The sequence below is a fragment of the Stenotrophomonas sp. genome (assembly GCF_032103445.1).
GTDB lineage: Bacteria > Pseudomonadota > Gammaproteobacteria > Xanthomonadales > Xanthomonadaceae > Stenotrophomonas.
In genome coordinates this window covers 1-56,102 of sequence record NZ_DAMDFR010000022.1, presented here as the reverse complement: position 1 = coordinate 56,102, position 56,102 = coordinate 1, and the positions used below count along the sequence as shown (strand labels likewise).

Sequence of the window (56,102 nt, the reverse complement as noted above, 5' to 3'; positions counted from 1 at the left end):
CCAGATGCCGGTCAGGACCAGCAGGATCCACATGTGCTTGATCCGGCTGGTAATTTCGCTTGGGACCGCATCGCGCCAGTCGAGCTGATCAGACGCACGCGCTGCGGGTGCCACCTTGCTGGCCTGGTACGGGCTGTTGTCTTCCATGACGCGGTATCCCCCTTGGATGGTCCGCGAAGATTAACGCCAGCTATACAAAACCGAAAGAGGGGTTTCCCCGACGTCGCGCCGTAGAGCCACGCCCTGCGTGGCTGCGCGATGTCAAACGTGGTCGCAGCCACGCAGGGCGTGGCTCTACGCGCCGGTCCAGTACCAGTGCCAGGGCTCGTACACGATGCCGTGCGGGTTATCGCGCGGGTAGCTCAGCCGGAACCCATGCCCGCCGGCATTGGCCAGCAACCACGCAAATGCCGGCGTGGCCTCGAAACTCTCTTCCGCCGGCGGTTCCCCCGGGCTGCTGATATCCAGCGCACGCCCACTGTGGTGCTCGCTGTACCCCGGCGCAGCATTCACCTGCAGAATCTCCTGCACGTTCAGCCCGCGCGCACGCTTGCGCTCGAAAATGCCCAGCTGGTAATCGTGGCTGCGGTAGCCGGAGATCGCCTCCAGCGCGATGCCGTCCTGTGCCGCGTGCAGCTGCAGCCGCCGCCACGCCAGCGCGGCACCGTGCTGCAGCCACAGTGGCCGCCGGTAGCGGTCGAACCCGGCCAACCGCAGCTGCGCAGGCTCGGCTTCCAACGCCAGCCCGGTATCAGCCTCATACTGGTCCGCATCAATGCCCAGCTGCTCCAGGCGCAGTTGCAGTCCGCTGAGCGGCAGCAGGGCGGTCGGCTGTGGTCCTCGGCTGCGGCCCAGTTCAAGCCGCTCCAGCGCATCCAGCGCCTCGTCAATACCGGCCTCGCGCATCAGGTGCGGCACCAGCGGCAGCACGCCTTGCGCATTCACCACGGCAAGGTAGCGGCCATCCGCTTTGCGTCGCAGCACCCACTGCGCCTGTGCCAGCGCACGCGCGTCGGCATTGCTGCGCGCACGCAGCAGGCCGCCGGGCCACAGCTCGATATCGGCGGTGTTGGTCAGCAGGGCAGGGAAACTACGCATGCCGCCAGCTTAGCCGATCCGCCCGCATCACCGCCCATCGCCGCGTCGATCCGGCCGCGCGTCATCGCCTGCCCGTAGAGCCGGGCTTGCCCGGCTGCTCTTCAACGCCTCCAGCAGCTCCCGCGGCCGTTCCGGACTGATCAGCACCACGCTCCCATCGCCAAGCGGCAGGTAAAGCACCCGGCTGGAGTCGGTGATCAGACAGAACGCCTTGCGCCGGTCCTTCATCCGGTAGTGCCCCGACCGGAACCCAGGCATCCCGAAGCCATTGATCTTCAGCGCCGGCTTCATTTCCTCGTGCTCGGCCAGGTCCACGATGCGTGCGCTCTCAATTTCCAGTGCATCCAAGGCCACGCGCTTGCGGTAAAAAGTGGAAACCACCTCCAGCGCGTCCGCATGCAGGACGATCCGGCGCCGGAAGAACGCCCAGCTCATCGCTGCGGTAAGCAGCAGCACGAACGCCGTGGTGATGACCAGATCCATCGGCGTGCGTTCGAACCGGGACAGGTTGGCACCGATGATCAGCGCCAATGTGCCCGCCAGCGGTATCCACATCCACAGGCCGATCCAGACCGGGGCCGGTGCCACCGGGAAGTCCTTCATGTCCGACGGCGCAGTCATGGCTGCGCCTTGATCCAACGCGCCACGTCGTTGATCAACGTCGCATCCACGTGTCCCGGGCGGTTGTATTCCTCCAGCGAGCCGGGGCCCTCACCGGCGATGCCCAGGTGGTTCAGTTGATCATAGCGATGCAGCGTTGCGGTACCAGACAGCGCCTGCGACCACAGCTTCCAGTCGGTATCGATCACCTGGAAATCGCGACCGCCATGCAGGACCAGAATGGGCTGCGAAAGCGCCTTGGCATCGGCGACCGGATTCACCTGTTCCAGCGTGCGCCAGTAATGTGCCGGCAGACCTAGCGGCAACCCAGCGGGCGCTACCGGTTCAGTGCCGCGTGCCGCTGCGATCTGCACATCCAGTCGATCCATGACCGCCTGTTCCTGCGGACTGATCTGGCCGTCCAGGTTGAACAGGTAACGATGCTGTTCGGGCATCAGGTCCAGCAGCGAGCGCGCCGGTGCCGACCACAGCACCACACCGGCAACCTTGCCGGAACGGGACGCGATGCGCGGGGCCAGCATGCCGCCCTGGCTGTGTCCAATCACGTAGAGATGCCGCGCATCGACCCCGGGCGTTGAAGCGAGCAGCGCGAGGGCGGCGACCGCGTCGTCGGTGATCTCGTCATCCACGGTGAAGTCGCCGCTGAAGTCCTGCGGGCGCGCCTTGGTGCGCTTTTCGTAGCGCAATACCGCAATGCCCTGCGCAGCCAGCCCGCGCGCCACGTCCAGGAACGGGCGGTTCTGGCCGATGGTCACGTTACGGTCCTGCGGCCCGGAGCCGTGCACCAGCACCGCCGCCGGGAACGGGCCCTTGCCCACCGGCATTGCCAACGTGCCGGGCAGCGCGCCCTTGCCGCTGTCGATCTGAACCTCGCTTTCGCGGAAGGTCGCGTCGGCGGGCACGGGTGGCGGCGGTGGCGCGGCCGGCTGCACCGGCAGGAAGAACAGGCCGGCAATGCGGCCCTGCGCATCGACATTGATGACCACGTTGAACGGACCCGCGCCCAGCTGCAGTGGCTGCAGTACGGTCGGCATGCCGTGCTGCTCCACCACCCGTGCCGGACCGCGTGACTTCAGCCCGCCCAGCTGCTGCCACAGGCTCTGCAGGCGGGTTGCGGGAACGTCCTTGGCCAGCTCCGGGGTGAACATGGCTTCGGCAGCGGCGATGTCGCCGGCCTGCAGGTGGTCCAGCAATTGGCTGGCGGTCTGTTCGGGGCTGGCGGCGTGGGCGCTCATCGTGACCGACGCAAGCAGCAGGGCGAGAGAGGCGAGGCCGCTGCGCATCTCACTGCTCCTTCTTGAAGATCAATATGGCCTTGCCCATCGCCGGTGGCTGGACCACGTTGACCAGCTCCCAGCCCAGCAGTCCCTGCCGGGTGAGTTCGGTCTGGATGTCCTCCGTCCTCAAGCCGGTCCAGGTGGGTTTCACTTCTACCGTCTGATAACTCCAGCGCTTGCTCATTCCTTGTTCTCCGGCGTCGGGGTGGGTTTTGGCAGGCGTCCTGCCTTGCGCAGTGCGTCGCGCAACACGTATTCAATCTGCGCGTTGAGGCTGCGCAGCTCGTCGTCGGCCCAGCGCTGCGCCGCCGCAAGAACGTCGGCATTGATGCGAAGCGGGTAGGCTTTCTTTTCAGTCATGCGGAAGGCTCAGTACAGCCGGCTCAATACAGCGAGCCGGCGTTGACGATGGGCTGGGTGCCCCGGTCCGAGCACAGTACCGTAAGCAGGTTGCTGACCATGTGCGCCTTGCGTTCTTCATCCAGTTGCACCACGCCGTTCTTCTGCAGCTCGGCCAGTGCCATTTCGACCATGCCTACCGCACCGGCCACAATCCGCGTGCGCGCGGCGATCACCGCGTTGGCCTGCTGGCGCTGCAGCATCGCCTGGGCGATTTCCGGCGCATAGGCCAGGTGGCTGATGCGCGCATCGAGTACCTGCACGCCGGCATCGGCCAGACGCTCGGCCAGCTCGTCCTTGAGGTGCTGGGAGATTTCGTTGGCATGGCTGCGCAGCGACAGCTGGCCTTCCTCGTGCTGGTCATAGGGATAGCTGGTGGCCATCGCGCGCAGCGCCGATTCGGACTGGATGTGCACGAAGCTTTCGTAGTCGTCCACGTTGTAGACGGCCTCGGAGGCATCGACCACCTGCCAGACGATGACAGCGGCAATTTCGATCGGGCTGCCGTCGAGTTCATTGACCTTGAGCTTGCCGCTTTCAAAGTTGCGCACGCGCTGGCTGACCTTCTTCTTGGCGAAGAAGGGGTTGTTCCAGCGCAGGCCGTTGTCCTTGACGGTGCCCACGTACTTGCCGAACAGGCTGAGCACGGCCGCCTGGTTGGGCTGCACGGTGTACAGGCCGGTCAGGCTGAGCAGGGCGACGATGGCCAGCAGCACGCCGCCGAACAGCAGTCCGCCATTGACGTTGCCGCGCTCTGCACCGGCCACGAACATCCAGACGGCCACAACGAACAGAACGAGCACGCCCAGCAGGAACGGCAGGCCGGACAGGGAGCGGACGGGTTTTTCCTTCATGGCGGGGCATCCTTGGGTGGGTTTGGTATTTGATATCAAAATGATATCAGCTGTGCAAGTGCCCCCGGCCCCGGGCTGGACGCCCTAAAATGCCTTCCCGTCCCTTTGACCCCCTCGGAACGCCCCATGACCACGCTCGGTACGCCGCTGTCTCCTTCCGCCACCCGTGTGCTGCTGCTGGGCTCGGGCGAACTGGGCAAGGAGGTCGCCATCGAACTGCAGCGGCTGGGCGTGGAGGTGATCGCGGCCGACCGTTACGCCGATGCACCGGCAATGCAGGTGGCACACCGCTCGCATGTGATCGACATGCTCGACGCGATGGCGTTGCGTGCGCTGATCGCGCAGGAGCAGCCGCACCTGATCGTGCCGGAGATCGAGGCCATTCATACGGAAACCCTGGTGCAGCTGGAGCAGGAAACCGGCCAGCGGGTGGTGCCGACCGCACGTGCGGCCCGCCTGACCATGGACCGTGAAGGCATCCGTCGGCTGGCCGCGGAAACGCTGGGCCTGCCGACCTCGCCGTACCGCTTCGTCGACACCGAGGCGGAGTACCGTGCGGCCGTGGCGGCGATTGGCCTGCCGTGCGTGGTCAAGCCGGTGATGTCGTCCTCGGGCAAGGGCCAGAGCACGCTGCGCAGCGAGGCAGACATCGCGCCGGCGTGGGATTACGCGCAGACCGGCGGCCGTGCTGGCGCGGGGCGCTGCATCGTGGAAGGTTTCATCGATTTCGATTACGAGATCACGCTGCTGACCGTGCGCCATGCAGGTGGCACCTCGTTCTGTGCGGCGATCGGGCACTGGCAGAAGGACGGCGATTACCGCGAAAGCTGGCAGCCGCAGCCGATGTCGCCGCGCGCGCTGGCGCGGGCCGAAGAGATTTCGCAGGCGATCACCGACGACCTGGGTGGCTGGGGCCTGTTCGGGGTGGAGCTGTTCGTGAAGGGCGACGAGGTGTGGTTCAGCGAGGTCTCGCCGCGTCCCCACGACACCGGGCTGGTGACGCTGGCCTCGCAGGACCTTAGCGAGTTCGCGCTGCATGCGCGGGCGATCCTGGGCCTGCCGATCCCGGTCATCCGTCAGAGCGGTCCTTCCGCGTCCTGCGCAATGCTGGCGCATGGTGAAGGCGTGCCGTTCTTCAGCAACGTGGAGCAGGCGCTGGTGCATCCGGACTCGGCGCTGCGCCTGTTTGGCAAGCCGAGCGTGCATGGGCATCGCCGCGTGGGCGTCACCCTGGCGCGTGGCGCGGATATCGATGAGGCGCGGAAGATCGCGCGTGAGGCGGCCGAGGCGATCCAGATCGAGCTGCGTTCGTAATCGCGCGAACGGCGGCGCTTTTGTTTTTCCGTGCGGGGAGGCCAACGAGCAGCCCCGCTCCGGGACACGCCGCAAGTACGTCCATGTAGGCTACTCCACGGCATCCATGCCGTGGAGTGTCCCTCCGGGGGCTACTCGTTGGCCTCCCCCGAAGGTTGATCGCGACGCGGTCACATCACCGCACGTCCACCCATACCAGGTGGTGGTCACTGCCATCGGCGATCTTCGCTTCGGCACTTTCATTGGCCGGCCAGAACACGCCGCTGCTCACATACTCGAAACCCGTCGACGGCAACACGTAATCCAACCGCATGGTGCCGGCCTTCGGGCCGAAATCGCCGGTCGCGTGGAACGGCGCACCCTTGCGCACGATGCCTGCGGCCGCATAGGACGCGCTGGTCTGCTCGGCACCCACGCTGCGTGGGGTGGGGTAGCGCAGCACGCGCGCATTTTCGATCAGTTCGACGATGGCGTCGTGCTGGCCATCGCCATCCACCGGGTCGTTGTTGAGGTCGCCCAGAATCACAAAGCGCGCATCCTGCGCCAGGCCACCACACTGGCCACGGTCGTCGCACAGCCAGGGTTTGTCACCGGCCGACAGGTACTGCTGCCACAGGCGCAGTTCGTCACCGTTGCGCTGTGCATTGCGCTTTTCCGGGCCATCGAACACCGGCGGGGTGGGGTGGGAAACCAGTGCGTGCACCACGCCTTCGGGGGTTTTCACCGGCACGTCCCAGTGCGACTTGGAGGAGAGGCGCAGCTGCGACCACACCTGTGCGCTGTAGAAGGGCTTGCCGGTGCGCGGGTCGACCGGATTCACCGCCCCGGGCAGGGTGTTCCACTTCAGCAGCTGGAAGGTGCGGACCTTGGCTTCGTCGATGGGGTAGCGCGACAGCACCAGCATGCCGTACTGGCCGGGGTGCAGGCCGTAGCCCCACGCGTCGTTGCCGCGCGAGCGGCCTTCGCCGCCGACTTCGCCGTTGTTGTCCAGGTCCAGGCCGCTGGGTACGCCGGTGTTGACCGGGGCAAGGTAGCGGTAGGGGTACTTCAGCGGCTCGCCGCCGCCGGGCTGGGCGGTTTCCAGGTAGCGCTGCTGGAACAGGTCGGCGGCGCGGTGTTCGTGGTCGAAGTCGAATTCGTTCAGCAGCACCAGGTCCGGGCGGACCTGCTGCAGCACCGCGGCGATCTTGCGCGCGTGCGCGCTGTCGCCTTCCAGCTCGGCGATCAGGCCGCCGCGCTCGTCGCTGTACAGCGAGGTGTTGTAGGTGGCAATCCGCAGCGGTGCCGGCTTGGAATCAGGCATGGCGGCGGTCCGGTTCGGGGTCTGGGCGCAGCCGCTGCAGAGCAGGGCCAGGGCGAGGAACAGGGCAGGGGTCTTCATCCACCCATTTTACCTGCGTGCATTGCAGGGGCGCGTCAGCGCCCGTCCAGTTCGTCGTCGAAGTCGTGCCAGCGGCGGCCGTCGTAAGCCTCCAGCGGGCGGAAGCGGCGCTTGTAGTCCATCTTGCGGTGGTCGCGGATCCAGTAGCCCAGGTACAGGTGCGGCAGGTTCTCGCGCCGGGCCCAGGCGATCTGCTGCAGGATGCCGAAGGTGCCCAGACCACGATGCGCCTGCTCCGGGTCGAAGAAGGTGTACACCGCCGATAAGCCCTGTGCGGTGACATCGGTGACCGCCACCCCCAGCAGTTCGCCGCGATGGCCGTCATGGGCCGGCGCGCGCATTTCCAGAAACCGGCCCTGCGACCACTGCCCGATCAGGAACTGGTCGAACTCGTGCGGGCCGTGATCGTCCATGCCGCCCTGCGCGTGGCGGTGGGTGAGGTAGCGGTGGTACAGCGCGAACTGTTCGTCGGTCTGTTCGGCGGCGACGATGCGCACTTCCAGGTCGGCATTGCGGGCCAGGCAACGGCGCTGGCTGCGGTCGGGCGTGAAGCGCGCCACCGGAATGCGCACCGACACGCAGGCGTGGCAGTTGGCACAGTGCGGGCGGTAGACCAGGTCGCCGGAGCGGCGGAAGCCCCAGCTCAGCGCCATCGGGTACAGCGTGCCCAGCCGTGGATCGTGCGGATCCAGGACCAGATCTCGCGCGGCCCGGTCCGGCCAGTAGCCACAGGGGTGGTCTCCGGTCTGGAACAGTCGCAGCTCGTCGTCGCGGTCGCCGTGTATCGCCATGCCCACAGCATAGCGCCGCGCTGTCGCAGCCGCCGCGACTGTCTGCTACATGAACGCGACCGGTGCCGCTGTCAACGCGGCAGACGCTGGGGCGTTTTCCCTGGCGTGGGTGCCAACGCACCGCACAGCCAACCCCTGATACCGGAGTGATTCCATGCGCAACCGCAAACCCCTTCTGCTGCTGGCCCTGCTGATGACCACCGGCGCTGCCGGCCTGGCGGTGGCCGCTGATGCTCCCACCGCCGCTGAAAAGCCGGCCCGTGTGAAGCTGGACACCAATGGCGACGGCGTCATCGACCGCAGCGAAGCCGCCAAGGCCCCGCGCCTGGCCGAGAAGTTCGACACCCTGGATGCGAACAAGGACGGCAAGCTGTCGCGCGAGGAAATGCCACGCTGGCACGGCAAGCGCCACGGCCGTGGCCCGGGCATGCACGATCGCATGGCCAAGCTGGACGTGAACAAGGACGGCCGCATCAGCCGCGAGGAAGCCAAGGCTGATCCGCGCCTGGCCGAACGCTTCGACAAGATGGACCTCAACAAGGACGGATACCTGGACAAGGCCGACCGCGAGCTGGGCATGAAGCAGCACCGTGATGCGTGGTTTGCCGCCGCTGACACCAACAAGGACGGCAAGCTGAGCAAGGCTGAGTTTGATGCCGCCAAGTCGCCGTTCGGCGGCCCGCGCGGTGGCAAACCGCCGGTGCACTGATCCGTAGAGCCGGGCTTGCCCGGCTGCTTCAAAACCCGAACAACGCCGGTCGTCGACCGGCGTTGTTCATTGCCGGGCAAGCCCGGCACTACCCAACCTTGAGCACCACCACCGCGCCCACCATGCCGAGCGTCAGGATGTTCAGCAGCACCACGCCGGTGCGCCCATACATCGACTCATACCACCAGTTGGTGCCAGTACGCCCGCGCCGCGCATTGTCGCGGGCGATCAAGGGTTTCATGATCCGCTGCAGCGTCACCAGGCACTGATAGTTGACCACGCAGACGCCGGAGAACGCGGCGGCAAAGGCGACCCAGACCGGGGCCTGGAGAACGGTCAGCACCAAAGTCGCCAGACAGGCCACCAGCGAAACGCCGGTGCTGGAGTGCACGAATCGCATGATCTTCCGGCGCTCGTCGGGATGCTCGGCAAACGACAGCAGGTAGCGTCCGCCGAGATAGCTGAGTGCCACGGCACCGACCGTGGCGACGATCATCGTGGTCAGGACATGGCCGGTCACCAACAACTGACTCTGCTCCGCTGCGGCCGTCAGCGAGGCCACGGCGGTGCCGCTGGTGACACTGGCACCGCCCAGGCCGAACTTGCTGCCGCCCACGCTGGTGCTGAGCAGGATCGCCGCACTGGCGGTACCCGGTGCCGTCACCATCACCATCGACACCACCGCCGTGGCGAACGCCGCGCTCGGCGCGCTGCTGCGTGCGAACTCGCCGAAGCGACGCAGCATTTCCTCGCGCACGGTAGCGCGGGCTCGGGACAGGCGCTTGCGCACGGCGGCGTCGCTCAGTCCCAGCAGGTCGGCGACCTGCTGCGAGCTCTGGCCTTCACGGTAGTACAGCAGCAGGGTTTCACGGCTGTCTTCGGGCAGCGCGGAAATGATTTCTTCGGCGGCCAGTTCCTCTTCCACCCGCTGCAGGTGCCCGGGCGCGTCCGGACTGGGATCCGCTGCCATGCCGATGGCGATGTCTGCTGCCTCGCCCGACAGCGGGCGGTTACGGTTGGCGCGCAGCCAGTCGCGGGCCAGGTTGCGGGTGATCTGGCGCAGCCAGGGCAGGAAGCTGGCGTGGTTGTGCAGATGCGAAAGCTGCTGCCAGGCCTTGATGAAGGCCTCCTGGGCAATGTCCTCGCTGGCCTGCACGTCACGGGTGATGGCCAGGGCAATGGCGGTCACGGTGTTCTGGCAGGCCAGCACGATGCGGCCATAGGACTGCTGGCAGCCCCCGGTAGCGGCGGGCAGCTCGCGTTCCAGGGTGAGGGTCAATGGGTGCGAAGCGGTCAGCGTGTCCAGCGTCATGGCGTCTTTCCCCAGCGGGTGATGTGACTATGACGCGGATTGGGGAAGAATGTGACCGTAGAGCCACGCCCTGCGTGGCTGCGCTCCGTTCCCGGGTCATGAACGCCTGATCCCGGTTTCGATCATTCATAAACGCCGGTGGTCGGTCCGGTCGCCTGCCACCCCGTCTTCGGGGGCTTGTGCCGCGCTGCGCGCGGGTACCACGCATGGCGTGGTACCTACGAATTGTTACGTGCGCAGGACGATGGCGTTGTGGCTTACGGTTGCGTTACCGGGGTTACCCGCACACGGACCTCTTCTTCTTCCGGAGCCGTTGGGACGGGTTGCGGTTGCTGTTGCTGTTGCACGGCTGGCACCGGCGCAGCCGGCGGCGGGGCGCTGCGGTGGCGCATCGTGATGAACATGGCGACCGCGCCGATCACCAGCAGCAGGCCGATGCGGATGCGCCAGCCCCAGTTGCGGGCCGGGGCGGCTTCGGCCGCTTCGGGGCGGAAAGCGTACTCGGCAGTGGGGTGGTCGCGGCGGGTGGTGTCCAGCAGACGGGCGTCGCGCAGGATCTCGCGGGCGCGCGGCTGGTCGTTGGCGTGCACCACCCACAGCGTGGGGTGGGTGCTGGCCTTGCTGGTGTCCAGATAGCTGAACTGGCTGCCGCGCTTGCTGTGATACGAGCGGCCGTTGGTGATGCGCACTTCGATACCCGCATCGCGCAGCAGCTGGGCCACGCCTTCCACGGTTTCCACGCGCTGGCTGGTGAAAATCTGACGCATGGGGTTACTCCTTGGCCGGCACGGCGGCCGCAGCGCTGCTGTCTTCCACGACGCGGATCAGGCCTTCCTGCGCGGTGCTGGCAACCAGCACGCCGTGGCGGTTGAAGAACTGGCCGCGCGCCAGTCCGCGTGAATCCTGCGCGCTGGGGCTGTCCAGTGAATACAGCAGCCAGTCGTCGGCGCGGAACGGGCGGTGGAACCAGATCGCATGGTCCAGCGAGGCCATCTGCACGTGCGGCTGGTAATAGCTGATGCCGTGCGGAAAGGTCGCGGTGCCGAGCAGGTGGAAATCGGAGGCATAGGCCAGCAGCGCCTGGTGCAGTTCCGGTGCGTCGCCGACTTTCTCATTCAGACGCAGCCACACCTGGTGGTAAGGCGGGCGCTTGGGCGGGTGCAGTTCATCGCGCGGGTACACGTGGCGGAACTCGAACGGGCCACCGCGCGACAGCCAGCGCTGCACCTTGATCGGCAGCCGCTCCAGTACTTCCGGCGGCAGTGGGCGGTTCGGTTCGATGTCTTCCGGCTGCGGCACTTCCGGCATCTTCTGCTGGTGCTCGGCCCCGGTTTCAGCCTGCTGGAACGAGGCGGCGCAGAAGAAGATCACCTTGCCGTGCTGGATCGCGGTGACCCGGCGCACCGAGAAGCTGCCGCCGTCGCGGGTGCGGTCCACGTCATAGACGATGGGGTGGTCGATGTTGCCGGCGCGGAGGAAATAGGCGTGCAGGGAATGCACATGGCGGCCGTTTTCCACCGTGGCCTGCGCCGCCGACAGCGCCTGGCCCAGCACCTGCCCGCCGAACACGTACTTGGTGCCGATGTCACGGCTCTGGCCGCGGAACAGGTTGTCTTCCAGCCGCTCCAGCGAGAGCAGGTCAATCAGCTCGGAAACGACGGGTTCTTGCGGCTGGGACAAGGCGGCGGCCTGGTGGTGGAACGGAGGGGAATTATACCGGCCCTTATCCCTTCCCGATCCGCGCCACCAACGCCTGCAACGCATTCTGCGCATCCGGCGCGTACCAGGCCTCGACGAACCGGTCCAGCTGGATCAGCTCCGGGGCCAGCGCCTCGTGCAGGTCGGCGCGGGCAATCGCGCGGGTCAGCTGCATCGGCTGGCGCGGCAGCTTCAGCAACTGCTGCAGCCAGGCCAGCGCCCGGGCCACCACCTGGTCGCCGTCCGCCAGTTCATCCACCAGCCCGATCTGCAGGGCCTGTTCGGCCGGCACCAGCGCGCCGGTGGTCAGCAGCACGCTGGCGCGGTGCGGGCCCACCACCCGGCGCAGCAGGCGCTGGATGCCCTCCGGGGCGACCAGCCCGACCTGCACCTCGTTCAGACCAATGCCGTAAGGGCGGGCCGGGTCGGTGCTGCGCGCCATCACCCGGTAGTCGCAGCACAACGACAGCACGCAGCCGCCGGCCGGGGCGTGGCCGGTGATCGCCGCCACCACCGGGATGCGGCTCTCGGCAATGGTGCGTACCGCGCCGAAGAAGGCGTTCCAGCTGTCCAGCAGCTTGTGTTTGTCATCACCGTGCGAGAGCAGGTGCGGCACGTCCATGCCGCCGGTGAAGATGCGTTCGCTGCCCGACAGAATCACCCCGTGCGCGTCCTCGGCCATGGCCAGTTCAACGGCATGGATCAGCTGCCGGCACAGTTCGGTGTCCAGCGCATTGACCGGCGGGCGCGCCAGGCGCAGCTCGCGGATGGGGCCATGGTTGATCACCTCGATAAGCGTCGTCATGCTGCGGTCTCGTTGCGGACGGGAAACTGAGGCGATGATAACCAAACCATTCGTGGGCGTATTGTTGGCGTTGTGTGCGGGCGCAGCATCTGCGGCCGAGCCGGCCTGTGTGGTGCTGGAGCAGGGATGGGTACGGCTGCCGCCTGTGCAGATGCCGATGGCGGCGGGTTATGGGGTGATCCACAACCGCTGCAAGCAGGCGGTGACGGTGGTGGCCGCAGGCAGCAAGGCATTTGCCGACGTGACGCTGCATGAGACCACCGTGGTCAATGGCGTCAGCCGTATGCGCGAAGTGGAGCGGTTGCCGATTGCAGCTGGGGCGAGGGTGGAGCTCAAGCCCGGTGGGCTGCATCTGATGTTGATGCAGCCGGCGGTGACGTTGGCGGAGGGCAGGGAGGTGCCGCTGCGGCTGAGCCTGGAGGACGGCCGCAAGGTGGATGGGGTGTTGCAGATCCGGTAGGGACGCGCCATGCGCGTCCATCGCGGTGACCGATCAACCGCAGGCGCTGCGGATTGCCTCCGGCAGCGCGGCGCTCTTGCCGGTCTGCGTATCCATCCACACCACCACCACGTTGCCATCCGAATACAACGTCGCCTCGTTCTTCTGATCAACGATGCGATGCCCGATGGTGACGCTGCTGTTGCCCAGCCGCTCCACGAACAACTCCACCACGATGTCGTTCGGCCACACGATCGGCGCGCGGTAATTGACGTTGGTCGCCGCCACCACCGGCGCGATGCGGTCGGTCATCGACACGCCTTCGACACCCAGCATCCAGCGCACGCGCGCTTCTTCCAGGTAGGAAATGTACTTGGCGTTGTTGACGTGGCCCATGCTGTCCATGTCGCGCCAGCGCACGCTGATCGGTACGCGGGCCAGGATCTTGTGTTCGCTGCTCATCAGGCCTTCTTCTTTTTCTTCGTGGTGGCAGGGCTGCTCTTGCTGGCCTTGCCAGTGGTCTTGGCGGCGGCCGCCTTCTTCGCCGGCTTCTCCGGCTTCACCTTGCGCGGCGGGCGGGCGTCAGGCTTGTTGGCCACGGCGGCCGGCCGCTCAGGGCGCGCGCTGGTCGAGGGCAGCATCTTGGCCAGGAACTGGCCGGTGTACGAATCCGGGTGCGCGGCCACGTCTTCCGGCGTGCCGGTGACCAGGATGGTGCCACCGCGGTGGCCACCTTCCGGCCCCAGGTCGACGATCCAGTCCGCGGTCTTGATCACGTCCAGGTTGTGCTCGATCACCACCACCGTGTTGCCTTCGTCGCGCAGCTTGTGCAGCACGCCCAGCAGTGCCTCGATGTCGTGGAAGTGCAGGCCGGTGGTTGGTTCGTCCAGGATGTACAGGGTGCGTCCGGTATCGCGGCGCGACAGTTCCTTGGACAGCTTCACGCGCTGTGCTTCACCGCCGGACAGCGTGGTCGCGCTCTGGCCCAGCTTGATATAGCTCAGGCCCACGTCAACCAGCGTTTCCAGCTTGCGCGCGATGCTCGGCACCGGTTCGAACAGCTTCAGTGCATCTTCGACGGTCATTTCCAGCACGTCGTTGATGTTGTAACCCTTGTACAGGATCTCCAGCGTTTCGCGGTTGTAGCGCTTGCCGTGGCAGACATCGCAGGGCACGTACACGTCCGGCAGGAAGTGCATCTCCACCTTGATCAGGCCATCGCCCTGGCAGGCCTCGCAGCGTCCGCCACGCACGTTGAAGCTGAAACGGCCCGGCGAATAGCCGCGCGCACGCGCTTCCGGCACCTGCGCATACAGCTCGCGCAACGGCGTGAACAGCCCGGTGTAGGTGGCCGGGTTCGAGCGCGGGGTGCGACCGATCGGCGACTGGTCGATGTCCACCACCTTGTCGAACAGGTCCAGGCCATCGACCGACTTGTACGGCGCGATCGCGTGCGAGGCTCCGTTGATCTCGTTGGCGGCCAGCGAGAACAACGTGTCGTTGATCAGCGTCGACTTGCCCGAACCGGACACGCCGGTGATGCAGGTCAGCAGGCCCGACGGAATGTCCAGGTCCACGCCCTTGAGGTTGTTGCCGCTGGCCCCGCGCAGGCGCAGGGTCATCTTCGGGTTGGGCTTGTGCCGGCGTGCCGGAATCTCGATGGCGCGCTTGCCCGACAGGTACTGACCGGTCAGCGAGCGCGGTGCCTCCAGAATGTCCTGCAGCGTGCCCTGGCCGACGATCTCGCCGCCGTGCACGCCCGCGCCCGGACCGATGTCCAATACGTAGTCGGCGAGGCGGATCGCGTCTTCGTCATGCTCGACCACGATCACCGTGTTGCCCAGGTCGCGCAGGCGGGTCAGGGTGCCGAGCAGGCGCTCGTTGTCGCGCTGGTGCAGGCCGATGGAGGGCTCGTCCAGCACATACATCACGCCGACCAGGCCGGCACCGATCTGGCTGGCCAGACGGATGCGCTGCGCTTCGCCGCCCGACAGGGTGTCGGCCTTGCGCTCCAGGGTGAGGTAGTCCAGACCCACGTCGACCAGGAAGCCGAGGCGTTCGCCGATTTCCTTGACGATCTTGGCCGCGATCTCGCCGCGCCAGCCGGGCAGGGTCATCGTGCTGAAGAACTTCAGTGCCTCATCAATCGGCAGCACCACCAGTTCCGGCAGGGCGCGGTCGGCCACGAACACATTGCGCGCGGCCTTGTTCAGGCGCTGGCCGTGGCAGTCCGGGCAATCGTGTTCGCTGATGTACTTGGCCAGCTCTTCCTGCACCGCCGCCGACTCGGTTTCCTTGTAGCGGCGTTCCAGGTTCGGAATGATGCCCTCGAAGCGGTGCTTGCGCTGGGTGCGCCCGCCGGCTTCGGTGAAGTAGGTGAAGGTGATGGTTTCATCGCCGCTGCCGTACAGCACCGCCTGACGCACGTCTTCCGGCAGGCTCTGCCAGGGCGCGTCAACGTCGAACTTGTAGTGCTTGGCCAGCGAGGCGATCAGTTGGAAGTAGTACGCATTGCGGCGGTCCCAGCCGCGCACCGCGCCGGCCGAGAGCGACAGCTCCGGGTGCACCACCACGCGCGACGGGTCGAAGAACTCGGCCAGACCCAGCCCGTCGCAGCCCGGGCAGGCTCCGATCGGGGAGTTGAACGAGAACAGGCGCGGTTCCAGTTCCGGCAGCGAGTAGTCGCACACCGGGCAGGAGTACTTGGACGAGAACAGCACCGGCTCGGTGCCTTCCACATCCAGCGACTGCACCGACACCATGCCATCGCCCAGCTTCAGTGCGGTTTCAAAGCTCTCGGCCAGGCGCTGCTTGATGTCCTCGCGCGGGCGGAAGCGATCGATCACCGCTTCAATGGTGTGCTTCTGGCGCAGCGCCAGCGGCGGCACCGCGTCGATCTCATGCAGCACGCCGTCCACACGCACGCGCACGAAACCCTGCGCGCGCAGCTGGTCGAACACCTGGGCGTGCTCGCCCTTGCGCTCGCGGATCACCGGGGCCAGCAGCATGTAGCGCTGCTCCGGGTCCAGGGTGAGCACGTGGTCGACCATCTGGCTGACCGTCTGCGCTTCCAGCGGGTAGCCGTGGTCCGGGCAGCGCGGGCTGCCGACGCGGGCGTACAGCAGGCGCAGGTAGTCGTAGATCTCGGTGATCGTGCCGACGGTCGAACGCGGGTTGTGCGAGGTCGACTTCTGCTCGATCGAGATCGCCGGGGAGAGGCCCTCGATATGGTCCAGGTCCGGCTTTTCCATCACGCTCAGGAACTGCCGGGCATACGCCGACAGCGACTCCACGTAACGGCGCTGGCCTTCGGCGTAGATGGTGTCGAAGGCCAGCGACGACTTACCCGAGCCGGACAGGCCGGTGATGACAATCAGCTTGTCGCGGGGCAGGTCGAGATCGATGTTCTTGAGATTGTGCGTCCGCGCGCCGCGGATGCGGATGTAATCCATCGCCATGGGGGAGGGGATCCGTAGTGGGGCAGTGGGGCAAGCGAAGACGCCAATCGGTCAGCCTACCGAGCTTGGGATTTGGGGGCAATCGGCGACATTGCCAGCCCCCTGTCTCACCCCGTGCGACCGGCCCGGCCGGTTTCCTGAACGGGATTCAGGCGGCAGTGGGTCAGGGCAGGGGGTGGGTTGACCCGGACCGGGGTGAATGCGTAAAATCCCGCTTCTGTCCGCCCTCGACGGCGGCAGTCCAAGACCACAATAACTACAGAGGAAGTCTGGTCATGTACGCAGTACTGGTCACCGGCGGTAAGCAATACCGCGTCGCGCAGGGTGAAACCCTCCGCGTTGAAAAGCTCGAAGCCGACGTCGGCAGCGAGATCAAGTTCGACAACATCCTGCTGCTGGGCGACAGCGACGGCATCAAGCTGGGCGACGCGCTGAAGGGCGCTTCGGTCACCGCCAAGGTCGTGTCCCAGGGTCGTGCTGACAAGGTCCGGATCATCAAGTTCCGTCGCCGTAAGCACCACATGAAGCGCCAGGGTCACCGTCAGTACTACACCGAAATCGAGATCACCGGCGTTGCCGGTGGTAACAAGTAATAAGGAGAAGCAGTCATGGCACATAAAAAGGGCGTAGGCTCCTCGCGCAACGGTCGCGACTCCAACCCGAAGTACCTCGGCGTGAAGATCTTCGGTGGCCAGGCCATCGACGCCGGCAACATCATCGTGCGTCAGCGCGGCACCCAGTTCCACCCGGGTACCGGCGTTGGCCTCGGCCGTGACCACACCCTGTTCGCTCTGATCGACGGCAAGGTGGAGTTCTCGGTGAAGGGCCCGAAGAAGCGTCGCACCGTCAGCGTCGTCGCCGAAGCCTGATCTTCGCGATACGCAGGCACCCGCGCCTGGCGCGTGGGGTAGCCGACAAAAGCCCCGCTTCCAGCGGGGCTTTTGTTTTCCCGGCATCCGAGCCGGGCATCTTTTAGACTTGCGGTGGGGCATCCTGGGCCCGCCGCCTCCAGTTGGCATCCAGAATCATGAAACTTGTAGACGAAGCAGAAATCCAGGTCATTGCCGGCAATGGCGGTAACGGCTGCGTCGGTTTCCGTCGCGAGAAGTTCATTCCGCTGGGTGGCCCGGACGGCGGCGACGGCGGCAACGGCGGCAGCGTGTACATCCGCGCCGACGAAAACCTGAACACCCTGGTCGACTTCCGCCATGAGCGCATCTTCAAGGCGCAGCGCGGCGAAAATGGCATGGGCCGCCAGGCCTACGGCAAGGGCGGTGAAGACCTCACCATCACCGTGCCGGTCGGCACCGTGGTGATCAACGTCGCCACCGACGAAGTCATCGGCGACCTGACCCAGCACAACGACCGCCTGCTGGTCGCCAAGGGCGGCCGCGGCGGCCTGGGCAACATGCACTTCAAGAGCTCCACCAATCGCTCGCCGCGCCAGGCGCTGCCGGGCGAAGAGGGCGAGGAGCGCCTGCTCAAGCTGGAGCTGAAGCTGCTGGCTGACGTCGGCCTGCTGGGATTCCCGAATGCCGGCAAGAGCACCCTGATCCGCGCCGTGTCCGCAGCCACCCCCAAGGTGGCCGATTACCCGTTCACCACGCTGTATCCCAACCTGGGCGTGGTCCGGGTGGAGAACTACCGCAGCTTCGTCATCGCCGACATTCCGGGGCTGATCGAAGGTGCGGCCGATGGTGCCGGCCTGGGCGCGCAGTTCCTGCGTCACCTGCAGCGCACCCGCCTGCTGCTGCACCTGGTGGACATCTCCCCGATGGAAGGCGGCGTGGAAGGCATTTCGCCGGTGGAGCAGGTGCGTGCCATCGAGCGCGAGCTGGAAAAGCACGACCCGGAGCTGCTGGACAAGCCGCGCTGGCTGGTGCTGAACAAGGCCGACCTGATGTTCGAGGATGAAGCCAAGGCCGCGGCCGAGCAGATCGTCGCCGAGCTGGGCTGGACCCAGCCCTGGTACCTGGTCTCGGCGCTGGGTCGCGAAGGCACCTGGCCGATCATGAACCAGGTGATGGCGTTCTTTGACCGCCAGAAAGAAGAAGAGGCGGATGCGCGCGATGCGCTCTGAGCGCCTCCACGCACACGTGAAAAACCCGGCCTCGGCCGGGTTTTTCTGTGGCGCGCTGGATCACGTGCGCTTCTGCCGGGCATGGCCCGGCACTACATTTGCGGGCACAACAAAAAACCCGGTCTATGCCGGGCTTTTGCGTTCTGCCGTAGTGCCGGGCCATGCCCGGCAATCCAGCAGCAACCACGCCGTATCAGGCGGCCTTGAGGGCCTTGATGCGGGCGGTCAGACGGCTCTTATGACGAGCAGCCTTGTTCTTGTGGATCAGACCGCGCGAGCTGAAACGGTCGAGGATCGGCTGGGCGACGGCGAAGGCTGCCTCGGCGCCGGCGGCGTCATTGGCATCCAGAGCCTTGATCACCTTCTTGACAGCGGTGCGCAGCATCGAACGCTGAGCCGTGTTGCGCGCGTTGCGCACGACGGTCTGCTTGGCGCGCTTCTTGGCGGACTTGATATTGGCCACAGTGGTGGTTTCCTGAAAAATCGGTGTAATGGGAACAGCAAGCTGGAAAGTATGATGGCTCGAAAAATGTACGTCAAGTCAATTGTCAAGAGGGAACACGGGTGAGTTCACCAAGGATGTTGCGCGGGCTGCTGTCGTTCAGCAGCATGACCATGATTTCCCGCGTCCTGGGCCTGGTCCGCGACCAGGTCATCACCACCACGTTCGGCACCAATGCGGTGACCGACGCATTCTGGGTGGCCTTCCGGGTGCCCAATTTCCTGCGCCGGTTGTTCGCCGAGGGCTCGTTCGCCACCGCGTTCGTGCCGGTGTTCACGGAAGTGAAGGAAACCCGCCCGCATGCCGAACTGCGCGAACTGATGTCGCGCGTGGCCGGCACCCTGGGCGGGGTGCTGATGGTGGTCACCGCGCTGGCGCTGATCTTCGCCCCGCAGCTGGCCTCGCTGTTCTCCAGCGGGGTGGACACCGACCCGGTCAAGCACGGGCTGCTGGTGGACCTGTTCCGCCTGACCTTCCCGTTCCTGCTGTTCGTGTCGCTGACGGCGCTGGCCGGGGGCGCGCTGAACAGCTTCCAGAAGTTCGCGATGCCGGCGCTGACCCCGGTCATCCTCAACCTGTGCATGATCGCTGGCGCGCTCTGGCTGGCCCCGCAGCTGGGTGGCACCCCCGAGAAGCAGATCCTGGCGCTGGGCTGGGCGGTGCTGGCCGCCGGCCTGCTGCAGCTGCTGTTCCAGCTGCCCTCGCTGAAGGGCATCAACCTGCTGACCCTGCCGCGCTGGGGCTGGCGGCACCCGGGCGTGCGCAAGGTGCTGACCCTGATGGTGCCGACCCTGTTCGGTTCTTCGGTGGCGCAGATCAACCTGCTGCTGGACACCGTGATCGCCGCCCAGCTCACCGACGGCTCGCAGTCCTGGCTGTCGCTGGCCGACCGCTTCCTGGAGCTGCCGCTGGGGGTGTTCGGCGTCGCACTGGGCACGGTGATCCTGCCGGCGCTGGCCCGCCATCATGTCAGTACCGACAAGGCCGGGTTCTCCAATGCGCTGGACTGGGGCCTGCGCACCACGCTGCTGATCGCGGTGCCGGCCATGCTCGGCCTTGTGCTGCTGGCCGAGCCGCTGATCGCCACGTTGTTCCAGTACCGCCAGTTCACCGCCTTCGACACCCGCATGACCGCGCTGTCGGTGTACGGGCTGGCCGCCGGCCTGCCGGCCTTCGCCCTGCTCAAGGTAGTGCTGCCGGCGTTCTACGCCCGCCAGGACACCCGCACCCCGGTGCGCGCCGGCATTGCCGCGCTGGTCGCCAACATGGTGTTCAACTTCGCCCTGCTGGCCGTGCTGTACCACGTGATGGTGCCGGATGCGCTGAAGGCCCAAGGGGTGATGGCGGCGCTGGGCAAGCAGCCCGGCCTGCACCTGGCCCTCGGCATTGCCAGCGCCATGTCCAGCTACCTGAACCTCGGCCTGCTCTGGTACTGGCTGGGCAAAACCGATGTGTACGAGCGCAAGCCCGGCTGGGCCGGCTATGTCACCCGGCTGGCGCTGGCCTGCGCGGCCATGGTGGCGGTGCTGCTGGCCTTGCTGTACAGCATGCCCGGCTTCACCGGCATGGATAAGTGGCACCGGATCGGCAACCTGGCCTTGCTGGTCGGCGGCGGCGGCCTCACCTATCTGGTGGCGCTGGTCGCGATGGGCTTCCGCCCCCGTCACCTGCGCGAACACTGAATCGCCCCGTTGGCCCCCGGTGAATCGCCGCCGTCCCGTAGAGCCACGCCCTGCGTGGCTGCCCTTGACGCCCCGGCTATACTTGCCGGTCATACCAAGCAACACAGTGGCCTGGGTGGGCCGGATAACCAGTAGATGAGCAGGCTGTTCAGAAGCATCGAAGGCGGGCGTCTGTTCCCGCACGGAAGCGTGGTCTGCATCGGCGCGTTCGACGGCCTGCACCTGGGCCATCGTGCGCTGGTGCGCCACGCCGTCGCGCGTGCCCGCGCGCTGGGCGTCCCCGCCGTGGTGGTGGCGTTCGAGCCGCTGCCGCGCGAGTACTTCGCCCAGGGCGAACCGCCGCCGCGCCTGACCCTGGCCCGCGACAAGGTCGCCGGGCTGACCGAACTGGGCGTGGACGCCATCGGCCTGCTGCGTTTCGACGCGCGCATGGCGGCGATGTCTGCTGAAGCCTTCGTTGAACAGCTGCTGGTGCATCGTCTGGGTGCCCGCGAAGTCTGGATCGGCCCGCAGTTCTGCTTCGGCAACCGCCGCCGCGGCGATCTGGCCCTGCTGCAGGCCATGGGCGAGCAGCACGGCTTCACCGCCGGCGCGATCGACCCGGTCGACCTGCACGGCGAGCGCATTTCCGCCACCCGCATCCGCCAGTTGCTGCGTGAAGGCAACTTCGCCCATGCCGGCGACCTGCTCGGTCGCCCGTATGCGATCGGGGGCAGGGTAGTGCGCGGGCGTCAGCTCGGTCGCACCCTGGGCTTCCCCACCGCCAACCTGCGCTTCCCGAAGACGCCTGCACTGGCCGGCATCTATGCCACCTGGGTGCACGGCGTGTTCGACCAGCCGTGGCCGTCGGTGTCCAGCTTCGGCACCCGTCCCACCGTGGAAGGCGTCGAGCCGCTGCTGGAAGCCCACCTGTTCGACTTCCAGGGCGACCTGTACGGTCGGCACATCCAAGTTGAATTCGTCGCCAAACTGCGCGATGAAGAGAAGTTCCATGATCTGGCCGCGTTGACCGACCAGATGCACCGTGACGCCGACCAGGCCCGTCACATCCTTTCCGAACACAGATTGCGAGCCACTGCGTGAGCCAGGACTACAAAGCCACCCTTCATCTGCCAGCCACTGAATTCCCGATGCGCGGCGACCTGCCCAAGCGCGAGCCGGGCATTCTGTCGCGCTGGGAAGACGAGGGCCTGTACGCCCGCCTGCGCGAAAACGCGCAGGGTCGCCCGCTGTTCGTGCTGCACGACGGCCCGCCGTACGCCAACGGTCAGATCCACCTCGGCCACGCGGTCAACAAGATCCTCAAGGACATCATCGTCAAGTCGCGCTATCTGGCCGGCTTCGATGCGCCCTATGTGCCGGGCTGGGACTGCCACGGCCTGCCGATTGAAATCGCGGTGGAAAAGAAGTGGGGCAAGGTCGGCACCAAGCTCGACGCCGTTGCCTTCCGCCAGAAGTGCCGTGAGTACGCCGAAGAACAGATCGAACTGCAGCGCCGCGACTTCAAGCGCCTGGGCGTGATCGGCGACTGGGACAACCCGTACAAGACCCTCAGCTTCGATTTCGAAGCCAACGAGATCCGCGCGCTGGCCAAGGTGGTCGCCAACGGTCACCTGCTGCGCGGTGCCAAGCCGGTGTACTGGTGCTTCGACTGCGGCTCGGCGCTGGCCGAGGCGGAAATCGAATACCAGGACAAGACCTCGCCCGCCATCGACGTAGCCTACGCCGCGCGTGATTCGCAGCAGCTGGCCGCCGCCTTCGGCGTGACCCTGCCGGCCGGCGTGGAAGTGGCGGTGCCGATCTGGACCACCACCCCGTGGACGCTGCCGGCCTCGCTGGCCGTTTCGCTGGGCGCGGAAATCGAATATGCCCTGGTGGAAGGCCCGGCCCACAACGGCCAGCCGCGCTGGCTGGTGCTGGCCTCGGCGCTGGCCGAGCGCGCGCTGGCCCGCTACGGCGTTGACAGCCTGGTGGTGCATGGCCATGCCACCGGTGCGGCGCTGGAAAACCTGCTGCTGGCGCATCCGTTCTACCCCGAGCGCGATATCCCGCTGCTCAATGGCGACCACGTCTCCGACGCCGACGGTACCGGTGCGGTGCATACCGCCCCCGGCCACGGCCAGGAAGACTATGCGGTGTGCCTGAAGTACGGCTTGGTGGAGAAGTACAACGCCGGCCAGATCAATCCGGTCGATGGCGCGGGCGTGTACCTGCCGTCGACCCCGCCCGCCGGTGACCTGGTGCTGGCCGGCCAGCACATCTGGAAGGCGCAGCAGCCGATCATCGACGTGCTGCGTGCCAGCGGCGCGCTGCTGGCGTTCGTGGAAATCGTGCACAGCTATCCGCACTGCTGGCGCCACAAGAAGACCCCGCTGGTGTTCCGTGCCACCCCGCAGTGGTTCATCTCGATGGAGCAGGCCAACCTGCGCCGCGACGCACTGGCCGCCATCGACACCGTCGGCTGGTTCCCGAGCTGGGGCAAGGCGCGCATCGCCAGCATGGTCGAAGGCCGTCCCGACTGGACCATCTCGCGCCAGCGCACCTGGGGCGTGCCGATCGCGCTGTTCATCCACCGTGAAACCGGCGAGCCGCATCCCAACACCGTGGCGCTGATGAACCAGGTCGCCGACCGCGTGCAGGCCGAAGGCATCGACGTGTGGTACTCGCTGGACGCCGCCGAGCTGCTGGGCGATGAAGCCGCGCAGTACGAGAAGGTCACCGACATCCTCGACGTGTGGTTCGATTCCGGCGTCACCCACGAAGGCGTGCTGCTGGCGCGTGGCTTCGGCAAGCCGGCTGATCTGTACCTGGAAGGGTCCGATCAGCACCGCGGCTGGTTCCAGTCCTCGCTGCTTACCGGCGTGGCCATCGACAAGCATGCCCCGTACAAGCAGTGCCTCACCCACGGCTTCACCGTGGACGAGCACGGCCGCAAGATGTCCAAGTCGCTGGGCAACGGCATCGAGCCGCAGGAAATCATGAAGACCCTGGGCGCGGACATCCTGCGCCTGTGGATCGCCTCGGCTGACTACAGCAACGAAATGTCGCTGTCGCAGGAAATCCTCAAGCGCAATGCGGATGCCTATCGCCGCCTGCGCAACACCGCGCGCTTCCTGCTCGGCAACCTGGACGGTTTCGATCCGGCCCAGCATCTGGTGGCACCGGCCGACATGGTCGCGCTGGACCGCTGGATCGTGCACCGTGCCTGGGAAGTGCAGGAGAAGATCAAGGCGTCGTACACGGCCTACAACATGGCCGAGATCGTCCAGCTGCTGCTGAACTTCTGCAGCGTGGACCTGGGCTCGCTGTACCTGGACGTCACCAAGGACCGCCTGTACACCATGCCGGTGGATTCGCGCGGCCGCCGTTCGGCGCAGACCGCGATGTACCACATCGCCGAAGCGTTCACCCGCTGGGTGGCCCCGATCCTGACCTTCACCGCCGACGAGCTGTGGGGTTACCTGCCGGGCACGCGGGGCGACAACGTCCTGTTCTCCACCTGGTACGAGGGCCTGGCCCCGCTGCCGGCCGATGCACCGCTGAACGCCGCTGATTTCGACCAGCTGCTGGCCGTGCGTGAGCAGGTCGCCAAGGTGCTGGAACCGATGCGCGCCAACGGGGCCATCGGTGCTGCGCTGGAGGCGGAGATCACCATCGCCGCAAATGAAGAAACCGCCACGCGTTGGGCCCCGCTGGCCGACGAGCTGCGTTTCCTGTTCATCAGTGGCGATGTCAGCGTGCGTCCGGCAACCACCGACGAGGTGTTCGTCAGCGCCCAGCCCACTGAAAAGCAGAAGTGCGTGCGTTGCTGGCACTACCGCGCCGACATCGGCGTGGTCGCCGCCCATCCGGAACTGTGCGGTCGTTGCGCCAGCAACGTCGACGGTGCCGGCGAAAACCGCAGGTGGTTCTGATGACCGGTTCGCGCGTGCGTCCCAATGCGCTGGTGTGGCTGCTGCTGTCGGCGGCCATCATCGGCCTGGATCAGTGGTCCAAGGCCTGGGTGCTGTCCAGCCTGCCCGAGTTCGAGCCGGTGGCCGTCATCGACGGCTTCTGGAACTGGTACCGCACCTACAACACCGGTGCGGCGTTCAGTTTCCTGAGTGACGCCGGTGGCTGGCAGCTGTGGTTCTTCACCGCGCTGGCGGTGGGCATCAGCGGCCTGATGGCGTTCTGGCTGTCGCGCACCCCGCGCGGCCACTGGCGCAGCGCCGCCCCGTACGCACTGGTGATCGGCGGGGCCATCGGCAACGTCATCGACCGCCAGGTGCATGGTCACGTCGTGGACTTCATCCAGTGGTACATCGGTGACCATTACTGGCCCGCGTTCAACATTGCCGACGCCGCCATCGTGGTTGGTGCCATCGGTATTGCTGTGTTCGGCCTGTTTGACGGCAAGTCCGCCAAAAAGGCGGATAATGCCAACCCGTAACATCAAGCCGGCGCTGGCCGGGAGACCTGTCTGATGGATGTGCTGCTTGCCAACCCGCGTGGATTCTGTGCCGGTGTCGATCGTGCGATCGAGATCGTCAAGCGCGCGATCGAAACGCTGGGCGCGCCCATCTATGTGCGGCATGAAGTGGTGCACAACCGCTTCGTGGTGGACGATCTCAAGCAGCGCGGGGCCATCTTCGTCGAGGAACTCGACGAAGTGCCGGACAACAACACCGTCATCTTCAGCGCCCACGGCGTATCCCAGGCCGTGCGCCAGGAAGCCGAGCGCCGTGGCCTGAAGGTGTTCGACGCCACCTGTCCGCTGGTGACCAAGGTGCACTTCGAAGTCGCCCGCCACTGCCGTGCAGGCCGTGACGTGGTGCTGATCGGCCACGCCGGTCACCCGGAAGTGGAGGGCACCATGGGCCAGTGGAACCGCGAAGCGGGCACCGGCCAGATCTATCTGGTCGAAGATGTCGAGCAGGTGGCCACGCTGCAGATCAACCAGCCGGAAAACTTCGCCTACACCACCCAGACCACGCTCAGCGTGGACGACACGCGCGGCATCATCGACGCCCTGCGCGAACGCTTCCCGGCCATGCAGGGTCCGAAGAACGACGACATCTGCTACGCCACCCAGAACCGCCAGGACGCCGTGCGCGACCTCGCCAAGCGCTGCGACCTGGTGCTGGTGGTCGGTTCGCCGAACAGCTCCAACTCCAACCGTCTCAGCGAGCTGGCCATCCGTGAGGGTGTGGAAAGCTATCTGATTGATGGTGCCCACGAGATTGATCCGGCGTGGGTGGTCGGCAAGCAGCACATCGGCCTGACCGCCGGTGCATCCGCGCCGCAGGTGTTGGTGGATGGCGTGCTCGCCCGCCTGCGCGAGCTCGGTGCCAACAGTGTCGGCGAGCTCGACGGCGAGCCCGAATCGATGGTGTTCGCGTTGCCGAAGGAATTGCGGCTGCGATTGATTTCCTGAGGATTTCAGGCGTTTGCGGCGACCGCCCCAGCGCGATGTTGCGCGGGTGCAATGATGCGTCGGTGCAATGTTGCATTGGTGTGATGTTGCATTGGTAGGGTCGCACGACAGTCGACCGCCGATAACGGTGCATCACCCGGTAGGGCATGACCCGTGAACGAAAACGCTCGCCCGGCAGGCGCAATGCGTTAAAGCACCGATCACCGTTATCGGCAGGCGTCTCACGACCGCCTCTACCACCGGACCTCCAGGACTCCTCACCACCTCGCGCGACGAAGGCATGACCTTCGGCCATGTAACGCTCCTCCCCACAGGTCTAGCATCAACGGTTTCGCCCCACCGGAACTGCCTGTGATGCAACTGCGCGCCGCCATCCTCTCCGCCCTGCTGTTCACCACCGCCGGCGCACACGCCCAAACCCCGCCGCCCCAGGACATCCCGTTCCCCGGCACCCTGCGCATCGACGTTGACGCCCGCGACATCGGCCGCCGCATCTTCAAGGTCAAGGCCACCATCCCGGCCCAACCCGGCCCGCTCACCCTGCTGTACCCGCAGTGGCTGCCCGGCGCACATTCCCCCAGCGGCCCCATCGACAAACTCGCCGGCCTGCAGGTCACTGCCAACGGCAAACCGCTCACCTGGACCCGCGACCCCTACAACGTCTACGCCTTCACCGTAAACGTGCCACAGGGTGCCACCGACGTCGTCGCCAACTTCAACTTCATGTCCTCGCAGGGCGGCACGCAGGGCAGGGTGGTGATGACCCCGGACATCCTCAACCTGCAGTGGAACGCGAACTCGCTGTACCCGGCCGGCGTGAACACCCGCAACATCCAGGCCCAGGCCACCGTCACCTTGCCGCCGGGCTGGAGCTACGCCACCGCGCTGGAAACCGAGCGCCGCGACGGCGACACCGTGGTGTTCAAGCCGATCAGCTACGACCACCTGGTCGACTCGCCGCTGTTCGCCGGCCAGCACTACCGCCAGTTCGACCTCGACCCCGGCGCGAAGGTCCCCGTGCGTCTGAACGTGTTCGCCGACAACGCCAAGTCACTGGACGCCAAGCCCGAGCAGATCGAGAAGCACCGCGCGCTGGTGCAGCAGATCTACAAGCTCTACGGCGCGCGCCATTTCGACCGCTACGACTTCCTGCTCGCCCTCACCAGCCAGCTCGGCGGCATCGGCCTGGAGCACCAGCGCTCCAGCGAGAACAGCGGCGACACCGGCTACTTCACCGAATGGGACAGCACCTGGCTCGGCCGCGACCTGCTGCCGCACGAGTTCAACCACTCCTGGAACGGCAAGTACCGGCGCGGTGCCGACCTCACCACCGCCAACTTCAACGTGCCCATGGGCGACAGCCTGCTGTGGCTGTATGAAGGCCAGACCCAGTTCTGGGGCCAGGTGCTGGCCGCGCGCTCTGGCCTGTGGAGCGTCGACCAGACCCGCGACATGCTCGCCAACGTAGCCGCCAACTACGACCGCGGTCGCCCGGGCCTGGCTTGGCGCAACCTGCAGGACACCACCAACGACCCCACCATCGCCCAGCGCCGCGCGCTCGCCTTCCGCAACTATCAGATGAGCGAGGACTACTATTCCGGCGGGCAGATGGTATGGCTGGACGTGGAAGGCAAGCTGCGCGCCTTGACCGGCAACAAGCGCAGCCTGGATGATTTCGCCAAGGCCTTCTTCGGCATGCGCGACGGCGACTGGAACGTGAACACCTACACCTTCGAGGACGTGGTGAGCACCTTGAACGGCATCGCCCCGTACGACTGGGCGACCTTCCTGCGCGACCGTCTGGACGGCCACGGCCCGCTGATCGGTGGCCTGGAAGCGGCCGGCTGGAAGCTGGTCTACACCGACACGCCGAACGACGCATTCAAGGCCCAGCAGACCCGAGCCAAGAACACCAACCTGCTTTACTCCATCGGGCTGGCCGTCAGCGACAGCGGAGCCATCAGCGACGTGCTGTGGGACAGCCCCGCCTTCAACGCCGGCCTTGCACCGGGCATGACCTTGCAGGCCGTCAATGGTCGTGTCTACAAAGGTGAAGTGCTGAAGGACGCCGTAGCCGACGCCAAGACCAGCAAGGCTCCCATCACTCTGCTGGTACGCAGCTTCGACCGCATCGACACGGTACGCATCGACTACCACGGCGGCCTGCAGTATCCGAAGCTGGAGCGCATTGCCGGCAAGCCGGACCGCCTTGCCGAGTTGTGGAAGGCGCGATGAATCTGCGCCGCGACGTGCCGATTGTGGTGGCGGCCATTGCCGCCATCGTCGGCGCGTCGCTGGACGGCGACGGCCGCTGGCTGCACTACATCGCCAAACCGCTGACCACGCTGCTGATCGCCGCCATCGCATGGCGTGCCAGCGGCGACCCCGGCTACCGCCGCGCCATCCTCGCCGGCATGGCGCTCTCCTGCATCGGCGACATCGCGCTGATGCTGCCGTTCGATGCGTTCGTGCCCGGGCTGGTCGCCTTCCTGCTCGCGCACCTCTGCTACATCGTCGCCTTCCGCGCCGGCTTCAAGGCGGGCAGGGCACTCATCCTGTCCGCCGCGTTGCTCGCCCTCTTCGCCGGCAGCAACCTCATCGGCCTGTGGCCGCTGCTCCCCGATGAGCTGCGCATCCCCGTAGTCGCCTACGTATTCGTACTCGCCCTGATGGCCACCCTGGCCGTCGCACGCGGCCCACGCGTCGCAGCAGTAGGTGCCGCCTTCTTCGTAATCAGCGATTGCGCATTAGCCTGGGACCGCTTCGGCGGCGGCCTCCCCGCCGCCAGCCTCATCGTCCTGAGCACCTACTACGCAGCGCAATACTGCATCGCCCGCTCGGTGCAGAACCGGACGCCATGATCTCGGCCGGGCCTGCACAAAATTGGGCTCCATGATCCGACTGGGGCCTGCACAAAATCAGACTCCATGATCCGGCTGGGGCCTACACAAAATCGGACTCCATGACCCGGTGGGATCGGTCGACAGACGATCGCCCTGAAAAAGCCAACACCCGGTAACGACTGACCCCAAACGAAACCGGCTGTTGGACGCTACTCCACATCTCCCGCACTCTCACACCGCTTCCCCTCCGCACACAACCGATCCAACAACGCCAACGCCACCCCATTGCTCCACCCGAACCCATCCTGCAATGGATACTCCCCACCACCACCCCCGCCAACCTCACCTTCCACCACATACTTCTCCACCAACTTCCCCTCCCGCTCATACACCCGCTGCACCGTCCGCAAAAACCGCACCCCCACCTGCCGCGCCAACCCGTCCTGCCCATACCGCTGCAACCCATCCACCGCCACCCATTGCAACGGTGCCCACCCGTTCGGCGCATCCCACTGCTGCCCCGTGTTCTCGGTGGTGGTCAACAACCCGCCTTCGCGCAGCAACTGCACCTCCACCGCCTGCGCCGTGCGCTTTGCCTGCGCACGCTCCGCCACCTCCAGCCACAGCGGAAACAACGCAGCCGCCGTCAGCGCCGGACGCGGCGTCCCACGCTCCATATCCCGATCCGCATACCAGCCCTGCCGCTCGTCCCACAGCAGTGCGTTGATCGCCTCCCGCCGCTGCTTCGCCATGCGCTCGAAATCACGCCACACCGCACGCTCACCGGAAGCACGCGCCGCCCGCGCTACCGTCTTCTCCAGATGGAACAGCAGGCTGTTCAAATCCACCGGCACAATCTGCGTCGTATGAATGCTGCTCAGCTCTGCCGGATGCACCAGCCAGCGCGAACTGAAATCCCAGCCCGATTCTGCCCCTGCACGCAGATCGCGATACACCTGAGAAGCCGCACGCTGCGGTGCCTTCGCCGCCGTCGCCAGATCATCCGTCCACGATTCCGTACGCGGCACCGCACGCGCATCCCAGTACCGATTGAGCAGGCTGCCATCGTTCATCCGCACCACGCGCTCACTCGCTGCACCGGGAGCCAATCCCTCTGAACCCCGCATCCAGAACGCGTGCTCGGCGCGCAACTGCGGCAGATAACGCTGATACGCCGCGTCACCCTCATGCGTCGCCAGCAGGTCCACCATCAAGCTGAAGAACGGCGGCTGCGACCGGCTCAGGTAATAGCTGCGGTTGCCATTGGGAATGTGCCCGTATTGATCCAGCTGCCAGGCGAAGTTGTCCACCATGTCGCGCACCTGCTCCCAGCGCCCGCTGGAGGCCAGCCCCAGCAGGGTGAAGTAGCTGTCCCAGTAATAGACCTCGCGGAATCGGCCACCCGGCACCACGTAGGGCTTGGGCAGCGGCAGCAGTGAGCCGTTCGGGTCGACATCCGGCGTGGAGCGGGTCAGGTGAGGCCACAGCGTTTCGATGTGCGCGCGAAGGGTTTGGCCTGCTGGCGGGACGTAGGCGTCGGCCTCGCCCGGCACGGTGAAGTGCTCGCCTACAAAGGTGCCGAGGTCGAACCCAGGCTGGGTGCGGGCGCGTTTCCATTCCGCGACGGCCGCGGCCGGGTCACCCTTGGGCACCGCATCGGCGAAGGTCTTCTGGTCCTTGAACACATGCGCCCGCTGCACTTGCTGGAACAACGGAGCCCATTGCTGGTCAGGCGTCAGCGGTAACGGGGCTCCGGACTGGGCAGCACAGACACCGGAATGCAACAAGCAAGCCAGCAGCAGGCCGGCGAAGCGGGCGCGTGGGTACATGGGCGGTTTCCGCAGGAGGACATCGCCACCTTAGTGCCGAAAGCGTCAACGCAGGGTGGGGCTCAATGGCACTGGAGCAACCGCCACACATTGCTGAAATCCCCCTGCGCAGCGCGTTCTGGTTCTACCCAGAAATACAGGCGGCCGCCATCGCCCCAGGCAAACCCCATTTCCTCGTCGTCATCCACCTGCAGCAGCAGTTCCCATCGCTGCGCTGCTACGGCCGGATCCACGTCGCGATGGCTGTTGGCAATTGCCTCGCAGTCTGACTGCATGCCCGAGCACTGGATCGGGTTGTCATAGCCGCAGAACTGGTGCCATGGGGCATCGCCGAACGGAATATCCTGCAATTCCAGATACGCATCTGACTCCACATCATCCAGGTCCAGCGGCTCCAGCTGGGGATCATCGATCGGTGGCAGTGTCTGAATCAGTACCGGGCGGACACTGCTGCCCACGCGGCGTTGCCTGCGTCCCGATCCCACCGTCGCCGTACTGACCTGCGGCTCTTCGACGTCCGCCACCAGCAGCACGGCGTGATTGCCTCGATCTTTCGGGCTGCCACCCCATCCGCCGCGGCCGTGGAAGAACAGCAGCGCCCCCTGGGCGGGCAGCCAGTCGACCGGCAGGGCCGCCTGCGTCTCGGCCAACGAGAGGCGGGCCAGGAACTCCAGCGGGCCCTTGTCGCCCTGTGGCCACGGCGTGCCGTCGGGGAACTGCGGGTCGCCGCCAAGCCAACTGCGTGAAGGGCCGTCGAAGCGCTGCAGCCGCAGGGCAGGGCGCAGCAGATTCTCCACCAGCGGCAGCACATCCCGAGGCGGCGGCGGGGGCGGCGGTGCGGGGCGGTCCTGGCCGAGCAGGGAGCGGATCCAGCTGAGCATGCTGTCGAGTCCTTTTGACAATGAGGGGATCATAGGGCCCCCGGGGGCCCCGCGCAGCCGTCCTTCCGCCAGATTGACCGTCCCCGCCGCTCCGCTTAGAATTGCCTGCTCAGCCGGAATAGCTCAGTTGGTAGAGCGGCGCATTCGTAATGCGTAGGTCGCAGGTTCGACTCCTGTTTCCGGCACCATGGTCTAGTTTTACTGAAAAATCAGTTACTTGCGGACCCCGCAGGTACAGCATGAGGGAAGCGTGGGTGCACCGCTTTTTTCGCGATGATGTGCAGTGATATGGCTTTCTGCGCAAGACCGGTTTGTCTTCAAGCTGTGCGCGTACTTCGCCGACTTGTTGCCTACCGCCCACACCCGCAATGCTAGGGCGCACGCCCACGACGACGTCCGGTTCGATGGAGTGACTCGGAAGGGTGGAGGTAGCTTCGTCTCTTCTACAGGAAGAGCTTGGTCAGCATGGCGACTGTGCAGAACGCCAAACCGCCCATAACAAACCGCAACCATTGCGATTGAGCGTCTGTCTTGCATGCATCGGTAACGAGCTTGTCGATCAAGTCCTCGACCTTCTGTACGTCCATGGGTTCCTCCGGCAGTGTCCATAACGTCCTTAAGTCTAAGACCTTCAGGGATCAATCCACGGCTTGAGCCTCTCTGAGCGTGGGTGTCGCTCACATGACCCTGATCGGTGGCTCAGGAGGCAACGCTTTATCACCGAGGCGGTACGACTAGCTGCGTATCCCAAAAGGACCGATGAGGTGAAGGCCGAAGGTCCAAGCTGCGCGCCTCTAGTCATCACGCTGGCGTAATGCTCAAGGAGGGCGGAGTGGTATCGTTTTCAATCGAAGGTTCAAGGCAGGAGCATCGCAATGGCACTGCACGCATTTGCTTACTACAGTCAAGCTGTGCCAGGCCTCTCTGCCGACAATGTGTATGACATGGTTCGGGAAGCTGCTGCTCACAACAGGATTGCGGGGGTAACTGGTGTACTGCTCAGCGATACACAGCGGTTCCTCCAGTACATAGAGGGGCCTGAAGACGGGGTGGCGCTGACCGTCCAACGGATTCTCGGGTCTAAGTTGCATACTGAAATCGTAGAGTTAGCTAGAGGCCAAGTAGGCACGAGGCGCTTTCCGTATTGGTCAATGCGTTGGATTCCGGTAGACGAGTCCGAACTTGAGGCTGCTGCCTTTAGCGAATGGGGCGGCCTCGCACACCGAGAAAACTCCCCTACGCGAATACCAACCGGGGTGGACCGGATTCAGACCTTGGTCCAGCCTTATGTGAACTAAAGGGACCGTTCGGCATAGGCTTCGCACCGGCTTAACAAGGGAAGTAGCAGATTCGCAATCAGCGCGGGGAGGCATCCACGTTGGGCGTCACGCGCACCCTGGCAGCTTTCACCCGGACGCGCGGCCATCTTAGCCGGCACTCCCTCGGCATGGCTGCGCCTCCGGGGCCAGGATTTTCGAATTGCGCAGATCCTCTACGGAACTGTCCTCGATTCTCGCAAGTTCCCCCCCCTGAGTGCGCCGCGCGGTCAATGGCGTCAAGCGCTGTCCGGATAGCATCGTGATACGGCACTCTTGCAGTGCTCTTGGTGTGAGCTATGGGCTAACTTGTCGGTGATTTTCTCGCTCAAATGACCTACGAGCAATCGACAGGCCACTTGGCTCAGAGTGGGCGCAGAGAGTGGGGCGGCTCTTCCGCCGATCCCGTTGAGATCCTTCAGTTGAATTGCTGCAGTCAGTGGAAATAGATTGGATTTTCGATATCTGCTGGGCTGTGCTTTAGTTCAGGTGTTCCCCACAAAGCTAGGCCATCGCAATGCTAAAGCTCACGCTGGAAAGGCTACTCCCTGGTGAAATCGCCCGGATAGCAGCAGGAAAGACGGCATACGGGCGATGCTTCCTGATCTGTCTCCCGTTCCGTAACAGGCTCATAGTAGACCTCAGAAGGCCTTCCGCAGTGGGTGAAAAAGGAAGGTGCGCATGAGGCATCCTCGACCCTCTCAAGCCAAGCGTGACGCCGTTGTAGCTAATGAGGTGCCCTACGGTCCGGTTTCAAGGCAATCTCATCTTCTAGAGGTTCCGATCCGCCGGCTCTCCGATCTGCTAGGTCCAGACACCACTCTGCGCCAGATTTACTTTCTGATGGCGCTATGGCGTGTAGATGCGTCGGGTTTGTCTGCGGGAAGCCTTGAGGAGCAGATGAACAAGGCCGTGCCAGTTGTCCAGAGCACGACAAGTAGGTCGCTTCGCATTCTTAAAGAACTCGGGCTAGTAGAGGTTTTCCTGGCACCGCATGACGGCAGGGTGCGATTGACTCGACTGAGTGCAGTGGGTCGATCATTTATGGCTGAACTGCTCCACCTGACGCCTTCTGTCCAAGAAAAAAAGACAGATAGGGGCAGTGGGATGGGGCAGCAATCCAGACTCACTGGCTGACGCTGCACGTGCAGGAGGGGCAGCCGCAGTCCAGAGTTTAGACTACGGCCGACCTCTCTCTCGCCTGTCTACAATGGGCGAATAACTTCTAGACGGTCCTTGATGAAGGACTGTTGTGCCATCGGCAGTGAAGACTAAGCAATGGGTGGAACGCAAGGCTTCTGCGGTGCCACGCGCTGGCCTAGGGTTGTGGTTGAAGGCTCCGCCCGCTGGCGCGTAGGTCATGGTCGGCGGACTTTAGTACGGCAGTCAGGAGGCCTGAGCGGCAAGGGTCGTCGGGTAGAATGTCGATCTGCTTGTGCTTGGCTGCGCGTGCGTTCTGACGGCTAACTGCGTGGTCTAGATAGATTGCGCGGACCCGCACTGAACGCCTCATGGCTTCGGGGAACATAGAGACGGAGATGTCTACGAACTCCCCGCAGCCTGTGAGGTGGTTTAGACCGAATCGCGACGGGTAGGGGGCGGGGGCAGGTTCGTCAGGGTGCTGCCATCGGACGACCAAGCCCAGTGTCACAGGGCAGCAGGATAGGTGGAGAGTAGGATTCCAACCACCGACCCGCGAGAACTTGCCTACCTTCTCCAGCATGGTGTGTGCGGGAAGGTTTGTGGATGCGGGGATGGTCACCTGTGTACCTTCGCCCTGCATCTTGAGAAGGGCCATGAAGTAACGAATACCTGATGCAGTGACGTATCCCTCCGCCTTGAGGCGCATCCGATAATCCCTTGGATCGATTGTGGAAAGATCAGCAGGCAGTCGTGGCTTCTTAGGTGCGCGCTTGCGCGGGACGTCAGGCGGAAGCTTTCGACCCTTCTTCAGGGACGCTCGAGCGGCCATGAACGCCACGTTTTTCTCTTTGTGCAGTTGGCGTAGGGCAGCAGCGGTGTGTTCCGCTGTTTCCATGGGCGACGGAGGATAGAAGCGCCCATCCCGCATTCTGGGGCCTTCCTGGGTTTCGTCGGTGAACATTGCGTGCGCGGAAGCTCCACGCAGGTCGGGCGCAGGCGGCATGAAAGTAGTCCTGGTTGTGGCCGGAGTGGACCGGCAAGATTGGTCAGCAATCAGAGAATGCTTATGCGTATACACCTAAGGGCAAGGTCCGCTCTGTGGAACGGAGTTATGCGTATACAGCTAGGGAGTTGGCATCCTCTCTACTCGGTAGGAGAGGGCGCTTCAATGTGCGTCCTGCCTGCCATGAACGCCGTCCCCATTGGTGGCTTGGCAAGCAATGCTGCTTCAGCAACTTGACGTTGCGCAATCCTTCTTCGAGGGTCAGTGGTAATTGCCGGTAGCGCCCGGCCCGCCTTGGCTGACCTGGCGGTTGCTAGATGGTAGGTTGAACACTATTACGCAGTGCTCGGCGTCCGTTTCATGTCTTCGAGGGTCGGACCAAACCCCGGCATGGCAGTGCCTCTTCCGGCTCGCCTCGCCAGCTCCTTCTGCTACGCCTGTTGTTGCCCTTACCGTGTCCTGCGGTCGGGTCTCACGAGCAGATGATCAAACATTGCGGGGCGCTCTGCACGCCCCTGCGGAGATGCCTGGGTGGTTTGGAGGTCGTCGTAAGGGATCATGCAGAGCACCTCACGCTCTCCACGGTTCACTAGGTGAGACGGCAGACCTCACGGGAACATGACCTGTCCCTCAAGGGTGGGCAGTGAAAGCAGACCGACAGATAGGCTTGCCATCCTCTTAGGGAAGGACCTAGTGGGTGGTAGACGTACGTGTGCGCGCCAGTGTTGCATGTGTTCTAGCTAGGGTGAGGGGTGAAAACCTGTGCGGAAGGTCTGCGTGGCTCGGGCCGCATTGAACCGGTCGTAGGGACACTAGCCTTCAAGCCTCTTCAGCAGCCTTGATACTCCCGCACGTGTCCATTCAGCGCCCCTCGGCGTAAGAATGCCACGGCTGTTGAGGGCTGCCACGATGCCTCCCAAGGTAGTGACGCCGGTGCCTTGCAGCTCCTTGATGGTATCCTCAAGCCTCGCCGCGAATGCATCGGCCCTGTTCTGTACGGCCTCCATAGCGGCTGTATTTCCCTTTCCCGCGCGCCTCAGTGCGTCTGCACCGTTGGGATTTCCCAGCATCTGTCCGCGCGCCTTCGCAGCCTGTAGCGCCGCCTTGGTGCGGTTTGAGATAGCCACCCGTTCCTGTTCTGCGACCAGTGCGAGGATGCCTACCGTCAATTCGCAGGCATCAGGCATGTCAGCAGCAATAAACCGTGCACCCGAGTCACGCAGCGTCAGAAGAAAGGCCGTATTTCGGCTTAGTCGATCCAGCTTGGCGATGAGCAATGTCGAGCCGGTGAGAGCGCACAGCCGTAGAGCCTTCAACAGCTCAGGTCGGGCATTGTGCTTGCCGGACTCAGCCTCGGTGAACGTATTGACGATCACGCCTCCGCGCTGCGCAGAAAGCGCCTCACACGCTGCACGTTGCGCGTCGAGGCCGAGGCCAGATGCGGCCTGAGCGCGAGTGGACACACGGTAGTAGGCGATGAATCGGGGTGCAGAGATCATGCTGTATCAAAGTGCCTTACGTTCGGTTGGCGTAAAGATACACCGGGCGAAGCACGTGTCAATCGTTAGGTGGCCTCACGCCCAACTAACGCAGAACGCAGGTGCACATTGACCCAGCATGGTGCCGTTCGTCATGCATCAACGCAGTTCACGTGCACGCTCTACGCCCCACCAGTCCCGAATCCTCGCCCCACCACGGAACCGAAATTCCCCTGCTTATGCCCCCCAAGGGGGGAATCGGGCGTAAGTTGATCTATCGATGCCCTTCGAATTTTCGCAACAGAAACGGCTGGCCTCTTAGCCCTTCTCTCTGCTCCCCTCGTTGCCTCCTTCGTCCGAAGGGGGACTGGCGAGCATTTCTCGTGTCTTAGCATGCCACTCGGTTTGAACCGCCCAGCGTTCCGTAGACACCTCTGCGAAAGCAGACTTCTACCTTCGATAGCCCCCTGACGCCACTGCATTCGGGCCGGGCGCGCTAAGTAGCGCGTGCCTGTCTTTCACGCGCATCACGGCTTGCCGGTAATCTCCATTTGGCACGAGTCTGCGTCGGTCACGCAGCGCAAGCTCTCACTGAAATGAGCAGTCGGTCAAGGATCGCTAGGTAATTTTACCGAGGACGAGGCGACGGGGATGAAACAGAATCAGAGGCGATATCCGTCTAAGGTCCGTCATTCATCTTCGGCGTGAAGCGCGTGTTTCTGACAGGCGTGTTCGCATTTTCCTGAGGCCGCTCATGAGTCCAGCAATGCACTACACCCTTTCCGTGCCCGAGTATGGCTATAGGCTGCTGTTTGCGGACGTGTTTCTGCTGCTCTTCATCATGATGGGGCCCATCAAGTCGCTCGGTGTGTATGCGGTCGGCACGTCTGCGATGCAGCCCAGCGAGCGCCGGCTGCTGGCGTGGAAAGTGTTCTTCTCGGCCTCCGTTGCGGTCCTGGCTGCCGGACTCCTAGGCGGAAATCTGCTCAGGAAGTGGCACATCGATCCGGCGGTGCTTCAAGCGGCGGGAGGACTAGTGTTCCTCCTTGTCGCGCTCAGGCTCCTCCTCTCCCAATACGCAGCAGCGCCGGCGGCGGTTGGAGGCTCTCCCCCGTCGCCTGCATCGCTGGCATTTCCCGTCACCGTGCCGCCATACGCCTTCGCTGCGGTCATACTCCTCGTGGCACTCAGTCACGGTGCTGATCGGACGGCGTTGGTGCTAGCGGTCGCCCTCCTGGTGCTGGGGTTGGATCTTTTAGCGCTCATGTTCGCCCCTCGAATCGTAAGAACGCTTGGTCAAACCACCTTGTCCATCATCGGTGCAATCTTGGGCGTCATGCAGGTTGCTTTGGCGTTGCAGTTCGTGGTGGGAGCGGTCATCGCGATCACCGCATCAGCATTGCCTGAGTTGTGAACGCTCCTAAAGAGCAATCGCTGGCAGCGCTTAGCCGTTCCCTGGGCTTGACCTTGGGGATCCGGCCGTGACATCGCAGTTCCCCGTTGTAGGTCAGCCCAGTTATGGGGTTGTTAGGCCAAGGACTCACGGCTGCGAGGAGTAGTAGGTTCGGTTCACAGTTCCCGGTCCCCCGGGTTACATCAGACGAAGGAGCAATCTTATGACCAAGTCCAAGGGCAGCGCCGCTACGTCATCTGAAAAGGGCAGCAAGGGCTCAACGTCCACGCCCAATATCCTCATCATCTGGGGTGACGATGTGGGCATGTGGAACCTGTCTTGCTATCACCGAGGGATGATGGGTGGGTCCACGCCGAATATCGACCGTATTGCGAAGGACGGCCTCATGTTCATGGACCACTACGCACAGGCATCATGCACCGCCGGGCGCGCTGCGTTCATCACGGGCCAGTATCCCATTCGCGTCGGGTTGGCTACCGTTGGCCTGCCAGGGTCGCCCATTGGGTTGCAGAAGGAAGATCCCACCCTCGCCGAGTTCCTTAAGCCACTAGGCTACGCCACCGGGCAGTTTGGCAAGAATCACCTGGGTGATCTGGACGAACACTTGCCCACCGTTCATGGCTTTGACGAGTTCTTCGGCATTCTTTATCACCTCAATGCGGGTGAATACGCCGAAGAATACGATTTTCCCAAGGATGAGGCAGTCGCTAAGCAGTTTGCACAGCGTGGCGTGGTTCACTCCTGGGCGGAGCCAAACGGCAAGCAGCGAGTGGAGGACAAGGGGCCGTTTGGCCGAGAGCGGCAGCGAACGATCGACTCCGAGATTTTGGTGGAATCAAAAAGGTTCATCCGCGACGCGGTGAAAGCGGATAAGCCCTTCTTTGTTTGGCACAACACCACCCGCATGCACTACCGGACCAACCTCTCGCCGAAATACGAGGGGAAAAGCGGGTATGGCCCATACGCAGATGGCATGATGGAACTGGATGACACCGTTGGCGAGCTCTTGGATCTGCTCGATGAGTTGGGGGCGGACGAAAACACCCTCGTCATGTTCGCCACCGACAACGGCGCGGCCAGCAACAGCTGGCCCGATGGTGGCAATCAGCCGTTTAGAGGTGAGAAGGGGGTTGGCGGGTATGAGGGCGGCTTCCGGGTGCCGTGTGTCGTGAAGTGGCCTGGCGTCATTCCCGCCAACACCACCTCTGGAGAGTTCATGTCCATGGAGGACTGGCTCCCCACCATCATGTCCAAACTGGGGCAGCCCGATCTGGCCGGGAAGCTCAAAAAGGGGCACGAAGTCGGTGGTAGGAAATACAAGGTACATCTAGATGGCGTGGACCAGAGCGAGCTGATTGTTGGGGAAGGGAAGAGCAAGCGAAAGGAGTTTTATTACTTTACCGAAACCACGCTCCATGGGCTGCGCTACGGCGACTGGAAGTTCCTCTTCAAGAAGCAGGACAGGTGGTTCAACGGAGTGCAAGAGAACCTGACCTCTCCGCTGATCACGAACCTCAAGCTTGACCCCTTCGAACGGTTCCACAACGCCCGAGGTTTCGATGAGTGGCAAGAGAACCGGGCGTGGACACTTGGCCCCGCCTCAGCCCAGGTCGGCAAGTTCCTCCAGACACTTAAGGAGTTTCCCCCTCGCCAGGCCAGCACCAACTTCGACATTGACCGTATGCTGGCGTCCATGGAAAACAGTGGCACGCAGCGCTGAGACGGCTCTTTCCGGTGGGGCTTTCGCCCCACCGGATTTGTTAGGGGCACGGTCACTTCGGATAGAGCAGCGTCACATTGAATCGTAGGCCCCAGTCCGGCCCCCCGCGTGGACCATCCAAGTAGGCGCGGACTCCTCCTTGGAAGCTGACGCGCTGCCTGCCGATGCGAGTGACCTTTGAGTATTGAAGGTTGAGCGGGATGAGCCACTGCCGAGCCTTCCAATCGTAGGTGGATTCTAAGTTGACGGCGATGGTGCGACCGCCGGAAAGCCCCCTCGTGACAAACGGTTGAAGCATAGTGGTGCTCACGTCCGTGCGCCTGCCCCTTGCCCCTCCCACATCGGCCAGGTGATTGACGAGCGCTCCATACGTCCATGACCCATGCTGAAGCAACGCTACGGCTGTGGGGCCGGCTGCCCAAGTATCCGCGCTGAGGTCATCGGTGCCGGTGGGAAGCAAGAAGACGGGCCCAATGCCCCAGATAAGACCACTCGAGGTCGGCTCCTTGGGCGAGATGAAGATGCTCTGGACAACGTCTCCCAGGCCCGCCTGATCTGTCCCCGGCACCACCTCGTTCTGGTAAATGATCGGAACGATAGTGCGAGAAATGATGTTCCAGTCCTCATTCAAGGATATGGGGACGACGGGCTGGACATTGAGCGTGTGTCTATAACCTTTGTCCCCAAAGGTCCTATCGTAGTTGTATTGGAAAGGTACGCTGATGAGGGCTGCGACTGGATTGGCCAAGGCTTTGGCAAGCGCATCGGCATCATCTCCGCCTTCTGCGGCATGCGCAGCCCCGCAGGCAAGAAGCATTAGGGTCACTCCGGCTGTTTTGGTTTTCATCAATGATCCTCGCTTGGGTTGGGCGCTACTGGTCTCGCTGCATCGAATCGAAAAGGTTCACCATCGGGATTTGTGGGACGTTGGTGATTCCGGTGGTGGGTCGGTCAAGATCCACAACCAATGCCGCCGCTAGGGTGAACAGCCCCAAGACCATCGCTGAGGTTCGGCGCTCGCTTGGGCGTTCGTAGCCGACAAGTCCCGCGGATAGGACCGAAAACAGGACAAGCATCCGAAGGATTCGAGGGGGAATGTGGGCTTGACGACTCGCTAAACGGGCCTCCGCAAGGTCGATGGCGTCGTTGGTGCTTGCGAGTATCAGCCCCGCGCGCGGAGTGTCCTTGAATGATGCGGTCGCATTGATTAGGGTTTCCCATAACCTCGATTGGGCACGCACAGAGGCGCGGTGCCGAGCGAGCTCGTCTCGGCTGCTGTGCGCTTCCCCAAAGTCCAACCTCGACATCGTGTATTCCAATAAGACGGCTTTCGCTTGAGGGCGGTCATGTTCCTCAAGCAGTGAAACGCGCAGCCAGGTAGTTCCAATGGCATTGGCTTCGTCAACGACCAAGGCGCGACGACTGTCATAGCGTTGCAACGCGATGGAAAAGGTGAAGCCGATCAGGAGCGCAAGAAGTCCTAGAACCGTGGTCCTGGCGAACCCTTCGTCACCAGGCACGGGCTTGGTAACCCTGCGCCTTCCAAACCATGCCCCTGCTTCCCGTGCCAGCAGCAATGCCGCGAAGAGCATGATCGACAGAAGCCAGACTGGCAGGTAGGGATAGCTGTCGGAAACAATGGGCATTGCTCAATCTCCCAAGCGTGTTCGACGATCTTGGCAGTGGCGAAAGACGTAGTAATCAGTAGAAATGCTTAGAGACCGCCCTGCGGGCGCGCCCGAGCTCCAAGCGCTAGCGCAGATATCGGTGGCGTGCTTATAGTCAGGGCTGCGGCTGACTGAGAGGAATTCCCTACCTCCGTGGTGTTGGCTTTGGTTATCGAGGGCCCAGGTTTGCGACGGGGGTGACGGATACAGGCGCGCCAGTTGACCATGCTCGATCCGATTCGTTTCCATGATTAGGAAGCAATCCCCTACGCCTCACCACCAAAGCTTGAGCGAACACGTTCCTGAACGCTTGGTTTGGATCCCCGGTGGGGAGTTTCTTATGGGGTCGGATCATCACTACCCTGAGGAAAAGCCGAGCCACCGAGTGCGGGTCGACGGGTTCTGGATGGACGCTTCTCCCGTGACCAATCAGCAGTTCGGGCGTTTCATCCATGCGACCGGCCATGTGACGGCAGCGGAGATAGCCCCATCCGCACCCCGGCGCACCGCCCGAGAACCTGAAGGCCGGATCGATGGTCTTCACCCCGCCCAGGAGGCCCGTGCTCCACGATGTTCGCCACTGGCGGGCCTTCGTCCATGGGGCCGACTGGCGTCATCCCCTGGAGCCCGACTCGGATCTGAACGGGATGGCCGACCATCCCGTCGTGCATATAGGCATTGAGGATGTAAAGGCTTACGCGGCATGGAGCGGAAAGGATGTTCCCACAGAGGCGGAATGGGAGTTTGCGGCTTGAGTGGCACAGAGTTCGCGTGGGGGACCGAGCTGGTGCCCGACGGCCGGCACATGGCGAACACGTGGCAAGGGCAGTTCCCCTGGCAGAACCTTGAAGAGGACGGATTCGTGCGAATGTCCCCCGTGGGAACTTGCCCAGCCAATGGCTACGGGTTGGTGGACATGATTGGCAATGTCTGGGAGTGGACGCAGGACTGGTTCAGCAATCGACACCCAACCGAAGTGGCGAGGCCCCGCTGCGTGCCACGCAACCCACAAGGGGCACTGCTGGAGGCCAGAGTGGACCCCTCTCAGGCCGGTGTGGGCAGGAAGGTGCTCAAAGGAGGATCGCTTCTTGGCGTCCGTTTCAGCGGGGCAGGTTCAGTCCGCCGCGTGCGGCCAAAGGCGGTCAAGACGTTTTCCCATCGCTTCTTGGTGGATGCGTGGGAGGTTGTGGCCCAAGTTCAACAGGGCATCCAAGGTGGACCCACGGCTTCTTAGAAATGCCTTCAAAGCCAGCTCAAGGGAATGGGCGACGAGCATGTACGGCACCACGGACCGGTCGTCCTGCCTCTTCACCATGTCGGCCGCGCGCTGGTACTCGTGGGCGTAGCGCAGCAGGCCAAGGGAGGAGGTACGCTCTTCCTCGTCGGCGATCTGTTCGGGGGTCTTCTTTGGGCGTGCCATATCGGTCTCAGGGCTTCGTAGGGAGCTGGGACGGCAGCTTTTGGGGCATTGCAGGATTGATTGTCGCAGGCTGCTGCTACGATGGTGACGGGACAACCTCAATCCTCACGGGGTCCGACGGCTTCCCTACACTGAACCCCAGGGACAGGATAGAAACCGCCAGCGCCTCAAACGCAATCCCCTGCGTCCAACTCTGCCGCCGTTCCTCGGCTTGAAGGTTCGCGTACAGAGCCGCTGTCTGCGCGAGGCTCACATGCAAGCTGACTAGCGGTGTCTGAAATGTCAGAAGGCCGTCGCCCCCGTGCTTGCTGCGATAGACCGCATTCAAGTGATACTCAAGGCGCGCGTACAAGTCATTAGTGCGGACGCCAAGGGTGGCAGCGATCTGTGCGACATCTTTTGGCTCGATAAAAACGTAGTCGTCGGTTGCCTCCCTCTTTGCATCTGCCGCTCTGGCAGCGAGCAGCAGTTGCCGGAGTACCTGCAGGTCCGTCGGTTCCTTTCCCCGAGCTGGGGTAATCATGATGTCACCTCCCTTGAGTGCCTTTAGGTTACGCCTGCGTCATCTTCAATCACTAAACTTCGTCATCCTCCTGTTTCTCCGGACGCGCTCCTTCCGCCGGCTTCTGGCCGTCCGCCGGTTTTCTTAAGGACTGCCCTAGGGATATTTGGGCGAACATGTCGGGACGTTCGGCGTGGCCTCGGTCGGTGGTGGTGATGTCGTCGGTGTTTATGGGGCCAGTGTGCCGGACAGGAGTATCACGGACCGCGACAGATGGAGGATTCCAGCTCTCCGAAGCTGACGCCTTCGACCGCCATGCGGCAAAGCTCAAGACTCAGTACACGAGCGTAACTTTTCATGGTGACTCCTTCTCGCTCGTGCCCGGCTACCTGCTGCACGACTTCCTTCGGTGCACCAGCGTTTAGCGCGGCTGTGATGAACGTAGCTCGTAGCCCGTGGAACACCAGGCGGCGGTCTGCGATGCCAAGGGTCCGGATACGGCGGCCCCACGTCTTCCCGATCCCGTGGCCTCGCTTGCGGTCTGGACCTCCGGGTACCAGACCCGGCAGCAGGTAGCCGTCGCCAGTGTTCTCGACCAGTCCGTCCAGGAGGTTCCGGATAGCAGGGTGCACAGGGACCACTCGGACCGCTGCCATCGACTTACCTTCGCGGACGTGGATGACCTGGGCCTCGGCATCGTAGTCGCCCACGGTGAGGGCGCAGACCTCATTCAAGCGCATGCCGGTGTAGAGGGCCAGCAACGTCAATGGGAACAGCAAACGTTCTCGCCGGTCGCTCTTCATGCCTGTCAGGATGACTTTCAGTTCCCCTTCGGCCCACGTCCGACGATTCGCCTCGCGTCCCTTCTTCGACTTCTTCAACGTGCCCTGCATACCGTCGAACGGATTGAGGTCGATCTGTCCACGGAGCATGGCCCAGCCAAACCACACACGGCAGGCACTGACCTCCTTGGTCTTCGTCACTCTCGATACTTCGCGGGTCTGGATCACCTTGGCAACGAACTGACCTGCGGTGGCTCGGGTGATGGTCGCAATCTCCACGTTCCTACCGACCCAGCTGACGAATGCGCGGCAGCGTTTCTCAAGTTCGCCGTGGGACTGTGCCGTAAGGTCGCCTATACGCTCCGCTAGGAAGCTCTCCATACTCTCCGCTACCGTCGTGCCAAGCTGCCCCCGCGAAGCCCGGTAGGCGCGCTGTAGGCCCTGCGCGTCGATCTGCTCGCCTGCCTTTTCCTGCTGCGCTACATACATGTCCACGTCGTTATCGACCTGGGATTGAACGTCGATAGGCCGCAGCGAGCCGGTGCCCACCATGGCGTGTCCTTCGCGAGCGCGTTCCGTAATGAGTTCAGGTGACCACTGGTCGATCCCGTCCCGAATGAGGCGGTGGGCGACTTGCGCTCGCTTTACGTAGTCCTCCGGTGAACCTTTGGCCGTGCCTCGCTGCATTGCGAGCGCCCATGCTTTCCACCCGGCAATGATCGGTGCGGCTAGTTCTACCGCCTCACTAAGGGAGTCGGTGGACAGCGCCTGAACCATGTCGTGCTTGCCGACTGCTCGCTGGACGGGTCGGGGAAGGACGTAGCGAGCTGAGTAGGTATTGCCACGGCGTTTGATGCCGGAGGGGAGGGCCATTTGGGAGGTGCGGGTACAGAGTGTGGTGGCGTAGGGTACAGCGGAAACCCTTGTCCCGCATGGTTATTGGCTTTGCCGCTCGTGGTGTCTGTGATCCTGTTTCCGGCACCAGTTGCATGAAAAGCCCCGGCCTTGGTCGGGGCTTTTTGTTTGGGCGATGCCTCCTGCTACGCTTGGCTCCAAGGCAGCCACCCCCCGGTGGCTTGAGGGGATTCAAGGAAGATGGCATCAACCACATGGCTTCACCGCCTGGCGCTGGGCGTGGCCCTGCCGCTGGCCGTACTCACCGCGCCCGCGCTCCGGGCCGCAGAGCCCAAGCCCGCCGCCGCACCCGCGCAGGCCGAAACCGACGCAGCGAAAGCCGTGCGCTACACCCGCGCTTTGGAGTCGGCACCGCTGGCCGACGAAGCGCTGGAGATGCGCCGCTGGCTGCTGCGGTGGATCGTGGAAACCCCTGATTACTCCGTTACCGTCTGCAACATGCTGGACCTTCGCGCCGACGACCGCCCGGCGCTCGCTGACGAGCTGCTGCTGCAGATGATGGCCGGCAACGTCGCCTGGCAGATCGAGCACGGGGCAGGTAAGGACGAGGCACTGCGCCAGTTGGCGGCGGTGGAGAGCGTACTGCGCATGTACGGCAACTACCTGATCAAGGATGCCAAGTGGGTGGTACCCGCGTTGGAGCCGCTGATCGTGCAGCAGCGCGCCGGCACCCTTCGCGAGTACGTGGAAAAGAAGACGGCTGACGCCTGCAGCTCAGAGGGTGGCGAGCCGATGACGCTACCTGACGAGGAAGATGCCGCCCCCTTCCTCGGCGGCTACCTGCGCGAATCCCATGTGGTCTATCCGCTCAAGGTTCCCACCGGCTGGGAGATGCTCAGCGAGCACCGCTACGATGAACTGGAGTACGGCGCGTCGGTGCGCTTCCACCGCGTTGGCGATGAAAGCGGCTGGATGGACGCATATTTCTACCCGATGGGCGTGTTGAACACAGAGCAGGTGGCCCAGCTGGCCGCCAGCGAGCGCAACAATCTCGTCGCAGCGTGGAAGGAGTCCTTCACTGACACGCCCCTGAGTCCGCTGTCCACGTTCAGCGTGCCGCTCAATGCCGCTGTTTCCGTTCCCGCCGGACGTCAGCCGCGCCCAAGCGCCGTAACGGCCTACGAGGCCGATTTCACCTACCTCCATAAAGAGAACGGCAAGCGCTATCACTCGGTCATGGTGTTCATGGTGGACCGCCTGTATGCCATCAAGCTGAGATACAGCGCCGACGCTACCAAGCTCAGCCGTGCGCAGGCACGTAAAGAGGCCGAAGACTTCGCCCGTTACCTGCTGCCCCAGCTGGACATCACCAGTACCGGCAACTGCGGTGTGCCCGAAATGGCGCAGGACAGTCGCATTGCGGACGGCTGCGCAGGCCAGGACCCCATCCAGCCCGCGGTGCTGGAAGGCCGTCGGGAACTGCGCTTCGAGTACCCGAGTTCCCGCTGAACAGTCCGCCCGGATAACAGGACGTTTCATCCGGGCCTGTTATTCTCCGGCAAGGGGATTCAGCTGACTACAACGGGAAATCAAGGACGATGGCATCCATCACCGCTCTCCGCCGTTCCGCGCTCGCATTGGCGATTCCGCTCTGCCTCTGCCTGGCCTCGCCGCTTCTGGCAAATGAGCCCGCAGCGCCCGCCGAACCCGAAGAATCGACGCACGCCAAGGTCCTGCGCTACACCCGCGCGCTGGAGAAGTCTCCAGACGCGGCCGATGCGTCGGAAGTGCGAAGGGCACTGCTCGATTGGGCAATGAACAACAGCGAGTTCGAGGTCAACCTGTGTGACGTGATGGATCTGCCCGAGCTGGGGCACAAGGACCGCAGCCCCATTACCACTGAACTGACGCAGCAGATGCTGTTCGGGAATGTTGCCTTCCAGATCGAACATGGCACGGACACCCCCGAGCTGGCCCGGCAGGTGGCCGCTGCGGAAAGTTCAATCAAAGTCTACAAAGTAATGCTGGCGAAGCACCCGGAACTGCGCATCGCGCAGATGGACGCGCTGGTCGCCGAGCAGAAGGCTGGCCGTCTGGACCGGCACCTGGCTCCGGTGGTGACGGATTGTCTGGCCGCGCGTCTCACACGTGTGAACGCCACGCCAGACGAGGTGCCGTTCCTCGGCGGCTTCCTGCGCGAGACCTCGGTGATCTATCCCGAGCGCATCGGCACCTGGGTGATGGTGGGCGAGCATCGTTTCGACACAGCGCCCTATGGTGCCTCGCTCCGCTACGAGCGCCCCGACGACAACACCGGCTTCATCGATGTGTACATCTATCCGGTGGGTGTGAACTCGGCCGAGGCCGTCGCCGAGCAGGCGGTGATCGAGCGCGACGCGCTGCAGAGGGGCTGGGCGTCGCAGCTGGTGGATCCGCCCATGTCGCCGCTGTCGACGTTCACCCTTCCGGTAAAGCCGGTTGCCAACCCCTCTCCCTATCACCAGCCTAGCCCCAAGACCGTCACCGCCTACCAGGTGGACTTCGGCTTCAAGCGTGAGGACGGGGCCTACAGCGGGGCCTTCATCTACATGGTAGACCGCCTGCACGGCATCGAAATCCGCTACAACGCGAAGGCGGCGTCGCTCGACCGGACGCAGTTGCGCAAGGAAGCCGAGAAATTCACGCGCGAGGTGTTCCCGCAGCTGGGCATCATCAGCAACGGCAGCTGCGGTCTGCCCCAGATGGGCGTCGACGGCAAGCTCGCGGACGGCTGCGATGGCATCGAGCCGGTGACGCCCGCTGTGGGCGAGGGCATGCGTGAGCTGCGCTTCGAGTACGCGCCGCCGTCACCCTGAGGTGGCGGTGTCCCACTCGGGGAAGATCTCCACGTCCACGTGATCAATGGTGCCGGTGAAGCGGAAGGGCAGGGTGTAGTTCCAGTCCACCGCCGAGCCGGTATCCAAGCCGATATCCAGCCCTTCGCCGATGGAGAACTGGATCGGCACGGTGCGCTCCAGCCGACCGCTGGCCACGGTGGTTCCGTCTACGGTGAGCGTGACCTTGCCGCCTTTGCCCATGCCGCCACCGTCATAGTCGAAGCGCACCTCGATGTGCGCCTTGCCCGGCGGCAGCGCCTTTTCCGCGCTGAACACCGGGCGCTCCTGGCCGAGGAAGTTGTAGACGAACGCCGGCTTGCCATCTTTGAAGTACAGCCCGTAGCCGCCTTCCGAACCGCCCTGGGTGATGATCATGCCTTCGGCATCGGCCGGCACCTCCACCTGCGCGGTGATCTTCCACGACTTGTTGAGCATCGGCAGGCAGGCCGCATCGGGTAGGGCCACCATGCCGGGGTAGTAGGTCACCTGGGTGCGCTTGCCGACCAGGTTCGGGCGGCCCATCGCTTCGGCATTCATGCGAATGGTGCCGCGCCAGTCCAGTGGCAGCACGCTGTAGCGCGCGGCCTCCACCCACCACAGATCCTGCAGTTCGCGCAGCTTGTCCGGGTGCTCTGCGGCTACGTCGTGCGCCTGGGAGAAATCGCCGTCCAGCTTGTACAGCTCCCATACCTGCTTGTCCGGCGACCAGTCGGTGGGACGCGTCGGCATCCACGGTGCGAAGCTCGGCGCTGAGGCCATCCAGCCCTCGTGGTACAGGCCGCGATTGCAGGCCAGTTCGAAATACTGGGTACGGCGGCGGCTGGGGGCCTTGCCGTCATCAAAGCTGAAGGCAAAGCTGATGCCCTCGATGTCCTTCTGCGGAATGCCGTTGAGCACGCGAGGCGCAGTGATTCCGCAGGCTTCATACAGGGTCGGCACGATGTCGATCACATGCAGGAACTGCTCACGCAGCCCGCCCTTGTCCTTGATCTTCTCCGGCCAGCTCACAATCAGCGGGTTTCGCGTGCCCCCAAAGTGGCTGGCCACCTGCTTGGTCCACTGGAACGGCGTGTTCATCGCATGCGCCCACGATGACGGGAAATGGTTGAAGTGCTTCGGCCCGCCCAGTTCGTGCATCACCACGAAGTTGTCCTGCCACTTCTCCGGGAAGCCGTTGAAGAACAGGTTCTCGTTGAGCGAGCCTTCCAGTCCGCCCTCGGCGCTGGAGCCGTTGTCGCCGGCAATATAGAGAATGATGGTGTTGTCGGCGTCGGGCAGTGCCTTTACTGCGTCAATCACGCGTCCCATCGCCGCGTCCACCTGTGCGCCATAGGCGGCAAACACTTCCATCATCCGCGCATACACCGCCTTCTGATCCTGCTCCAGACCCTCCCATGCCGGCAGCCCCGGCGAGCGTTCGGTCAGGTCGGTGTCCGCCGGTACCACGCCAAGCTTTTTCTGCCGTTCCAGCGTCTGTTCGCGATAGGCATCCCAGCCCATGTCGAACTGGCCTTTGAACTTGTCGATCCATGCCTGCGGTGCCTGATGCGGGGCATGTGTTGCACCGGGGGCAACGTACAGGAAGTAAGGACGATCCGGCGCGATGCTCTTGGCTCGGCGCACCCAGGCCACGGCTTTGTCCGCCAGGTCTTCAGTCAGGTGATACTCGGGGTCATCGGAGGCCGGCACCAGATCGCGGTTTTCAAACAACAGCGGGTTCCAGTGATTCATGTCGCCGGCATTGAACCCGTAGAAGTAGTCAAAGCCCAGACCATTGGCCCAGCGGTCAAACGGTCCTGCCGCGCTCAGCTCCCAGGTCGGGGTGTTGTGGTTCTTGCCGATCCACGCGGTCATGTAGCCGTTCTGGCGCAGCACCTCGCCGATGGTGCCGCAGTCGCGCGGCAGCACGCAGCAATAGCCGTCGTAGCCAGTGGCCAGCTCGGTGATTCCGGCGAACGACGCCGAATGGTGGTTGCGCCCGGTGATCAGCGCCGCACGGGTGGGGCTGCACAGCGCGGTGGTGTGGAAGTGGTTGTAGCGCAGCCCTTCGGCCGCCAACCGGTCCATGGTGGGCGAGGGCACGCCGCCGCCGAAGGTGCTGAACTGGCCGAAGCCCACGTCGTCCAGCAGGATCAGCACCACATTGGGGGCCCCTTTGGGGGCCTGCACCGGCTGCGGAAACTGGGCTGGGTCCGAGTCCTGGTAGGTGCGCCCCACCTGGCCGTGGAAGTGGAAATCCGGGCGCGGCAGGATGTCCGGGGTTCCGGCGTTGGCATCGTGGCGGGTATTCATCTGCGGGGCCTGCGGGGGGAGAGGCGATGAGCTTCCCACTGGGCAGTTGCGCTGACATCGGCGAAAGCACGGTCGGGGTATCAGTAGTTCTACTGGTGCAGCCTGATTGGCCTCAAGAACGTCGGCGCACGGCCGCTACCGTGGCAGCGGAATGCGGCTTCCCTGAAGCAGCACATTGATGAGATTCCATGAGATTGTCTGGCTCTGCTGGACGAATCGGTCTGGACCCTGCTGATGCCATGGAGATTGAATGAAGTACTTTCGCGTGCATCCAGACGTAGCCATGCGAGAAAGATGGATTCTTGGGGGCATCCGCTACAGCGAGAACTGGGAATTTCTGGATCCGTATGTCGAATGCATGGAGCCATGCCGTTATGCGCTTGACCTTCACTTCGATGGAGTTGCGGTTGACTTCACCGTTGCGGGTGCTGCCAGCGTACCCATCGTCAGCGCCAGGTTCTGCGATGCCCTCGCTGGGCTCCCTGAGATCGAGGAGCTGTACCGGAACACCGTCATGGAGCCCGTCAGCATCGAGGGGGCGAGTGGCGTTGCGGAGTACTTCGTGATGATTGTGGAGTCAAAGTTCGACTGCATTGATGGTGCCACCTCGAAGTTCACCAGGTTCGCCGTCAACGATCCATGGAGACCCTCACTGTCTGAAGAGAACTCGTCAGCATTCAACCTTGTCCTGGATGCCAGCAGGATCGGAGATAAGCACATATTCCGATTGGTGGGCTACCCGCATGCGCTGATCGTCAGCGAGGAAGTGAAGCTGCGCCTTGACCGCGCTGAAGTGACCGGTATCGCATATGAGGAGATGTCGATGGCGGGGGAGGAGCAGGTTATTCAGGCCCCATGACGTGCCAAGGAAGATGTTGATGAAGCTTCGAAGCGTGGTTTTAAAATCTCTGCATTTCATGTACTGGGCCCTGTGGGCGGTATCCATATTCGGCCTGTTGCAGGCGTGGATTGGTCGGCCGCTGAACTTGCTGCTTTGCGCGACTACCCAGGAGGATGTTGAGTGCGAGTGGGTGACATCTGTTGGAATGTGGATCTTCGGGTGCAGCTTCGTCGCTGTGATCCTGCTCACCTCCGCTATGCTTATCCGTGCAGGCGTCAGGCGAAAGTGGAATCTCGCGGAGATCGTCGTTGCGTTGATAGGGTGGGCGGCGTTGCTGTACTTCGTGACGAACCTCCGGTCCTGAGGGTGTTGGGGTTGCGGTCGTAGGACTGTTGGAGACCGATCCAGAACCCCTCTGATGTACCGAAGTAATGTGAGAGGCGCAATCCCGTGTCGGCGGTAATGCCCCGGTGTCCGCTCACGATCAGCCCTATGCTGCGCTTTGGTACGCCGATGGACTTGGCCAAGCGGCTCTGTGTGATGCCCATGGGTTCCAGGAATTCATGCAACAGGACTTCACCTGGGGTGGGGTAGGGAACCGTACGCATGATCATCTCTCTGAGTGGCGTGGACCACGCTACTCCAATCGCCGGAGAGGGCTTTTCAATTCATTTCAATTTTGTAGGCATCACCATTCGACCAGATGCGTCGTTCGTTGGCCGTTGTCTGCTGATCGGTTCACTGCCGGTCGGCATTTGAGCCGCATACGACACCTCGGATGCCTGGCAGTTCGATCTGGTGCCATGAATGACGCGCCATGGTGCATCGGAATCCTTGCCATTCTGGCTCGGAATATGCGCCAAAACGCCGTTTTCCGTGCCATACGCGTCAACGATAGATGCAGCCTATCGAAATCGCGAGAAATGCAAGAAAACAGCCGCTTCACATCAGATTGGCCTTCCGGCACTGTGGTCCCCGGAGTCTAGAAAACTCTTTCAACACGTAACCTCTGTATCCCAAGGTCGGGATGGTGGCGAATACAACACTCCCCCAAAAGGGGGGGAATAAGTCACACCGTTACGTGTTGCGGTTTTCTAGCTCCCGACGCCTTTCCCATAGGGGGAAAGGCCTTTCCCGGGAGTCTGAGATGTACGCGTTCTGGGCCTTCATCCATCGCTTCGAGCTGCCCACTCGAGGCCTTCGATTACCTCTTCCGCGCGCCTGCCGCCCTTCGGCGTTGCCTCTTCGCGCGCGTATCCAAAACTTATAACGCCGGGCGCTGCCCCGGCCATCTGATCGGCATGCCGCCGCGCCCTTGCTGCGCGTCGCGTTGCCACTTCGTTGAACTCATTCGTTACCCAGTTTCGGGAGGATCCCATGTGCGAGCAGTGTTCCTTTGCAGGTGTTGTTGACCATGCGAATTCAGAGCGCCCTCAAGGCGGCCATGCAAGCGGAGCGGTGCAGCCTGCGCCGCTGTTTCAGCCCTCAGCGAGCATCCATCCAGGGCGCGTGTTGATGGACGACTACCTGCGCCCTGCCGGCATTTCCATTCGGCGGCTGGCGGACTCCATCCGGGTCAAGCGTGGTCGATTGGAATCGGTGATTGGTGGCCGCAGCAGCATCAGTGCGGAACTGTCGCTGCGGCTGGGGCGTTACTTCGGTGACCCGCCGGCGTACTGGCAGGATCTGCAGGCGAAACACGACATGGAAATGGCGTACTGCGCCTGGGGCGAGGACATCGACCTGATCCGCCCGCGCGTGCGCTGGTAGGACGGTCGGGATGGGTCGCCATGTGTACGGTACGGCCCGGGTTGTCAGTTCGTGCGCAGCCCGGCCAGCACGGCGGGCTGTTGCGCAGAGTGCGGGGAGTTCGGGTATGAGTCTGGTGATGGTGTTGGAGATTGAGTCCGGGGTGACGCTGGATGATGTGGCGTTCACGCTTCGGTCGCTGGGTCTGCCTAGCGACGTTGACCAGAATATCTGGGCTGGACTGCTGCCGGGGTGCAGGTGTGCGTTTGGGTTCAAGCAGCACGCTGTTCCGCTTGCTTTAGGGGCAAGAGGCATGCAGGTGGAGTGGAGTGTGGGGTTGACGGTGACGTTTCACTTTCGGGCTGCGCATATGTTGCGGAGCCTGCATGAGATCTATCGGTTGATTGAGGTGTTCTCGAAGCAGCACCGGTATCGGTTTGTGCTGTCGTTTCAGTACGAGCGGGTTTATGCGGTGCGGGATGAGTCCGGATTGGATCTGGTGTGGAAGATTTCGTAGAGCCGGGCTTGCCCGGCTGCTGTTGGCGCAGGGCTATCGGCCATCAAGGACGCCGCATCGAAGGCGATGTCAATTTGGGGTCATGCGTTACCGGATGTTGGGTGTTTCCGGGCCGTCGTCTGTCGACCGACGCTACCGGATTCAGCTCCTCCAGAAATCTCAACGTGCCCACGGTCACGGTTTGACATCATTTACTGAGGAACGGCCCCTACCATCTGGGTTACTGTTGAACTGCTCCCCCAGAGGCCACCCCATGAAGACCGCCGTTTTCAGCGCACGCCCCTACGACCGTCACTTCCTGGAAGCCGCGAACCAGCATGCGGGCAGTGAAGGTCGCTTCGAGTTCGCCTACTTCGACGTAGGGCTGGACCTCACCACCTCCACCTTGGCCCAGGGTAGCGAAGCGGTCTGCGTGTTCGTCAATGACCGGCTGGATGCCCCGGTGCTTGAAGCGCTGTACGGGCGGGGCATCCGCGCGGTGCTGCTGCGCTGTGCAGGCTTCAATAATGTGGATCTGGCCGCCGCAGAGCGGTTGGGCTTGTTCGTGGCCCGGGTGCCGGCTTACTCACCTGAAGCAGTAGCAGAACACGCGCTGGCGCTGATCATGACACTGAACCGCCAGACCCACCGCGCCTACAACAGGGTCCGCGAAGGGAACTTCATGCTCGACGGCCTGCTGGGTCGCACGCTGCACGGCCGCACGGCCGGCATCGTGGGCACCGGCAAAATCGGGCTGGCTACGGCACGCATTCTTAAAGGTATGGGCTGCAACGTGCTCGGGTATGACCCGTACCCCAGCTCGGCCTTCGATGGCATTGGCGAAATGGTGCCGCTGTCTGAACTGCTGGCGCGCTCGGACATCGTTTCCCTGCATTGCCCGCTGACTCCGGACACGCACCACCTGATCAACGAAGCTTCGCTGGCGCTCATGAAGCCCGGGGCCATGCTGGTAAACACTTCACGTGGTGGGCTGGTCAACACCGATGCGGTGATCCGCGCCCTGAAGTCCCGACACCTCGGCCATCTGGCCATCGACGTGTACGAGCAGGAAAGCGCGCTGTTCTTCCAGGATCTATCCGGCGAGATCATTGACGACGATGTCTTCCAGCGCCTGATGACCTTCCCGAACGTGCTGGTGACCGGTCACCAAGGCTTCTTCACCGCCGAAGCCCTGCAGGAAATCTCCGCCATCACCCTGGGCAACCTCACCGATTTCGCCGAAGGCCGCCCCTGTAAAAATAAGGTCGCGTAGAGCCACGCCCTGCGTGGCTGCACTCTCTCACCGTTCTGCCCCCAAAACCGCACGGAACCCCAAACCCATGTGGCAACAGAACTACGACCCCCTGGGCAACACCTACCTTTCCGCCCTGATGGGGGCACTCCCGGTCCTGGTCTTCCTGTTAGCCCTGACAGTCCTGCGCCTGAAAGGCCTCACCGCCGCACTCCTCGCCGTAGCCGTCTCCATCGCCGTCTCCTGGTTCGGCTTCGGCATGCCGCTCGGCGAAATCACCGGCGCAGCCCTGCTCGGCATCGCCAACGGCATCTTCCCCATCAGCTTCATCGTGCTGATGGCGGTATGGCTGTACAAGCTCGCCATCCGCAGTGGCAAGTTCGAAGTCATCCGCGGCAGCATCGCGACCATTTCCGATGACCAGCGCATCCAGGTGCTGTTGATCGCGTTCTGCTTTGGTGGCTTCCTGGAAGGCGCAGCCGGCTTCGGCGTGCCCATCGCCATCTGCGCGGCCTTGCTGGTGGAGCTCGGCTTCCGCCCGCTGAAGGCCGCCATGCTCTGTCTGATCGCCAACGGTGCGGCCGGGGCCTACGGGGCCATCGGCATTCCAGTTCTGGTAGGGGCGGAGCAGGGTGGGGTGCCACTGCGGGACATGTCGTGGAAGCTGGTGCCGCTGGTGCAGGTGTGCGCAGCGCTGCTACCGGCGGCGCTGGTGATGCTGCTGGATGGTTGGCGCGGCGTGCGCGAAACCTGGCCGGTGCTGCTGGTGGTGGGCCTGGTGTTCAGTGGCGTGCAGACGGCGGTGTTGCTGCTGCTCGGGCCGGAGCTGGTCGATATCGTCGGCCCGCTGGCGGGCATGGCGGCGCTGGCGGGGTTCATGCAGTTCTGGCAGCCGAAGCGGATCTACCGCGAGGCCGAGGCACCGCCGGTGTCGGCGCAGCGTTGGTCGCTGAAAGAGGTGCTGCTGGCGTGGTCGCCGTTCTATCTGCTGACCGCCACCATTCTGGTGTGGAGCCTGCCGGCGTTCAAAGGGTTGTTCGCGGCGGGTGGGGCGCTGGCCGGCACGGTGCTGCACCTGCCGATTGGGTTGCTGCACCAGCGGGTGCAGGAGCTGCCGCCGCTGGTGGCCGAGGCGCATACGCTGCCGGCGGTATGGAATGTGGGGTGGCTGGGGGCTGCGGGCACGGCCATTTTGATTGCCGCGCTGCTGACGGCTCTCTTGTCGCCGAAGCTTGGGCTGCGGGCCGGCGGACAGGAACTGGCGCAGGCCGGGCGGGAGATGTGGAAGCCCCTGGCCACCGTGGCGCTGGTGATGGCAGTGGCTTACATCACCAACTATTCCGGCGCGTCTTCCACGATCGGGCTGGCGCTGGCGGAAACTGGTGGGGTGTTCCCGGTGCTGTCGCCAGTGATCGGCTGGATGGGGGTGTTCATTACCGGGTCGGTGGTGAACAGCAACACCCTGTTCGCGCATCTGCAGGCGGTGACGGCGGAGCAGATTGGCGTGGCACCGGCGTTGTTGGTGGCGGCGAATACCGCAGGCGGGGTGATGGCGAAGCTGGTGTCGCCGCAGTCGATTGCCATCGCGGCGGCGGCGGTGAAGCTGGTGGGGCAGGAGTCGGCGATTCTGCGGTCTACGTTGGCGGCCAGTTTGGGGTTGTTGGGCTATGTGTGTGTGGTGACGTGGGTGTTGTCGATGGTGGCGTAACCGGATGTGGTCGTGCCGGGTGATTCGGTGGACGCGCATGGCGCGTCCCTACGCAGATGGTCGGTGGTTCAGCCGGGCAAGCCCGGCTCTACGGGTGGGCGGGTCGGTGGTTCAGCCACGCAGGGCGTGGCTCTACGGATCCCGGTAGATACCGTCTCGCCCCTGCCTATGCAAGGGCGATTTCGGGATCAAACGGCCG

53 protein-coding genes and 1 tRNA gene (1 of these 54 running past the window's edge) are annotated in these 56,102 nt (G+C 63.9%); 27 read left to right on the top strand and 27 right to left on the bottom strand.

The window, feature by feature from the left end; translation table 11 throughout:
- The 7 genes from RT551_RS10335 to RT551_RS10305 all read right to left on the bottom strand — a co-directional run.
- A protein-coding gene (locus RT551_RS10335) for a hypothetical protein (protein WP_313458246.1) crosses the window boundary here: on the bottom strand, positions 1-147 show its beginning. 366 nt of this gene lie to the left of the window's left edge; only the first 147 of its 513 coding nucleotides appear in the window; the start codon lies at positions 145-147; its stop codon lies off the left edge, out of view.
- Between the two features lie 147 nt (positions 148-294).
- Positions 295-1,098, bottom strand: a complete 804-nt coding sequence (locus RT551_RS10330; protein WP_313458243.1) for a D-alanyl-D-alanine carboxypeptidase family protein — start codon at positions 1,096-1,098, stop codon at positions 295-297.
- Between the two features lie 27 nt (positions 1,099-1,125).
- Positions 1,126-1,719 carry a PH domain-containing protein gene (locus tag RT551_RS10325; protein ID WP_313458241.1) on the bottom strand — a complete coding sequence of 198 codons (594 nt, stop codon included), beginning with the start codon at positions 1,717-1,719 and terminating at the stop codon, positions 1,126-1,128.
- On the bottom strand, positions 1,716-3,002 hold the full coding sequence (locus RT551_RS10320; RefSeq protein WP_313458238.1) for an alpha/beta fold hydrolase: 1,287 nt from the start codon (positions 3,000-3,002) through the stop codon (positions 1,716-1,718). Before RT551_RS10320 ends, RT551_RS10325 begins: the two co-directional genes overlap by 4 nt.
- Position 3,003: 1 nt before the next feature.
- Positions 3,004-3,180 carry a DUF4177 domain-containing protein gene (locus RT551_RS10315; RefSeq protein ID WP_313458235.1) on the bottom strand — a complete coding sequence of 59 codons (177 nt, stop codon included), beginning with the start codon at positions 3,178-3,180 and terminating at the stop codon, positions 3,004-3,006.
- A complete protein-coding gene (locus tag RT551_RS10310) occupies positions 3,177-3,356 on the bottom strand; it encodes an Arc family DNA binding domain-containing protein (protein WP_311190558.1) in 180 nt (59 codons plus the stop codon). Before RT551_RS10310 ends, RT551_RS10315 begins: the two co-directional genes overlap by 4 nt.
- Positions 3,357-3,379: 23 nt before the next feature.
- Entirely contained in the window at positions 3,380-4,249 is an 870-nt protein-coding gene (locus RT551_RS10305; protein WP_313458233.1) for an SPFH domain-containing protein, read from the bottom strand.
- Positions 4,250-4,375: 126 nt separating this feature from the next.
- Here RT551_RS10305 and purT point away from each other — a divergent pair, with 126 nt between their 5' ends.
- Positions 4,376-5,563, top strand: a complete 1,188-nt coding sequence (purT, locus tag RT551_RS10300; RefSeq protein WP_313458231.1) for a formate-dependent phosphoribosylglycinamide formyltransferase — start codon at positions 4,376-4,378, stop codon at positions 5,561-5,563.
- A 175-nt stretch (positions 5,564-5,738) separates the two neighbouring features.
- Here purT and RT551_RS10295 read toward each other — a convergent pair whose 3' ends face one another.
- Positions 5,739-6,944 (bottom strand): endonuclease/exonuclease/phosphatase family protein, encoded by a 1,206-nt coding sequence (locus RT551_RS10295; protein ID WP_313458229.1) that lies wholly within the window; start codon positions 6,942-6,944, stop codon positions 5,739-5,741.
- Positions 6,945-6,979: 35 nt separating this feature from the next.
- Positions 6,980-7,735 (bottom strand): arginyltransferase, encoded by a 756-nt coding sequence (locus RT551_RS10290; RefSeq protein WP_313458226.1) that lies wholly within the window; start codon positions 7,733-7,735, stop codon positions 6,980-6,982.
- Positions 7,736-7,889: 154 nt separating this feature from the next.
- Between RT551_RS10290 and RT551_RS10285 the strand changes: the two genes are divergently transcribed.
- The gene (locus tag RT551_RS10285) at positions 7,890-8,444 is read left to right on the top strand and encodes an EF-hand domain-containing protein (RefSeq protein ID WP_313458224.1); all 555 of its coding nucleotides are present in this window, start codon (positions 7,890-7,892) and stop codon (positions 8,442-8,444) included.
- Positions 8,445-8,532: 88 nt separating this feature from the next.
- Here RT551_RS10285 and RT551_RS10280 read toward each other — a convergent pair whose 3' ends face one another.
- The 4 genes from RT551_RS10280 to RT551_RS10265 form a co-directional block, all read right to left on the bottom strand.
- Positions 8,533-9,756 carry an RNA polymerase sigma factor gene (locus tag RT551_RS10280; RefSeq protein WP_313458222.1) on the bottom strand — a complete coding sequence of 408 codons (1,224 nt, stop codon included), beginning with the start codon at positions 9,754-9,756 and terminating at the stop codon, positions 8,533-8,535.
- A 257-nt stretch (positions 9,757-10,013) separates the two neighbouring features.
- On the bottom strand, positions 10,014-10,523 hold the full coding sequence (locus RT551_RS10275; protein WP_313458220.1) for a DUF2007 domain-containing protein: 510 nt from the start codon (positions 10,521-10,523) through the stop codon (positions 10,014-10,016).
- Between the two features lie 4 nt (positions 10,524-10,527).
- Positions 10,528-11,436, bottom strand: coding sequence for an acyl-CoA thioesterase II (gene tesB, locus RT551_RS10270; RefSeq protein ID WP_313458218.1), 909 nt, complete (start codon positions 11,434-11,436; stop codon positions 10,528-10,530).
- 43 nt (positions 11,437-11,479) lie between these two features.
- The gene (locus tag RT551_RS10265) at positions 11,480-12,259 is read right to left on the bottom strand and encodes an enoyl-CoA hydratase/isomerase family protein (RefSeq protein WP_313458216.1); all 780 of its coding nucleotides are present in this window, start codon (positions 12,257-12,259) and stop codon (positions 11,480-11,482) included.
- 34 nt (positions 12,260-12,293) lie between these two features.
- Here RT551_RS10265 and RT551_RS10260 point away from each other — a divergent pair, with 34 nt between their 5' ends.
- A complete protein-coding gene (locus RT551_RS10260) occupies positions 12,294-12,719 on the top strand; it encodes a copper chaperone PCu(A)C (RefSeq protein ID WP_313458213.1) in 426 nt (141 codons plus the stop codon).
- Positions 12,720-12,752: 33 nt separating this feature from the next.
- On the opposite strand, the gene RT551_RS10255 is transcribed toward RT551_RS10260, so the two are convergent.
- Entirely contained in the window at positions 12,753-13,160 is a 408-nt protein-coding gene (locus RT551_RS10255) for a thioesterase family protein (RefSeq protein ID WP_313458210.1), read from the bottom strand.
- Positions 13,160-16,156, bottom strand: a complete 2,997-nt coding sequence (gene uvrA / locus RT551_RS10250; protein WP_313458207.1) for an excinuclease ABC subunit UvrA — start codon at positions 16,154-16,156, stop codon at positions 13,160-13,162. Before uvrA ends, RT551_RS10255 begins: the two co-directional genes overlap by 1 nt.
- Before the next feature lie 275 nt (positions 16,157-16,431).
- On the opposite strand from uvrA, the gene rplU reads away from it, so the two are divergent.
- The 3 genes from rplU to obgE all read left to right on the top strand — a co-directional run bounded on the left by rplU (position 16,432) and on the right by obgE (position 18,236).
- Entirely contained in the window at positions 16,432-16,749 is a 318-nt protein-coding gene (rplU, locus tag RT551_RS10245) for a 50S ribosomal protein L21 (protein WP_311190571.1), read from the top strand.
- Between the two features lie 15 nt (positions 16,750-16,764).
- The gene (gene rpmA / locus RT551_RS10240) at positions 16,765-17,025 is read left to right on the top strand and encodes a 50S ribosomal protein L27 (protein ID WP_125359195.1); all 261 of its coding nucleotides are present in this window, start codon (positions 16,765-16,767) and stop codon (positions 17,023-17,025) included.
- A 158-nt stretch (positions 17,026-17,183) separates the two neighbouring features.
- Positions 17,184-18,236 carry a GTPase ObgE gene (obgE, locus tag RT551_RS10235; protein ID WP_311190572.1) on the top strand — a complete coding sequence of 351 codons (1,053 nt, stop codon included), beginning with the start codon at positions 17,184-17,186 and terminating at the stop codon, positions 18,234-18,236.
- A 193-nt stretch (positions 18,237-18,429) separates the two neighbouring features.
- Here the strand turns inward: obgE and rpsT are convergent, their stop codons facing one another.
- Positions 18,430-18,699 (bottom strand): 30S ribosomal protein S20, encoded by a 270-nt coding sequence (gene rpsT, locus RT551_RS10230; RefSeq protein ID WP_017354922.1) that lies wholly within the window; start codon positions 18,697-18,699, stop codon positions 18,430-18,432.
- A 116-nt stretch (positions 18,700-18,815) separates the two neighbouring features.
- Here rpsT and murJ point away from each other — a divergent pair, with 116 nt between their 5' ends.
- The 7 genes from murJ to RT551_RS10195 all read left to right on the top strand — a co-directional run bounded on the left by murJ (position 18,816) and on the right by RT551_RS10195 (position 28,697).
- On the top strand, positions 18,816-20,420 hold the full coding sequence (gene murJ / locus RT551_RS10225; protein WP_313458200.1) for a murein biosynthesis integral membrane protein MurJ: 1,605 nt from the start codon (positions 18,816-18,818) through the stop codon (positions 20,418-20,420).
- Positions 20,421-20,555: 135 nt separating this feature from the next.
- Positions 20,556-21,503 (top strand): bifunctional riboflavin kinase/FAD synthetase, encoded by a 948-nt coding sequence (locus RT551_RS10220; RefSeq protein ID WP_311190573.1) that lies wholly within the window; start codon positions 20,556-20,558, stop codon positions 21,501-21,503.
- Positions 21,500-24,334 (top strand): isoleucine--tRNA ligase, encoded by a 2,835-nt coding sequence (gene ileS / locus RT551_RS10215; protein WP_313458197.1) that lies wholly within the window; start codon positions 21,500-21,502, stop codon positions 24,332-24,334. The genes RT551_RS10220 and ileS overlap by 4 nt, the downstream gene beginning before the upstream one ends.
- Positions 24,334-24,852 (top strand): signal peptidase II, encoded by a 519-nt coding sequence (lspA, locus tag RT551_RS10210; protein WP_125359199.1) that lies wholly within the window; start codon positions 24,334-24,336, stop codon positions 24,850-24,852. Before ileS ends, lspA begins: the two co-directional genes overlap by 1 nt.
- Positions 24,853-24,885: 33 nt before the next feature.
- Positions 24,886-25,836: a 4-hydroxy-3-methylbut-2-enyl diphosphate reductase gene (gene ispH, locus RT551_RS10205; protein ID WP_313458193.1), complete on the top strand. Its 951-nt coding sequence runs from the start codon at positions 24,886-24,888 to the stop codon at positions 25,834-25,836.
- 354 nt (positions 25,837-26,190) lie between these two features.
- Positions 26,191-28,071 (top strand): peptidase M61, encoded by a 1,881-nt coding sequence (locus RT551_RS10200; RefSeq protein WP_313458191.1) that lies wholly within the window; start codon positions 26,191-26,193, stop codon positions 28,069-28,071.
- Positions 28,068-28,697 carry a lysoplasmalogenase gene (locus tag RT551_RS10195; protein WP_313458189.1) on the top strand — a complete coding sequence of 210 codons (630 nt, stop codon included), beginning with the start codon at positions 28,068-28,070 and terminating at the stop codon, positions 28,695-28,697. Before RT551_RS10200 ends, RT551_RS10195 begins: the two co-directional genes overlap by 4 nt.
- Positions 28,698-28,888: 191 nt before the next feature.
- On the opposite strand, the gene treA is transcribed toward RT551_RS10195, so the two are convergent.
- Both treA and RT551_RS10185 read right to left on the bottom strand, forming a co-directional pair.
- The gene (gene treA, locus RT551_RS10190) at positions 28,889-30,508 is read right to left on the bottom strand and encodes an alpha,alpha-trehalase TreA (RefSeq protein ID WP_313458186.1); all 1,620 of its coding nucleotides are present in this window, start codon (positions 30,506-30,508) and stop codon (positions 28,889-28,891) included.
- Between the two features lie 62 nt (positions 30,509-30,570).
- Positions 30,571-31,389 (bottom strand): YwqG family protein, encoded by an 819-nt coding sequence (locus RT551_RS10185; RefSeq protein ID WP_313458183.1) that lies wholly within the window; start codon positions 31,387-31,389, stop codon positions 30,571-30,573.
- 112 nt (positions 31,390-31,501) lie between these two features.
- Between RT551_RS10185 and RT551_RS10180 the strand changes: the two genes are divergently transcribed.
- Positions 31,502-31,577 (top strand) — tRNA-Thr (locus RT551_RS10180).
- A gap of 255 nt (positions 31,578-31,832) precedes the next feature.
- On the opposite strand, the gene RT551_RS10175 is transcribed toward RT551_RS10180, so the two are convergent.
- Positions 31,833-31,976: a hypothetical protein gene (locus tag RT551_RS10175; protein WP_313458182.1), complete on the bottom strand. Its 144-nt coding sequence runs from the start codon at positions 31,974-31,976 to the stop codon at positions 31,833-31,835.
- Between the two features lie 288 nt (positions 31,977-32,264).
- Here RT551_RS10175 and RT551_RS10170 point away from each other — a divergent pair, with 288 nt between their 5' ends.
- Complete coding sequence (locus tag RT551_RS10170) at positions 32,265-32,687, top strand: BLUF domain-containing protein (protein ID WP_313458180.1); 423 nt, start codon at positions 32,265-32,267, stop codon at positions 32,685-32,687.
- A 2,976-nt stretch (positions 32,688-35,663) separates the two neighbouring features.
- Here RT551_RS10170 and RT551_RS10165 read toward each other — a convergent pair.
- Positions 35,664-36,350 carry a recombinase family protein gene (locus tag RT551_RS10165; RefSeq protein WP_313458178.1) on the bottom strand — a complete coding sequence of 229 codons (687 nt, stop codon included), beginning with the start codon at positions 36,348-36,350 and terminating at the stop codon, positions 35,664-35,666.
- Between the two features lie 745 nt (positions 36,351-37,095).
- On the opposite strand from RT551_RS10165, the gene RT551_RS10160 reads away from it, so the two are divergent.
- Together RT551_RS10160 and RT551_RS10155 are read left to right on the top strand one after the other, a co-directional pair.
- Positions 37,096-37,743, top strand: a complete 648-nt coding sequence (locus RT551_RS10160; RefSeq protein WP_313458176.1) for a MarC family protein — start codon at positions 37,096-37,098, stop codon at positions 37,741-37,743.
- A 202-nt stretch (positions 37,744-37,945) separates the two neighbouring features.
- The gene (locus RT551_RS10155; RefSeq protein WP_313458174.1) at positions 37,946-39,463 is read left to right on the top strand and encodes an arylsulfatase; all 1,518 of its coding nucleotides are present in this window, start codon (positions 37,946-37,948) and stop codon (positions 39,461-39,463) included.
- Positions 39,464-39,515: 52 nt separating this feature from the next.
- Here the strand turns inward: RT551_RS10155 and RT551_RS10150 are convergent, their stop codons facing one another.
- Positions 39,516-40,310: a transporter gene (locus RT551_RS10150; RefSeq protein WP_313458172.1), complete on the bottom strand. Its 795-nt coding sequence runs from the start codon at positions 40,308-40,310 to the stop codon at positions 39,516-39,518.
- 25 nt (positions 40,311-40,335) lie between these two features.
- On the bottom strand, positions 40,336-41,109 hold the full coding sequence (locus tag RT551_RS10145) for a hypothetical protein (RefSeq protein WP_313458169.1): 774 nt from the start codon (positions 41,107-41,109) through the stop codon (positions 40,336-40,338).
- 554 nt (positions 41,110-41,663) lie between these two features.
- On the opposite strand from RT551_RS10145, the gene RT551_RS21570 reads away from it, so the two are divergent.
- The gene (locus tag RT551_RS21570; protein WP_345785168.1) at positions 41,664-41,885 is read left to right on the top strand and encodes an SUMF1/EgtB/PvdO family nonheme iron enzyme; all 222 of its coding nucleotides are present in this window, start codon (positions 41,664-41,666) and stop codon (positions 41,883-41,885) included.
- 359 nt (positions 41,886-42,244) lie between these two features.
- Here RT551_RS21570 and RT551_RS10140 read toward each other — a convergent pair whose 3' ends face one another.
- The 3 genes from RT551_RS10140 to RT551_RS10130 all read right to left on the bottom strand — a co-directional run bounded on the left by RT551_RS10140 (position 42,245) and on the right by RT551_RS10130 (position 44,707).
- A complete protein-coding gene (locus tag RT551_RS10140) occupies positions 42,245-42,550 on the bottom strand; it encodes a hypothetical protein (protein WP_313458167.1) in 306 nt (101 codons plus the stop codon).
- 76 nt (positions 42,551-42,626) lie between these two features.
- Positions 42,627-43,073, bottom strand: coding sequence for a hypothetical protein (locus RT551_RS10135; RefSeq protein ID WP_313458165.1), 447 nt, complete (start codon positions 43,071-43,073; stop codon positions 42,627-42,629).
- Between the two features lie 236 nt (positions 43,074-43,309).
- Positions 43,310-44,707, bottom strand: coding sequence for a site-specific integrase (locus tag RT551_RS10130; protein ID WP_313458162.1), 1,398 nt, complete (start codon positions 44,705-44,707; stop codon positions 43,310-43,312).
- A 222-nt stretch (positions 44,708-44,929) separates the two neighbouring features.
- Between RT551_RS10130 and RT551_RS10125 the strand changes: the two genes are divergently transcribed.
- Together RT551_RS10125 and RT551_RS10120 are read left to right on the top strand one after the other, a co-directional pair.
- The gene (locus tag RT551_RS10125; protein WP_313458160.1) at positions 44,930-46,198 is read left to right on the top strand and encodes a hypothetical protein; all 1,269 of its coding nucleotides are present in this window, start codon (positions 44,930-44,932) and stop codon (positions 46,196-46,198) included.
- An 89-nt stretch (positions 46,199-46,287) separates the two neighbouring features.
- Positions 46,288-47,544 carry a hypothetical protein gene (locus RT551_RS10120; protein ID WP_313458158.1) on the top strand — a complete coding sequence of 419 codons (1,257 nt, stop codon included), beginning with the start codon at positions 46,288-46,290 and terminating at the stop codon, positions 47,542-47,544.
- On the opposite strand, the gene RT551_RS10115 is transcribed toward RT551_RS10120, so the two are convergent.
- On the bottom strand, positions 47,536-49,857 hold the full coding sequence (locus tag RT551_RS10115) for an arylsulfatase (RefSeq protein WP_313458156.1): 2,322 nt from the start codon (positions 49,855-49,857) through the stop codon (positions 47,536-47,538). The genes RT551_RS10120 and RT551_RS10115 overlap by 9 nt on opposite strands.
- Positions 49,858-50,107: 250 nt before the next feature.
- Between RT551_RS10115 and RT551_RS10110 the strand changes: the two genes are divergently transcribed.
- Entirely contained in the window at positions 50,108-50,716 is a 609-nt protein-coding gene (locus tag RT551_RS10110; RefSeq protein ID WP_313458154.1) for a DUF1629 domain-containing protein, read from the top strand.
- 19 nt (positions 50,717-50,735) lie between these two features.
- On the top strand, positions 50,736-51,062 hold the full coding sequence (locus tag RT551_RS10105) for a hypothetical protein (RefSeq protein WP_313458265.1): 327 nt from the start codon (positions 50,736-50,738) through the stop codon (positions 51,060-51,062).
- Here RT551_RS10105 and RT551_RS10100 read toward each other — a convergent pair.
- Positions 50,974-51,306, bottom strand: coding sequence for a HigA family addiction module antitoxin (locus tag RT551_RS10100; RefSeq protein WP_313458152.1), 333 nt, complete (start codon positions 51,304-51,306; stop codon positions 50,974-50,976). The two genes, RT551_RS10105 and RT551_RS10100, sit on opposite strands and share 89 nt — an antisense overlap.
- On the opposite strand from RT551_RS10100, the gene RT551_RS10095 reads away from it, so the two are divergent.
- The 5 genes from RT551_RS10095 to RT551_RS10075 all read left to right on the top strand — a co-directional run bounded on the left by RT551_RS10095 (position 51,305) and on the right by RT551_RS10075 (position 55,903).
- Positions 51,305-51,457: a hypothetical protein gene (locus RT551_RS10095; RefSeq protein WP_313458150.1), complete on the top strand. Its 153-nt coding sequence runs from the start codon at positions 51,305-51,307 to the stop codon at positions 51,455-51,457. The two genes, RT551_RS10100 and RT551_RS10095, sit on opposite strands and share 2 nt — an antisense overlap.
- A gap of 618 nt (positions 51,458-52,075) precedes the next feature.
- Positions 52,076-52,468 carry a HigA family addiction module antitoxin gene (locus RT551_RS10090; RefSeq protein WP_313458148.1) on the top strand — a complete coding sequence of 131 codons (393 nt, stop codon included), beginning with the start codon at positions 52,076-52,078 and terminating at the stop codon, positions 52,466-52,468.
- Between the two features lie 106 nt (positions 52,469-52,574).
- Complete coding sequence (locus RT551_RS10085; RefSeq protein WP_313458146.1) at positions 52,575-52,964, top strand: hypothetical protein; 390 nt, start codon at positions 52,575-52,577, stop codon at positions 52,962-52,964.
- A gap of 253 nt (positions 52,965-53,217) precedes the next feature.
- Positions 53,218-54,216 carry a 2-hydroxyacid dehydrogenase gene (locus tag RT551_RS10080; RefSeq protein WP_313458145.1) on the top strand — a complete coding sequence of 333 codons (999 nt, stop codon included), beginning with the start codon at positions 53,218-53,220 and terminating at the stop codon, positions 54,214-54,216.
- Positions 54,217-54,283: 67 nt separating this feature from the next.
- Complete coding sequence (locus RT551_RS10075; RefSeq protein ID WP_313458143.1) at positions 54,284-55,903, top strand: lactate permease LctP family transporter; 1,620 nt, start codon at positions 54,284-54,286, stop codon at positions 55,901-55,903.
- The last annotated feature ends 199 nt before the right edge of the window (positions 55,904-56,102 follow it).

Coding starts and splice junctions, on each gene's coding strand:
- RT551_RS10330 (WP_313458243.1), bottom strand. CDS start 1,098: ATGCGTAGTTTCCCTGCCCTGCTGACCAACACCGCCGATATCGAGCTG.
- RT551_RS10325 (WP_313458241.1), bottom strand. CDS start 1,719: ATGACTGCGCCGTCGGACATGAAGGACTTCCCGGTGGCACCGGCCCCG.
- RT551_RS10320 (WP_313458238.1), bottom strand. CDS start 3,002: ATGCGCAGCGGCCTCGCCTCTCTCGCCCTGCTGCTTGCGTCGGTCACG.
- RT551_RS10315 (WP_313458235.1), bottom strand. CDS start 3,180: ATGAGCAAGCGCTGGAGTTATCAGACGGTAGAAGTGAAACCCACCTGG.
- RT551_RS10310 (WP_311190558.1), bottom strand. CDS start 3,356: ATGACTGAAAAGAAAGCCTACCCGCTTCGCATCAATGCCGACGTTCTT.
- RT551_RS10305 (WP_313458233.1), bottom strand. CDS start 4,249: ATGAAGGAAAAACCCGTCCGCTCCCTGTCCGGCCTGCCGTTCCTGCTG.
- purT (WP_313458231.1), top strand. CDS start 4,376: ATGACCACGCTCGGTACGCCGCTGTCTCCTTCCGCCACCCGTGTGCTG.
- RT551_RS10295 (WP_313458229.1), bottom strand. CDS start 6,944: ATGAAGACCCCTGCCCTGTTCCTCGCCCTGGCCCTGCTCTGCAGCGGC.
- RT551_RS10290 (WP_313458226.1), bottom strand. CDS start 7,735: ATGGCGATACACGGCGACCGCGACGACGAGCTGCGACTGTTCCAGACC.
- RT551_RS10285 (WP_313458224.1), top strand. CDS start 7,890: ATGCGCAACCGCAAACCCCTTCTGCTGCTGGCCCTGCTGATGACCACC.
- RT551_RS10280 (WP_313458222.1), bottom strand. CDS start 9,756: ATGACGCTGGACACGCTGACCGCTTCGCACCCATTGACCCTCACCCTG.
- RT551_RS10275 (WP_313458220.1), bottom strand. CDS start 10,523: ATGCGTCAGATTTTCACCAGCCAGCGCGTGGAAACCGTGGAAGGCGTG.
- RT551_RS10265 (WP_313458216.1), bottom strand. CDS start 12,259: ATGACGACGCTTATCGAGGTGATCAACCATGGCCCCATCCGCGAGCTG.
- RT551_RS10260 (WP_313458213.1), top strand. CDS start 12,294: ATGATAACCAAACCATTCGTGGGCGTATTGTTGGCGTTGTGTGCGGGC.
- RT551_RS10255 (WP_313458210.1), bottom strand. CDS start 13,160: ATGAGCAGCGAACACAAGATCCTGGCCCGCGTACCGATCAGCGTGCGC.
- uvrA (WP_313458207.1), bottom strand. CDS start 16,156: ATGGCGATGGATTACATCCGCATCCGCGGCGCGCGGACGCACAATCTC.
- rplU (WP_311190571.1), top strand. CDS start 16,432: ATGTACGCAGTACTGGTCACCGGCGGTAAGCAATACCGCGTCGCGCAG.
- rpmA (WP_125359195.1), top strand. CDS start 16,765: ATGGCACATAAAAAGGGCGTAGGCTCCTCGCGCAACGGTCGCGACTCC.
- obgE (WP_311190572.1), top strand. CDS start 17,184: ATGAAACTTGTAGACGAAGCAGAAATCCAGGTCATTGCCGGCAATGGC.
- murJ (WP_313458200.1), top strand. CDS start 18,816: ATGTTGCGCGGGCTGCTGTCGTTCAGCAGCATGACCATGATTTCCCGC.
- RT551_RS10220 (WP_311190573.1), top strand. CDS start 20,556: ATGAGCAGGCTGTTCAGAAGCATCGAAGGCGGGCGTCTGTTCCCGCAC.
- lspA (WP_125359199.1), top strand. CDS start 24,334: ATGACCGGTTCGCGCGTGCGTCCCAATGCGCTGGTGTGGCTGCTGCTG.
- ispH (WP_313458193.1), top strand. CDS start 24,886: ATGGATGTGCTGCTTGCCAACCCGCGTGGATTCTGTGCCGGTGTCGAT.
- RT551_RS10200 (WP_313458191.1), top strand. CDS start 26,191: ATGCAACTGCGCGCCGCCATCCTCTCCGCCCTGCTGTTCACCACCGCC.
- RT551_RS10195 (WP_313458189.1), top strand. CDS start 28,068: ATGAATCTGCGCCGCGACGTGCCGATTGTGGTGGCGGCCATTGCCGCC.
- treA (WP_313458186.1), bottom strand. CDS start 30,508: ATGTACCCACGCGCCCGCTTCGCCGGCCTGCTGCTGGCTTGCTTGTTG.
- RT551_RS10185 (WP_313458183.1), bottom strand. CDS start 31,389: ATGCTCAGCTGGATCCGCTCCCTGCTCGGCCAGGACCGCCCCGCACCG.
- RT551_RS10175 (WP_313458182.1), bottom strand. CDS start 31,976: ATGGACGTACAGAAGGTCGAGGACTTGATCGACAAGCTCGTTACCGAT.
- RT551_RS10170 (WP_313458180.1), top strand. CDS start 32,265: ATGGCACTGCACGCATTTGCTTACTACAGTCAAGCTGTGCCAGGCCTC.
- RT551_RS10165 (WP_313458178.1), bottom strand. CDS start 36,350: ATGATCTCTGCACCCCGATTCATCGCCTACTACCGTGTGTCCACTCGC.
- RT551_RS10160 (WP_313458176.1), top strand. CDS start 37,096: ATGCACTACACCCTTTCCGTGCCCGAGTATGGCTATAGGCTGCTGTTT.
- RT551_RS10155 (WP_313458174.1), top strand. CDS start 37,946: ATGACCAAGTCCAAGGGCAGCGCCGCTACGTCATCTGAAAAGGGCAGC.
- RT551_RS10150 (WP_313458172.1), bottom strand. CDS start 40,310: ATGAAAACCAAAACAGCCGGAGTGACCCTAATGCTTCTTGCCTGCGGG.
- RT551_RS10145 (WP_313458169.1), bottom strand. CDS start 41,109: ATGCCCATTGTTTCCGACAGCTATCCCTACCTGCCAGTCTGGCTTCTG.
- RT551_RS21570 (WP_345785168.1), top strand. CDS start 41,664: ATGGTCTTCACCCCGCCCAGGAGGCCCGTGCTCCACGATGTTCGCCAC.
- RT551_RS10140 (WP_313458167.1), bottom strand. CDS start 42,550: ATGGCACGCCCAAAGAAGACCCCCGAACAGATCGCCGACGAGGAAGAG.
- RT551_RS10135 (WP_313458165.1), bottom strand. CDS start 43,073: ATGATTACCCCAGCTCGGGGAAAGGAACCGACGGACCTGCAGGTACTC.
- RT551_RS10130 (WP_313458162.1), bottom strand. CDS start 44,707: ATGGCCCTCCCCTCCGGCATCAAACGCCGTGGCAATACCTACTCAGCT.
- RT551_RS10125 (WP_313458160.1), top strand. CDS start 44,930: ATGGCATCAACCACATGGCTTCACCGCCTGGCGCTGGGCGTGGCCCTG.
- RT551_RS10120 (WP_313458158.1), top strand. CDS start 46,288: ATGGCATCCATCACCGCTCTCCGCCGTTCCGCGCTCGCATTGGCGATT.
- RT551_RS10115 (WP_313458156.1), bottom strand. CDS start 49,857: ATGAATACCCGCCACGATGCCAACGCCGGAACCCCGGACATCCTGCCG.
- RT551_RS10110 (WP_313458154.1), top strand. CDS start 50,108: ATGAAGTACTTTCGCGTGCATCCAGACGTAGCCATGCGAGAAAGATGG.
- RT551_RS10105 (WP_313458265.1), top strand. CDS start 50,736: ATGAAGCTTCGAAGCGTGGTTTTAAAATCTCTGCATTTCATGTACTGG.
- RT551_RS10095 (WP_313458150.1), top strand. CDS start 51,305: ATGATCATCTCTCTGAGTGGCGTGGACCACGCTACTCCAATCGCCGGA.
- RT551_RS10100 (WP_313458152.1), bottom strand. CDS start 51,306: ATGCGTACGGTTCCCTACCCCACCCCAGGTGAAGTCCTGTTGCATGAA.
- RT551_RS10090 (WP_313458148.1), top strand. CDS start 52,076: ATGTGCGAGCAGTGTTCCTTTGCAGGTGTTGTTGACCATGCGAATTCA.
- RT551_RS10085 (WP_313458146.1), top strand. CDS start 52,575: ATGAGTCTGGTGATGGTGTTGGAGATTGAGTCCGGGGTGACGCTGGAT.
- RT551_RS10080 (WP_313458145.1), top strand. CDS start 53,218: ATGAAGACCGCCGTTTTCAGCGCACGCCCCTACGACCGTCACTTCCTG.
- RT551_RS10075 (WP_313458143.1), top strand. CDS start 54,284: ATGTGGCAACAGAACTACGACCCCCTGGGCAACACCTACCTTTCCGCC.